Raw genomic sequence first — 57,671 nt, 5'->3', positions numbered from 1 at the left:
ACAACACCATCACGTTCCTGACGTTCGAGACGCCCAACCTCACCCCGGCCTACTGGGACGCGGCCATCAAGCGCGTCACCGACCAGTACCCGGGCATGAAGGTCAAGCGCCTGGTGTCCCCGACCGCCGACCGGACCAGCTACGCCAAGCAGCTCAAGGCCTCCGGCCAGTTCCCCGACGTGATGATCGCGGTCACCCCGACCGGCTTCGCCCAGGCCGGCGACCTGTACGCCTGGCAGCCGACCGAGCTGACGAACTTCGAGGTGCCCGACGGCGGCGCCATCGGCGGCAAGGTCTATCAGCTCCCTGCGAACACCCAGACCATCCCGATGGTCTACTACCGCAAGTCGATGTTCGCCAAGGCCGGCATCACCGGCACGCCGACCACCTACCAGCAGCTGCTCGACGACTCGGCCAAGCTCAAGACCGCGGGCCTGCTGCCCTTCCAGGTCGGCGGCGGCTCCGACGCCTTCGCCGCGGTGCTGCCGGTGTCGGCCACCGTCGCCACCCAGGTGTACCGCCAGGACCCGAACTGGCTGGTCGAGCGGCACACCGACAAGGTGAAGTTCTCCGACCCGGACTTCGTCGACGCCCTGCAGCGGGTCGGCGACCTGGCCGCCAAGGGCTACATCGACCGCTCCGGCCTGTCGCGCAACTACGCCGACAGCCAGAAGGCGTTCCTGGACGGCAGCGGCGCCATGTACCCGATGGGCGTCTGGTTCGCCTCGGCCGCCGACGCCAGCCCGATCAAGGACGACATCGGCGTGTTCGCCTGGCCCACCGACGACGGCAAGCTCGTCATGCCCGCCTACACCGGCGGCGGCCTGGAGGTCAGCGCGCACGCCAAGAACCTGGACCTGGCCAAGAAGTTCGCGCTGGCCTTCCAGCTGGACAAGACGAACCTGGACAACAACGTGCTCAGCGATGCGCTCTTCCCGGCCATCAAGGGCTACACCCCGCCGGCCACGACCGGCCCGGTGTTCAAGGAGTCCTACCAGCTGTACCAGCAGGCGCAGACGCAGGGCACGGTCGTGAAGGCCTTCAGCTGGGAGGCCGGCGACGACGCGCTGCTGCCGGGGATGGTCGACGTGGTCTACGGCGCGGTCGAGGACGTGATGCTCGGCAAGAAGTCGGCCAAGGATGCCGCGTCCTATCTGGACTCCGAATGGGCCAAGCAGGCATCCAGCTGAGAGGGCGACGGCTATGCGGATCCTCGTGTTCAACGAGAACCACCACGAACTCACCCGCCCCGAGATCGCCGAACGTTATCCGCTCGGCATCCACGGCACCGTCGCCGCGGCCCTGGCCGAGCGCCTCGGCCCGGCCGCGGACATCACCACCGCGACCCAGGACCAGCCCGGCTACGGCCTGACCGTGGCGGCCGTGGAGGACACCGACGTCCTCGTCTGGTGGAGCCATCTGCTGCACGCCGAGATGGACGACGCCACCATCGCCCGGATCCGCCGCCGCGTCCTGGACGGCATGGGGCTGGTGGTCCTGCACTCCGGCGCCGGCTCCAAGCTGTTCACCTCCCTGCTGGGCACCAGCGCGGACCGCCGCTGGCGGCACGGCGACGACCGGCACCTGGTGTGGACCGTCAAGCCCGGCCACCCGGTCGCCGCCGGCATCCCGCAGCCGCTGGTGATCCCGCACGACGAGATGTACGGCGAGCCCTTCGACGTCCCGGACCCGGACGAGCTCGTGTTCGTGTCCTCGTTCACCGGCGGCGAGGTGTTCCGCAGCGGCCTGTGTTACACGCGCGGCGCCGGCCGGATCTTCTACTTCGGCGCCGGGGACCAGGAGTGCCCGGTGTACCACCAGAAGGAGGTGCAGGACGTGATCGCCAACGCCGTGCGCTGGGCCGCTCCGACCGGCCCGATCATCAAGCGGTTCGTGGACGAGCAGTCGCCGGTCGGGTGGTGGGACCGATGAGCGGATTCGCCACGGTCACCACGCCGGGACCGCTGCGCGCGGTCATCGTCGGCGCCGGGTTCATGGGCCGCAACTGGGCCCGCGAGATCGCCCGGCAGCCCGACACCGAGTTGGTCGGCTGGGTGGACCTGGACGAGGCCGCGCTGCGGGAGGCGGTGAAAATGGCCGGACCCGACGCGCCGGAGGGCGTCGTGATCGGCACCGACCTGGCCGCGCTCCTGGCCGAACTCACTCCGGACATCGTGTTCAACAGCTCCCCGCCGGCCGCGCACCGCACCGTGACCACATCAGCTCTCGAACTAGGCTGCGCGGTCTTGTCGGAGAAGCCGATGGCCATGACCCTGGCCGAGGCCCGCGACCTGGTCGCGGTCGCCGAACGGACCGGCCGGCTGCTCGCCGTCACCCAGGACCGGCGCCAGCTGGCGGGCACCCGCGCCCTGAAGGACGCGGCCCGCCGCCTGGCCCCGCTCACCCGCCTGGAGATCGACTTCCGCCTCCCGCACCGCGCCGGGCCCTACGTCCACCTCTGGGACGAGCCGCTGCTGCGCGAGATGGCGATCCACCTGTTCGACGCGGCGCGCGCGGTCACCGGCGCCGACGCGCGGTCGGTGTTCTGCACCGCCTACCGCACCCCGTGGTCCTGGTACCCCGGCAACGACTCGGCCGAGGCCCTGTTCCAGATGGACGACGGCCTGCACTTCGCCTTCACCGGCTGCTGGACCGCGCGCTCGGACTTCACGTCCTGGACCGGCCGCTGGTACCTGGAGGGCGCCGGCGGCTCGGCCACCTGGGACGGCGTCGCCGCGCCGGTGCTGACCCCGGCGCGCGAGGAGGGGCAGCCCGAGCCGGCTTCCGAAACGCTGACGGTCGAACCGCAGTCCCCTGAGTTCCCCGGCCTGGCCGAGGTGCTCGCCGGATTCGTCCGCGCCCTGCGCACCGGCGAGGCGCCGGACGGCGAGTGCCACGACAACCTTCGCAGCCTGGCCATGGTTGAGGCCGCCGTCGCCTCGTCGCAGTACGCCCAACCGGTCGTCGTCGAGAACTGACACCCGTCGTCGAGAAGGGAGAACAGCTCATGACCGCCATCAGCCGACGCGCGGTGATCGCCGCGACCGGGGCCGCGGGCGCGGCATCGGTCGCCGGTGTCGCCTTCGCGGCTCCGGCCTCCGCCGACCAGCTACCCGACCAGCTACCCGACCAGCTACCCGACCAGGCACGCGATGAGGGCTGCGAGTCCGGTGTGCGCTGGCCGGACGTGCAGTGCCAACTGGCCGCCGTGAACCCGCACGTGACCGCGCCGATCCAGAAGGTCGTCACCAACAAGTACACACCAGGCATGTTGCTGGGCAACGGCGACATCGGCGTGGTGGTCGGGGACTCCTCGGCCACGCAGCAGACCTTCCACTTCGGCAAGAGCGACTTCTGGGGCAACAACCGCAAGACCACGAGCCCGCTGGTCTGGCAGAACTCGATCCTGCCGGTCGGCGCCCTCACGGTCGCCGTGCCCGGGGCCACCGCGGCGGCCACCGGCTACTCGATGGTCACCGACATCGGCGCCGCGCAGGTCACGACCGTTCTGCCGCTCGAGAACGGCACGCTTACCCTGACCTCCTGGACCGCCGATCACGACAACGTCCTGGTCACGGAGATCTCCTCGGCCAAGGGCGACGCCGACCTCACCCTGAACGCCGGCGTGGTGCTGCCGAACGATCCCGCGTATCCGTCGGTGTCCGGCGCGACCGGCGGTGCTTTGTGGCTGACGCGGCAGAACAATGCCGTCGGCTACGGCGACGTCAGCTACAAGGCATCCGTCGCCTCGGCGACCGTCCTCGTGGACGGCTCCCTCACCGACGGCACTTTCGTACTTTCGGGCGGCGGCAGGGCGGTCCTGCTCACCGTGTTCCGCTCGCACGGCCAGGACCTCTCCGACCCGACTCCGGCACCGACCCCGGACGATCTTCGCGACCAGGCGATCGCGGCCGCCGCATCGATGCGCGATCGCTGGTTGCATGAGGCGCGCGCCGTGCACCGGGCCTACTGGACCGACTTCTGGACCCGGTCCAGCGTCGTGCTCGGCGACTCGCAGCTGGAATCCTTCTACTTCAATGCCCAATACGTCCTGGGCAGCGGGACCCGCTCGGGCGTGCACAACCCGCCGTCGCTGTGGGCCGCCTGGACCACCAACGACACTCCGAACTGGGGCGGCCGCTACTTCCTGAACTACAACGAGGAAGCCCTGTACTACGGCGCCTTCTCCTCGAACCACGCCGACCTGTCCGAGCCGTACCGGCGGATGATCCTCAACGAGGTCGCCTGGCAGCGCAACACCACGCACGGCGCGGGATATCAGGGCACGGCGTTCCAGCGCAGCCTGCCGCCGTTCCACCTGTACCAGACGCCCCCGGCGCCGGTCCCGGTCGCGGCGGCCAAGAACTACACCAAGCTCCCCGCCGACCAGAAGTCGAACGGCACGTTCGGCGCGCTCCCGCTGATCTGGCACTGGGAGTACACCCGGGACCTGGACTACCTCCGCGACGAGCTGTACCCGCTGTTGAAGGAGCTGGACGCCTTCTGGCGCGACTTCGCTGTCTGGGACGGCACCCGCTGGATCTTCCAGCACACCTCCGCGCACGAGGGCGGCGACGACACCAACCCGAACCTGGACCTCGGGTTCGCCCGCAAGGTCATCAACACCCTGCTGGACACCTCGGCCGTGCTCGGCGTGGACGCCGACCTGCGCCCGGTCTGGCAGGACTTCCTGGCCAAGCTGAGCGCGTACCCGACCGGCACGTACAACGGCGTCACGGTCTTCTACACCGGCGAGATCATCAACAACCCGGGGCTGCCCGACACCTTCGAGCCCGGCAACCAGCCGATCAACATGGAAGGCGTCATCTTCCCCGGCGAACAGTGCGCCGTCGGCGGCGACGCGATGCTGCTCCAGTACGCCATCAACTCCCTGACCCAGATGAACTCCTGGGGCGTGACACCGGGCGGCAACTCCAACAACGGCTTCTGCAAGGAGTTCGTCATCGCCGCCCGCGTCGGCTGGCCGGCCGAGGACCTGCTGCAGAAGCTCAAGGCCTCCATCGCCTACCTGTGGCGGCCCACCAACAACACCGTCTTCCAGGGCGGCGGCGGAGTCGAGACCACCGGCACCACCGAGGCGCTGAACTCGATGCTCCTGCAGAGCGAGGGCGGCGTGATCCGGGTGTTCCCGTGCTGGCCGGCGGCGCGCGACGCGTCCTTCACGTTGCAGGCCAAGGGCGCGTTCCTGGTCAGCGCCGCGCAGCGCGCTGGGGCGGTCGCCCAGGTGCGGCTGCACAGCCGGGTCGGCGGCGACGCCACGCTCCAGCTGCCCTGGAACTCCGGATCGGCGCGGGTGACCGACGAGTCTCGCGGCGGCCGGGTCCCCGCAACGGTCTCCGGCGGCCGGGTCACGTTCCGCACCATCGCAAACCGCACCTATCGCATCGAGGAGGGAAGATGAGCAGCAACGGAAACCCGCTCGTCGGCCGGCGCACTCTGCTAGGCGGCACGGCGGCCGGGGTCGGCGTGGTTCTCGTGGGGGCCGGCGCCGAAAACGCGAGTGCTTCGGACGCTTCGGGCGTTTCGGGCTCGGCCGGCACGGCAGGCACCACCGGTATCACCGGCACCGGGATCGCGGCCGCCGCCACCGGTATCAGCTGGTCCGCCGTCCAGGCCCAGCTCGCCGCCGTGAACCCGCACGTCACCAAGCCGATCTCCGGTGTCGTCACGAGCAAGTACACGCCGGGCATGCTGCTGGGCAACGGCGATCTCGGCGTGGTGGTCGGTGACTCCTCGGCCACCCAGCAGACCTTCTTCTTCGGCAAGAGCGACTTCTGGGGCAGCGACCGCAAGACCACGAGCCCGGTGACGTGGCAGCCCTCGATCCTGCCGATCGGGACGCTGACGGTCGCCGCGTCCGGCGCGACCGCGGCGTCCAGCGGGTACTCGATGACCACGGACCTGGCCGGGGCGACCGTCACCACGGTGCTCGCGCTCTCGAACGCGACCGTCACGATGAAGTCCTGGACCGCCGACAACGACAGCGTCCTGATCACCCAGCTGTCGTCCAAGAGCGGCAGCTCCTCGGTGACGCTGACCGCGACGGCCGTCCTCCCGGTGGACACCGCCTTCCCCTCCGGCGCGGGCTCGCTCAACGGCACCCAGCTGTGGCTGACGCGCCAGAACAACTCCTCCGGCAACGGCAACGTCAGCCTGCAGGCCACCGCCGCCTCCGCGACGCAGCTCGTCGGCGCGAAGTTCACCAAGGTCAGCAGCTCGAAGACCTCGTCGCAGACCTCTGCCACCGGCACCTTCACCCTGGCCGGCGGGGCGACGGCGACGCTGGTGACGGCCGTCCGCTCGCATGCTCAGGACGTCTCCGACTCTACGACCGCGCCGACCCCGACCCAGCTGCGCGACCAGGCGGTCAGCGCGTCCACCGCCGTCAACGCCGCCTGGATCAGCAGCGCCGCGAGCACGCACGCCGCGTTCTGGCAGGACTACTGGACGCGCTCCAACGTCGTGGTCGGCGACTCGCAGTTGGAGGCCTACTACTTCAACGCGCAGTACGTGCTCGGCAGCGCGACCCGGTCCGGTGCGCCCAACGCGCCGTCGCTGTGGGCCCAGTGGCTCACCAACGACACCCCGAGCTGGGGCGGCCGGTACTTCCTGAACTACAACGAGGAAGCCCTGTACTACGGCGCCTTCTCGTCGAACCACGCCGACGCCTCCGAGCCCTACCGCCGCATGATCTACAACGAGGTCCCCTGGCAGCGGAACGCGACGCACAGCGCCGGGTATCAGGGCACGGCGTTCCAGCGCAGCCTGGCACCGTTCCACATGTACGAGGCCGCTCCCGCGACCGTCCCGGTCGCGTCCAGCAAGAACTACACCAAGCTCCCCGCCGACCAGAAGTCGAACGCCACCTTCGCGGTGTTGCCGCTGATCTGGCACTGGGAGTACACCCGGGATGCCGCCTACCTCCAGAACCAGCTGTATCCGCTGCTGAAGGAGCTGGACGCCTTCTGGCGGGACTTCGCGGTGTGGGACGGCAAGCGCTGGGTGTTCGAGCACTCGTCGGCCCACGAGGGCGGCGACGACACCAACCCGAACCTGGACCTCGGGTTCGCGCGCAAGGTCATCAACACCCTGCTGGAGACCTCGGCGATCCTCGGCGTGGACGCGAGCCTGCGCAGCACCTGGCAGGACTTCCTGACCAAGCTCAGCGCCTACCCGACCGGGACCTACAACGGCGTCACGGTCTTCTACACCGCCGAGGTCATCAACAACCCGAGCCTGCCGGACAAGTTCGAGCCGGGGAACCAGCCGATCAACATGGAAGGTGTCATCTTCCCGGGCGAGCAGTGCTCGATCGGCGGGGACGCCACCCTGGTGCAGTACGCGATCAACTCGCTGACGCAGATGAACTCCTGGGGCGTGACGTCGGGAGGCAACTCCAACAACGGCTTCCCCAAGGAGTTCACCATCGCGGCCCGCGTCGGCTGGCCCGCCGAGGACCTCGTCCAGAAATTCAAGGCCTCGATCGCGCACTTGTGGCGCTCCAGCAACGACACCGACTTCCAGGGCGGCGGCGGCATCGAGACCTCCGGGTCGATCGAGACGCTGAACTCGATGCTGATGCAGAGCGAGGCCGGGGCGATCCGGGTCTTCCCGTGCTGGCCGTCGGCGCGGAACGCGTCGTTCACGCTGCTGGCCAAGGGCGCGTTCCTGGTGAGCAGCGCCGTCAGCGGCGGCACGGTGGCCTCCGTGAGCCTCACGAGCCAGGCCGGCGGGAACGCCACGCTGGTCCTGCCGTGGAGCACGGGCTCGGCGACCGTCACCGCGAACGGGTCCTCCGTCCCCGTCACCGTCTCCGGTGGTCGGGCCACCTTCGCCACCACGGCGGGCACCACGTACAAGGTCACCCCATGACATCGCTGCAAGACGCCCTGCCGGGTACCCGGCGACCCGTACGGAAATCCGCACGAACCCGGCGCTCGAACCTGGGGTACTTCCTCGGGTTCGGCGCGCCGGGGCTCCTGTTCTACGCGTGCTTCGTCTTCGCGCCGCTGGTGCTGAGCGTCGGCTACAGCTTCACGAACGCGGACGCGTTCCTGCCCAACACGAAGTTCACCGGGCTGCACAACTATGTGAGGCTGCTCGGCGACCCGGACTTCCGCACGCAGCTGCGGGTCACCACGATCCTCACACTGATCATTGTGATCGTGCCGAACGTCGCGGGTCTGGCGATCGCGGTCCTGCTGAACCGGAACGGCCGGCTCTACCGCGCGCTGCGGACCGTGTTCTTCGTGCCGGTGGTGCTCAGTTCGGTGGTCGTGTCAGTGGTCTGGCAGGCCATGCTCACCGACGGCGGACTGCTGGACACCGTGCTGGGCTCGATGGGGGTGAAGAACCCTCCGGGCTGGCTGTCCGATCCGTCGATCGCGCTGTACTCGGTGGGATGGATCGCGAGCTGGCAGCTGCTCGGGTTCTGCACCGTCGTCTACCTCGCCGGTCTGCAAGGCGTGCCCGACGAGCTGCTGGAGGCCGCGGCGATCGACGGCGCCGGCCGGTGGACCAAGTTTCGCCGGGTCACCTGGCCGATGCTGGCCCCAGCCCTGACCATCAACACGGTCATGCTGCTGATCACCGGCTTCAAGACCTACGACTACGTGCAGGTGATCACGCACGGCGGCCCGGGGACCGGGACCACGGCGACGGTCGCGTACGGCGTGATCCAGACCGGGTTCACCGAGAACAAGACCGGGATGGCCTCGGCGATGGCGGTGCTGATGCTGATCATCGTCGCGGTGGTGTCCAGCGTGGTGCTGCGGCTGCTGCAACGGCGGGAGGTGGAGCTGTGACGGCGGTGATCGAGAAGACCGAGCGCGCTGTGCGGGAGCGGTCCGGCCGACGCGACGACTCGCGCGCGCCGTGGGTCCGTCCCCTGGTCGCGCTGGCTGTCACCGCGGTCTTCGCGGTGCCGCTGTACCTGGTCGTGGTGAACGTCTTCAAGCCCGGCGACCACATCACCGGCTCGCCGGCGTCGGTGCCGTGGCCGCCGACCCTGGACAACCTGAAGGCCGCGCTGGACCGCCCCGACAATCTCTACTGGGACGGCCTGCTCAACAGCGTCGAGATCACGACGGTGTCGATCGTGGTGCTGGCGGTCCTGTCGGCGATGCTCGGCCACTACCTGGCCCGCACACGCAGCCGCCTCGCCCGCGCGACGCTGCTGGTGCTGCTGGCCGGGCTGATGATCCCGCCGCAGGTGATCCTGGTGCCGGTGGTGCGGATCCTGCGGCTGACGCACCTGATGACCACGTTGACCGGCATGGTCGCGTTCAACGTCGGCTACTACATCCCCTTCGGCGTCTTCGTGTTCGCCGGGTTCATCCGCTCGATCCCGATCGAGCTGGAGGAGGCGGCCGCGCTGGACGGGGCCGGACGGTGGCGGACGTTCTGGATCGTGGTCTTCCCGCTGCTGCGGCCGGCCACCGCCAGTGTGCTGATCTTCCTCGGGGTGTGGATCTGGAACGACTTCCTGGATCCGCTGATCATCCTCGGGCCGGTCGGCGGGACGACCGTCACCGTCGGCGTCTACCGGGCGCTCGGCGAGCATCAGTCGAACTACGGACAGCTGTTCGGGCTGATGTTCTTGGCGGCGCTGCCGGTCGTCGTCTTCTACTTCCTGTTGCAGAAACACTTCGTCAAGGGCCTGACCGGTGGCGCGGTCAAGGGCTGAAAGGGAATCATGACGCTCATTCGGTCGATTCCCGGGGCCCGGGCCTGGCTGGTGACCGCCGGCGGCTCGTGCGCGGTGCTGCGGCTGGACGCCCGCGACCGGCTGCTGTCGGCGCATTGGGGACGAGAACTCGGGCTGGAGCAGGCCGCGGCGCTGATCGGCGTCGCGGCGCCGGTGCCGGCGGGTGTGTCGGGCGCGTCAGGTGTGTCGGGCGTCTCGGACGTGTCGGCGCCCGGGTTCGGCGCGGTCGGCCACGGCGGCGCCTGGCCCTTCGAGGAGGACGTCGAGGGACCGCTGGAACTCGCGGCCGGCGCGGCCTTCCATTTCGGGCACGCGCAACTGGCCGTGCGGTTCGCGGACGGGACGCGCGACCTGGAGTTGGACTTCGCCGGCGCCTCGATCGAGAACCCCGACGACACCACGGCCGAGCTCGTCCTGAGCTTCGCCGACCGCCACTATCCACTGGCTGTGGAAAGCCGTCACCGGGTTCGCAGGGGTAGTCCGGTGATCGAGCGGCGGCTGGTGCTGCGGCACACCGGACCGGCGGGCGGCGAACAGATCAGCATCCTGCGAGCGGACTCCGCGTCCTGGACCCTGCCGCCGCTGCCCGACTACCGCCTGAGCCAGGTCCGCGGCCGATGGGCCGCCGAGACCCGGCTGAACCGCTCCTCGCCGCCGTTCGGCGAGACGCTCCTCACCAGCCGCCGCGGCATCACCGGCCACCACGCCAACCCGTGGGTGATGATCGACGACGGCACCGCGGGCGCGACCCACGGCCAGGTCTTCGGCTGCGCGCTCGCGTGGAGCGGCAGCTGGCAGATCACCGTCGAACGCACCTCGGCCGACCGGACCGTGGTGGCCGCGGGATTCGGGCCGGACGGCGCCGTGTGGCCGCTGGCCCCCGGCGAGGTCCTGACCACGCCGGTCAGCGCGGGCATCTGGACCGACGGCGGTTTCGACGCGGCGTCGCAGGCCTGGCACGGGTACGTGCTCGACCGCGTCCTGCCGCATGCCGGAGAGCTGCGACCGGTCGTCTACAACTCGTGGGAGGCGACGGGATTCGACGTCTCCCTGGAGGGACAGCTCGCGCTGGCCCGCCAGGCGGCGGACCTCGGCGTCGAACTGTTCGTCATGGACGACGGCTGGTTCGGCTCCCGGACCTCGGACCGCGCGGGCCTGGGGGACTGGTGGCCCAACCCGGACCGCTTCCCCGACGGGCTCGCCCCGCTGGTCAAGGGGGTCCGGGAACTGGGCATGGACTTCGGGCTGTGGGTCGAGCCGGAGATGGTGAATCCGGACTCTGATCTGTATCGCGAGCATCCCGACTGGATCCTGCACCAGCCGTTCCGGCAGCGCAGCGAACACCGGAACCAGCTGGTGCTGAACCTGGCGCGGCCCGATGTCGCCGCGTGGGTGCACGGTTGGCTGGACCGGCTCGTCGCGGAGAACGACATCGGCTTCCTGAAGTGGGACATGAACCGGCCCTTCACGGAGGTCGGGTGGCCGGAGGCCGGCCCCGGCGGGGGGGACCTCGTCTGGCGGGGGTACGTGGAAAACCTGTACGCCTTGCTGGACCGGCTGCGCGCCGACCATCCGGCACTGCGGATCGAGTCGTGCAGCGGCGGCGGGGGCCGGCTCGACGCCGGGATGCTGGCCCGGGTCGACCAGGTGTGGACCTCGGACAACACCGACGCGCTGGACCGGCTCGCGATCCAGGAGGGGTTCGCGCACGTGTATCCGGCGCGCGTGATGTCGGCCTGGGTCACGGATTCGCCGAACCCGCACACCGGCCGCCGCATCCCGCTGGAGTTCCGGTTCCACGTGGCGATGGCCGGCGTGCTGGGTATCGGCGGTGATCTCGCGGAGTGGAGCGAGGCGGAGCTGGCGACGGCGCGCGAGATGGTCAGCGTTTACAAGCGGATCCGTCCCGTCGTGCAGCACGGAGTGCGGTATGCGCACGGCGATGCGTCGGGGGATCTGAGCGGCGTGGAGTACGTGACCGCGGACCGCTCCGAAGCGGTGGTGTTCGTCTACCGGCGCGAGCGGCGGTTCGCACAAATGGAACGGCCGATCGTGCTGCGCGGCGTCGACGCCGCCGGCCGATACCGCGACGTGGGGAGCGGGATCGTGCACCACGGCGCAGTGTTGCTGAGCCGAGGACTGCCGGTGGCCCTCGGCGGCGGAGACCCGATGAGCACGATGGTGCACCTCGTGCGGGAAGGATGACGGAATGCGCGCGGTACAGGTAGTCGGATTCGGGCAGCCGGTCTCGGTCGTGGACGTGCCGGAACCGGCCGTCGAAGATCCGCAGGACGTGGTCGTCCGCATCGCGGGCGCCGGCATCTGCCGCACCGACCTGCACATCGTCGAGGGCGCCCTGGAGACGGCCTTCGCCCAGCAGCCCCCGCTGACCCTGGGTCACGAGAACGCGGGCTGGGTCGAGGCCGTCGGCTCGGGGGTGTCGCAGCTGGCGGTCGGCGACCCGGTGATCGTGCACCCGGCTGTCACCTGCGGGTTCTGCGATGCCTGCCGGCGCGGCGCGGACATGCATTGCGCGACGTGGCGCTTCCCCGGCGTCGACGGCTGGCCCGGCGGCTACGCGGAGCTGATGCGCACCTCGGCGCGGGCTCTGGTGAAGCTGGAGCCCGACGCCTCGCCGGCCCGGCTGGCGCCGTTCGCCGACGCCGGGCTCACGGCGATGCACGCGGTGCGGCGGCTTGCTCCCTTTACCGGTGTCGGTACGACAGTGGTCTGCCTCGGGTCGGGCGGCGTGGGGCAGATCGCGGTGCAGTTGCTGAAGATCCTGACGCCGGCCCGAGTGGTCGTGGTGGAGCCGGACGAGTCGCGCGCCCGAACAGCCCGCGACCTCGGCGCGGACGACGTCATCGCGCTGCCCGCCGAGGCGGCGGCCGACGCCGTCCTGGACCTGACCGGCGGCCGCGGCGCGCAGGCGGTACTCGACCTGGTCGGCGAGGGCGCGGTCCCGGAGCAGGCACTGCGCATGCTCGCCAAGGGCGCCGTGTACTCGATCGTCGGTTACGGCGGCGGGGTCCGCATCGAGCACCTCGACATGATCAACAGGGAACTGACCATCCTCGGCAACCAGATCGGGACGCACGCCGAACTCGGCGAACTGATGGCGCTGACCGCCGCGGGCCGCGTCACGCTCGGCACTGAGACCTTCCCGTTGGAGGCGGCCGCCGAGGCGATGGCGGCCGTCGCCGCCGGTCGGGTCGCTGGGCGGGCTGTGCTGGTGCCGGGGAGGTGAGACTCGGCCCGAGCCTCAGCCGAACAACGTCGATCCCAGCGGATGCCGCTGATCGAAGCCCGGCAGCATCAGGAACGTCGCGCTCGCCGTGGTCGTGGTGAACGGCAGCAGCGCGTCGGAGTCGTCCATGTGCGTGAGCGTGGCGGTGAAGGTGTGCAGGTCGTTCTGGAAGCTGATGAACAGCAGCCCGGGCCGCGGATCGTCGATGCTGTACGAGCGCCGCTGCATCAGGCCGACCCCGACCACGTTCGCGTGCGCGCGGCGCGCATGGGCGTCGGCGGGGATCAGGTAGCGGCCGTCCGGGGTCTTGGCGCCGAGGTCCGGGTTCGTGGCGATGGTGCCGCCGGACAGCGGGACACCGCTGTCCCGGCTCCGGCCGAAGACCGCCTCCTGCTGCGGGACGGACAGCGCGGCGAAGCGCGGCAGATCGAGCTCCATCCGCCGGACGACCGCGATGGTGCCCCCGGCCACCGGTGCCGGCCCGGCCAGCCAGAGGTCGCCCTGCTGCTCGGCGGTCGTGGCCGGGCCCACGATCCCGTCGAGGAAGCCGAGCAGGTTCCGGGGCGCGGTACGTCCCGGCCCGACAGGCGTGTTCGGCCCACGCCGCGCGGACTGGCGCCAGCGTTCCGTGACGCGTGCCCCGGCCTGGTCCAGCAGCGCGGCGGCGGCGACCGGCAGGACCAGCGCGTCGCTCGCGCACAGCTGGATCAACAGGTCTCCGCCGCGTGCCTGCGGGGCGATCTGTTCGCGCGAGAACTGCGGGAGGTCGGTCGTGCCCGGCAGCGCGGCTCCGGCTGCCTGCGCGCCCGGCGCCTTGCGCACCACGCGGGGGCCGATGCCGATCGTGATGGTCAGATCGCCCGGCGCCAGGCCCAGCAGCCGCGGTTCGGTCCCCGCGGTGAGCGCGAGGATGGTCCGGCCGAGCTCGGCGAGCAGCGGCCCGGGCGCCGTCCTGTCATCGAGGTCTGCGACGACGGCCAGCAGGTTGGGTTGCGCGGGCTGGGGAGTGGTGATGCCGGCTTGGTAGCGTCCCGTCGGCGGCACCGGTGTGTCGGCGGCGGTGGTGGCTGCCGCGGCGGCAGCGGCGGCAGCGGCGGCCGTATCGCGCGGTGACGTCGCCGGGGAGGCCTGCGTGGCATGCGCGTCACACCCCGCGACCCCGCCGACGGCCACCACCGCTCCGGCGGTTCCGAGAAACGCGCGTCGTGACGGTTGGGGGTCGGCTGGGCGCACAACGTAGAGAGTGCCACACCGTCCGGCGGTTGAGTGAATCCGAGTCCTGAATCGCCTTATCGTGCCAAACTGGGCCGTGCCCCCTTTGAGTTCTCGCGTGTGCGCCGTGCTCGGCGTCCTGGTGTTGTCGCTGGCCGGATGCGGCAGCGGCGGTGCCGGCCACTCGTCCAGCCAGGGCAAGCGTCCGGCCGGGACCCACGTGACGATCCACGTGCCGGCCGACGCCCCGACGATCTCCGACGCGGTGGCCCTGGCCGAGCCGGGCGATCTCGTGCTGGTCGCGCCGGGCACCTACCACGAGATGGTGCGGATCAAGACGCCGCAGATCACGCTGCGCGGCGAGTCGCGGGACAAGGTCGTCATCGACGGGCAGCTGCAACAGGCCGACGGCGTCGTGGTCACCGCGCCCGGCGTCGCGGTGGAGAACCTGACGGTGGAGAACAACACCCAGAACGGCGTCCTGGTGACCGGCTCGGCGCAGGCCGCGGCCGGCAAGTCGGAGTCCAACGGCGACTACGACACGGGCAGCGAACCGGTGACGTTCCTCAACTCGTTCCTGGTGTCCTACGTGACGGCGACGCGCAACGGGCTCTACGGCATTTACGCATTCTCGGCGCAGAACGGAGTCATCGAGCACTCATACACCTCCGGAGGTGCCGACTCGGGCATCTATGTCGGGCAGTGCAAGCCGTGCCACATCGTGGTGCAGGACGACATCGCCGAGCTGAACGCCGTCGGCTACGAGGGCACGAACGCCAGCGGCGACATGTACGTCGTCGCCAACCGGCTGGTCGGCAACCGGGTCGGCCTGACCACGGACTCCGACCACCAGGAGAAGCTGCTTCCCCAGCAGGGCGCGGTGGTCGCCGGCAACCTGGTCGCCGCCAATCAGCAGTCTGCGACACCAGAGCAGGCCGACGGCGGCTGGGGCATCGGCATCGGCGTCGACGGCGGCAGCTCGAACCAGTTCCTGCACAACCGCGTCACCGGCAACACCAACGCCGGTGTGGTGATCACCGCGACGCAGGACATCCCGCCGAACGACAACCAGATCCTGGACGACCTGTTCGCGGGCAACGGCCTCGACGTCGGCTGGACGTTCCCGACCGCGACCGCCGGGCAGGGCAACTGCGTGCGCGGCCAGGGCCTGCACACGGCTCCCGCCGGCCTCGGCGCGGCCGCGACCGCCTGCCCGGCCGCGCCTCAGACGCCCTCGCCGTCGGGCACCTGGAGCGCGCCGAAGCCGCCGGGCGGGATCCCGTTCACCGACGTGGCCGCGCCGCCGGTGCAGCCGCAGTTCCCGAACGCCGCGGGGACGCCGGCCACCGTCGTGCCGGCGACTCCGGTGGTGCCGGACACCGCCGGGCTTCAGGTGCCGACGGCGGAGCTGCTGGCGGCCACCGCGCTGGTGCAGACGTCGTGATGGCCGATGGCGACGGCTGGCCGGTCAGTCGGGCAGCCGGGCGGTTGGTCTGTCGGGCAGCCGGTCAGCCCTGAGCGGCCGCGGGAGTCGGCGGCACCGCGCTGTACTTCTGGGTGTCGAAGTCGATGACAGCAGGCTGACTCTCCGAGGCCAGCGCGGCCTGCACGCGGTACATGGTCCCGTCCGCGCCGATCCAGTAGCGGACCGTCCCGGCCGTCGTCGCCGCCGTCCCTGTTGTTTCTGCCGTACCCCGCGCCGCCGGGCCGGTCATGATGTCGGTCTGGCGGCCGGCCACCTGATCGTGCCCGACCCACATGGCGCCGTTCTGCGGCAGCAGCTGCGCGTTGTCCGGCCGGTCGCTGCCCAGGTTGAGCGTGATGGCCAGGGCGCTGTCGAGCGAACTGCCGGTCTGTTGCAGCGGCCGGCTGAACCAGCCGGTGGTCGGCGGCGTCGCCGGCGCGGCCGCCGGTGTGCTCGGCATCGGATCGACGAGCACTGATGTAGCGGTCCACTCGATGAGTCCGTCGCTGGAGGTGTCCCGGCCCGTGCCGTGCACCACGCCGTAGCCGAGCTTGGCGCGGTAGTCGATCGACCCGGTGAGGACCAGATCGCCCGCGGTGCCGGGCACGGTGATGGTCACCGCTCGGCCGCCGGCCTCGTAGTTGCGGAACCGGGTGATGGCCAGCCGGTTCGCCTCGTCGGAGGTCAGGGCCCTGGTCCGGCTGCTGCTCCCGGATCCGCTCACGGCGGCCGCCGTGACACCGGCCGCCGCGAGCGCGACGACACAGGACCCTGCGATGTACCAGCGTGCTTTCGGCATGGCTCGTACCTTACGGGGAGCCGGCGGATCGGGGGTGTCCGGTTCGTCTGAAACACCTGTTCGTAAGGTCTTTTCAGGGCCCGAGCGATACAATGCTCTGATTCACTGCGGCGGTTCAGCCGCACCCTCGCCCCCGGCGCGCAGCACCTCGGCCACGGCGGGGGAAGCCACGGACCGGCCTGTCTGGTCTGGAGAAAAAGGAAATCGGGCATGAGCGAAGCCGGTAGAAAACGGGTGCGGCCACCCGGCAGAAAAGTCGGGCGGCTGGGCCGGGTGGGACTGGCGACTCTGTTGACGGCGGGTGGCGCGACCGGAGCGATTGCGAGCGGGGCTCCTGCGGCTTCCGCGGCTAGCGCCGACGGCACCCTGACCGTCCAAGTGCTGCGGGACTTCTTCGGCACGGGCATCATCAACGCCACCATGGACACCCCCCAGCAAGGCATGGACGTCGGCGTCACGGACGCGGCGGGCCACGAGGTCCAGGGGGTGACCGACGCGACCGGGAAGTTCGTCATGAAGTCGTCGACGGTCCTCACCGGGAGTCAGTACCGCGTCGATGTCACCATCCCGGCGCAGTACGCCTATTTACAGGCCGCGCCGGCATCGACGCAGGCCGACCACTTCGACAGTTTCACGACGTACGTGAACCTCGCCGGGGGCAAGGCGGCCTCGGTGATCACGGGCGTGTGGAACCCGGCGGACTACACGACGCCGGATCACAAGTACTACGCCCCGGTGCAGACCCCTGCTGTCAGCACCAGCGGCACCCCCGCCGACCCCAACGGTCGGGCACTGGTGGCGGTCGATCCCGCCGCCCGCGACACCTGCACGCCGCCGACGAACTGCCCGACGGTGCTCAACACGCAGTCGGAGGTCGGCACGACGTGGGGCCTGGCATACGACAGGTACCAGGACCGCATTTTCCAAAGCGCTTTTGCAAAGCGCTACACCGTCTACGGCCCTGACGGCGGCGGCGCGATCTACACCACGCCGACTGACGGCTCGTCCGCGCCGAAGCTGTTCGCCACGGTGCCGGGTGCCGCGATCACCGGGCACGGCGGCGAGGACATGCGCAAGGATCCGCTGTTCACGAACGCGCCGGGGGAGGAGAGCGTCGGCGGCATCGCGCTGTCCGAGGACGGCAAGACGCTGTACGCCGTGAACCTGCTGACGCGCACGTTGGTGAGCTTCGACGCGACCGGTGCGACGGCTTCACTGCCGTCGGCGACGGTGCCGATCCCGGATCCGGGATGCGCCGTGCCGACGGACTGGCGTCCGTTCGCGGTCGCCGCGCACGACGCCAAGCTGTACGTCGGCGGCGTCTGCGACGCGGAGAGCACCCAGCAGCGCAGCGACCTCAAGGCGGTCGTGTACGCGTACGACGGTTCCACCTTCACCAAGGTGCTGACCCAGGGGCTCGACTACCAGCGCGGTGAGGTCATCAACGGGGTCCACACCGCGTTGTCCGACCACTGGAACCCGTGGGACACCGACCTGGCGACGTGGGGCCAGCGCATGGGCTACGACAACGTGTACATCGATCCGCAGCCGGAGCTGGCCAGCCTGGCCTTCACCCGCGACGGTTCGATGATCGTCGGATTCCGCGACCGGTTCATGGACGTCATCGGCGCCGGCGGTCTCGACCCGCGGCCGGGGAACAACACTCCGGAGCAGGGCATGTCCGGCGGCGCCATCGACATGGCCTGCTCCGCGCCGAACGGCGCTTACGACTGGGAGGGCACCGGCGACTGTCCCAACCACGCCACCTACGCCAACGACGGGCACAAGCCCGCAGGCGTCGTCCAGTATTTCCCCGGCGACTTCTTCGACCCGGGCCACACGGGACAGGGAGCGCACGAGGACGCCTCCCAGGGCTCGGTGGCCTATGTCCCGCAGCAGCAGTGGGTGGTCAGTACCGAGCTCGACCCGGCCAAGCAGGTCAGCTCGGACGGTTTCGGCTACTACGACGTGACCACCGGCATCGGCCCCGGCCAGGACGACCCGGCGAACGGCTACCAGTTCGTCGGCCCGAACGACAACGCCTTCGGCAAAGCCGGCGGTCTCGGCGACATCGCCTACACGGCGGCGAACGCCCCGATCCAGATCGGCAACTACGTCTGGTTCGACGGCGACCACAACGGCGTCCAGGACGCCCACAGCACCAACGAGGTCCCCCTCGCCGGCGCCACGGTGAACCTGCTCGACGCCGCCGGCAAGCAGGTGGCGACCACCACGACCGACGCAGCCGGCGAGTACTACTTCGGCGGCGTCGGCGCGAAGTACCAGCTCACCCCGGGCGCGAAGTACACGGTGCAGTTCGACGTCTGCACGGCCAAGACGGACAACGTCCCCGGCCAACCACCGGCGACCGCACTCCGCTTCACCCTCCCCCTGGCCGGCACCGACCGCGTCCACGACTCCAACGTGGTCCCCCCGACCACCGGCGAGCTCTGCGACGGCACCGCCCCCGTCACCGCCCCGGCCAAACCCGGCGGCGTGGACCACACGATCGACGCGGGCGTCTACATCCCGGCCCCGACCCCGCCGCCGACCTCCAGCCCGCCGACGACGACACCCCCGACGACCTCCTCGTCGAGCAAGCCGCCGTCGACCCCGCCGACCACCCCGACCACCCCGACCACCCCGACCACCCCGGCCCCGACAACCTCGTCGAGCTCCGGCGGCCTGGCGCACACCGGTCTGGCGAACTCGGTACCGGAGCTGGCGCTGATCAGCATGCTGCTGCTCACCGCCGGCGGCGCGATCGCCTGGGGCAGCCGCCACCGGCGGGCCGGAAAGCACTGAGGTACACGGCCTTCCCGGCTGCCAGTGCTGCGGCGGCGGGTAGGCCGGTGATCGGCTAGTTGGAATGGCAGGGCGCCGTCCGCACGAGGGTTGTGCGGGCGGCGCCTTGGGTGTGCGGTGCGTGGAAGAAGTCCGGTCGTCCGTGTGCGATAGCCGTTATCCGACGCTCTTTTAGCGACGAACGTCAGCGCAGTCGCGCGCTGTGCAGCGCGATCAGCAACCGCCACACCTGCCCCGCGACCTCGGTCGCCGTGCCGGGCACCAATCCGTGCAGCCAGTCGGCCAGCACGCCCGTGAACGTGCCCGCCACCGCTGCCGCGACCAGCTCCGCGTCGGGCGCGCCGGCCAGCTCTCGCTCCTTGCGACTTCGCTCCCTGAGATCGCGGTGCAGCACCAGCCCCAGCGGGCCGCCTCCGCCCGGGGTCAGCAGCGCCGTGTAGACCGCCCGGTGCTGCTCCAGTCCGGCGAAGAAGGTCTCCAGCGGCGCCGGCGGTACGGCCGGATCCGGGACGCCGCGCCAGGCGTGCAGCGCCTCGACCGCTTCGCGCACCACGTCGGCGCAGGCGTCGACGGCGAGGTCCTCGAGGCCTGGGTAGTGCAGGTAGAACGTGGCGCGTCCGACTCCCGCGCGCTGCGCCACCTCGGCGACGCTGACCTCGCTCAGCGGCTGCTCGGCACACGCCTCGAGCAGCGCCGTACGCAGGCGGCTCCGGGTGCGCGCGGCGCGGGGGTCTTGGACACCGCTCATCGCGCCAACAGTACCGCCGCCAGCGCCAGCGCCCCGGGCAGGGCCTGCGCCACCAGGATGCGGCGGTTCGCGGTCGCGGCGCCGTAGAGGCCGGCGATCACGACGCAGATGGAGAAGAACACCTTCGCGGCGAACGCGGTGGGGTCGTCGGCGACCAGGCCCCACACCAGCCCCGCCGCGAGGAATCCGTTGTAGAGCCCCTGGTTCGCCGCCAGGGGCGCGGTGGCGCGGGCCATTTCGGCGTCGAAGCCGGAGAGGTCGCGGCCCGGCTTCTTCTGCCACAGGAACATCTCCAGGATCAGGAAGTAGACGTGGAGGGCTGCCACCAGGCCGATGAGGACGTTCGCTGTCGTCTGCACGGGGTCCACCTTTCTAGACGAGTGTCCAGGATAGCTGGACACTCGTCCAGAAAGCTAGACGGCCGCCGGAGTGAGGTGCTCGGCCTCGGCGTGCGCGGCCTGGAACTGTGCGGCTTGGATCTGTGCGTTCAAGAAACGCGCGGCCCGCTCGAGCGCCTCGTCCGCCTCATCGAGCCGCCCGAAGTGGTGCTGGAAGACGTGCGGCAGCTCGCGCCCGATCTCCAGCGTGACCTCGACGTCGTCGGCACCCGCACGCCCCGCCAGCCCGACCGCGTCGTCGAGCAGGAGCTCGTTCGCACCGACCTGGATCAGCAGCGGCGGCAGCCCGGTCAGGTCCGCGAACAGCGGGCTGACCAAGGGCTGCGTACGGTCGCCCGCGCCGATGTAGAGGTCTGCGTAAGCCCGGAGGTCGTCCTCGATGAAGATCGGGTCGATGCCGTGCTTGGTGCGGATGCTGGCGCCGCCCAGCGTGAGATCGGTCCAGGGCGAGAAGACGACCGCGGCGGCCGGCTGCGGCAGTCCGGCATCGCGGGCGGCGAGCAGGGTGGCGAGCGTCAGACCGCCGCCGGCCGAGTCCCCGCCGATCACGATGTCCTGCGGGTCGGTGCCCGCCTCCACCAGCTCGCGGTAGGCGGCGAGCCCGTCCTCGACGGCCGCGGGGAACGGGTGCTCGGGCGCCAGCCGGTAGTCGACCGACGTCGTCCGCAGCCCGGCCCGCCGCGCCAGCTCGCCGACGAGTCCGGCGTGGGTGTCCGGCGAGCCGATGACGTAGCCGCCGCCGTGCAGGTAGAGCAGGTGGCCGCGCTCCGAGGCGCCGTCCGGCGTCAGTTCCAGGGCCGGCCGCCCGCCGAGCACGGTCTGCCGGGTGGCGACGCCCTCCGGCGCGGGCGCGCCGACGGCCGCCGCGAAGCCGCCGCGCTGCTCCTCGACGGTGGGCGGCGTCTCGCTGCGCGGGGCGGAGCGAAGGAGGGCATCGATGGCTGCACGCTGCTGACGGGACATGGCGGGCCTCCGTGGTCCAGAACTGTGGTCGGATGCGAGGATGGATTCCTTGGAATCCATCTGTCTCCAGCTAACCACATTCCAGGGAAGATGATTCCATGGAATCTATCGGAGGACCTGTGAGCCCCGTCACGCCGATCTTCACCGACCTCGTCCGCGTAGAGACCCGCCTCTACAACGCACTGAGCGCCCGCCTGCGCGACGAACGGGACGTCACCCTCGGCCAGTTCGAGTTCCTGGAGCTCATCGACCGCATCCCGGGCTGCCGCGTCCTCGACATCGTCGCCGACGTCGCGATCACCGTCGGCGCCGTCAGCAAGGCCGTGGACCGCCTGGTAGCCGCCGGCTGGGTCGTCCGCATCCCGCACCCCCAGGACCGCCGCTCCTCGGTACTACGCCTCACCCCCGAGGGCGAGAAGACACTGTCCGCGTGCCGACCGATCGTCGAGGACGAACTCGCCGCGCTGACGGCTTCGGTTCCGAAGGCTGACCTGGCGAAGGTGGGCGCGACGATGGCCGCGCTGCGGTCGACGCTTGAGGCGGGGTCCACGGGTCAGCAGAGCTGAGGGAAGTGCCCAAAGTGCGGCTCAACGTCTGCCAGCCGCCATCCCATTCCCGAGCGCACAGCTCCGATGCTGCTCCCGCGGTCGTCAGATAATCTCCCCCTACGAACGCCAACCGACCATCGATCAGGACGTGCCGCCGTGACGCCAACCGGTCCGGCTTCGGGGAGCCCAGGCAAAGAGTCAGGTAAGGAACCCGCCGACATCACGGCGGATCTACAGCGCCGCATCGCCGACGGCGAGTACCCCGCCGGTCGGCGGCTGCCCAGCGAACAGGCGCTCGCCGACGCGTACGCCACCACGCGGGCCCGCGTGCGTACCGCGCTGGCGGCGCTCGCGCGGCGCGGTGTGCTGGTGTCGCGGCCGAATTCCGGGTGGGTCGTGCAGGCCGGGCACCAGGTGCAGACGGTGGGGGAGCTGCGTTCGTTTTCGCGGTGGGCGACTGAGCAGGGGCGCGAGTTCGGCAGTCTGATCGTGGGTCGGGAGACTTCTGGTGCGACCGCGCGGGAGGCGCGGTTGCTCGGGATCGGGCTCGGCGAGGAGGTCCTGCGCTTCGTCCGGGTGCGGACGCTCGATGGCCGGCCGGCCATGGTCGAGCGGTCCACCTGGGCGCCGTGGGTGGTGCCGGTGGTCGGCGGGCTGCCCGATGATGTGCCCTCCATCTTCGACGCCTTCGACGCGGCCGGGATCCCGGTCCTGCTTGGCGCGCACCGGATCGAGGCGATCGCCGCCTCCAGCTCCGATGCGCAGCTGCTGGCCGTTCGGCGGTCGAGTCCGCTGCTGCAGGTCAGCAGGACGAGCGTGACTCGCGTCGGGCAGGTGGTCGAGGTCGCTGTGGACCGTTACGCGGCCGACGCGGTGGCCTTCGACGTCCGGGCCGGAGATGCCACGCGGACGTTGCCCTCGCCGCGCGACTGACCACGGCTGGTAGCCGGCGCGGCCCGCCTGGTAGCCGGCGCGGCCCAGTGCGCGCAGTCGGCGATCGGATCCGGGCGGCGCGGCGTCGGATCCATGATGCGACGGGCCCAGTTCACAGCCCATTCACCTGGGGCGCTTTTCATCGGCGGCTGTAAGCCCGTGCCAGCTCACCCCGCACCAGGAGTGTCCGATGACCACCGACCACGAGCCGTCCCGGTCCGAGCGCGTCCAGCCGGGAGTCCAAGGGATACAGGGAGCCCAGGGCGTCCAGGCAGCCCAGGGCGTCCAGGCAATGCAGGGCGTCCAGGTCCCGGAATCGATCCTGCGATCGGGCCTGTCCCGGCGCGGCATGCTCAAGGCGATGGGGCTGTTCGGCGGCGTGACCGTCGCCGGCGGCGGGGCCGCGGCCTGGGCCGCGACCGACGCCACAGGCACGACCAGCCCCGCCGCCGGCTCCGCGGGCACGTCCGGGGCGGCCTACGTCCTGCCCGAGGGCTTCGCCGGCAGCATGGCCGACCTCAAGCACGTCGTGATCCTGATGCAGGAGAACCGTGCGTTCGACCACTACTACGGCGCGATGCCCGGTGTGCGCGGCTTCAACGACAAGCAGGCCCTGCGCTTCCAGAACGGCACCGACGTCTTCTCCCAGCCCAGCGGCTCCGGCGTGGTCAAGCCGACCCACGTCACCACCGTCGCCCAGACGACGACCGGCCTGGACCACGGCTACGGTTCGGGCACCTCGGCGTGGAACGGCGGCCGCTACAACAACTGGGTGCCCGCCAAGGGCAGCGCGACCATGAACCACCTCACCGGCGACGAGATCCCGTGGCAGTGGTCGGTGGCCAGCAACTACACGCTCTGCGACAACTACCACTGCTCGATCATGGGCCCGACGACGCCGAACCGCCTCTACCTGTGGACCGGCACCTCGGACGGCGTCACCGCCAACGGCGGCGAGACCTCGGGCAACCGGGGCTGGCAGACCTACCCCGAGGCGCTCCAGAACGCCGGCGTCTCCTGGCGCGTCTACAGCGACAACAACAACGGCGACGGCTGGCGCGGCGACTACGAGGACAGCCCGATCCGCGGCTTCGCCACCTTCACCCCGAGCGCGGCGAACCTCGCCGACCCGGTGAAGACCGCGCCCGGCACCGGCCTGGTCTGGCGCGCCAACTCCTTCCCGTACGCGCCCGACGGCCTGCCGAACGACGACAGCGACACCAACCTCAACGGCGTCCTGAAGGACTTCATCGCCGCCTGCGCTCCCGGTGCCCAGTACCCGCTGCCGCAGGTCTCCTGGATCGTCGCGCCGTACGAGTGGTCCGAGCACCCCTCGGCGAATCCCGAGCACGGCGCCCGCTACACCGACCGCGTGATCCAGGCTCTGCAGAGCAACCCCGACATCTGGAACCACACGCTGCTGATCCTCAACTTCGACGAGAACGACGGCTACTTCGACCACGTGCTGCCGCCGTTCGCGGAGCCGGGCACCACGGACGAGTACTCCGGCAGCACCCCGCTCGGCTACGGCGCGCGCGTCCCGATGATGCTGGTCTCGCCGTGGACCCGGGGCGGCTGGGTCAACTCGGAGGTCTTCGACCACACCTCGGTCATCCGCTTCCTCGAAGTCTGGACGGCCTCGCTGGGCACCCCGGCGCAGAGCACGACCATCACGGGCTGGCGCCGCGCCATCAGCGGCGACCTGACGAGCGCGATCGACTTCGCGCACCCGGTCCTGGGCACGCCGTCGCTGCCGGACACCGCGGCGCTGGTCGCGATCGCCCGGGCCGGCGGCACGATCGCGACCCAGGTGCCCGCCGACGACCAGTGGAACGACTACCCGCCGCTGCGTCCGCGTCCGCTGTCCTTCCACGCGCACAGCACGTTCTCCGAGGACCGCGCCACCGGTCTGGTGACCGCGAACATGAGCCTGGCCGGCGGCCCGGCGGGCAAGGGCGTGAGCCTGCAGGTGTTCCCCGACAAGTACAAGGCGTTCACCAACACGCCGTTCACCGTGAGCGCCGCCGCACCGCGCTCCTACACCTGGGACGCCTCGGCGTATCAGGGCCGATACGCGTTCTCCATCTACGGTCCGGACGGCTTCGTCCGCTCCCACGCCGGCACGGTGCTGCCCGCCGGGCAGAACAACACCGGCGTGCCGCGGGTGGACGTCGCACTCGTCACCGGCGCCGCCCCGACGGTGGCGATCACGCTGCACAACGACGGCCTCCAGCAGGTCCACTACACCCTGACCGCCAACGACCACGTCGGCGGCACCCAGAGCTACTGGGTCGCGCCGGGCCAGTCCGCGAAGGTCTCCTGGCCCACCGCCGACGGCTACTACGACGTGGTCATGACGGCCGACACCGGCACCGGCTGGAACCACCGGTACGCCGGGCGTATCGCCCAGCCTGCCAGTTGACACAGCCCGCCATCTGACCCCGCTGACTGCGCCGACACCCTGCTGACTGCGCCGACTTCTCTTTCTTGGAGCGCTCCATGGCCGTCCGGCCGCATGCTTTGCTCTCGACCGTCCTAGCGGTCGCGGGACTGGCTCTCAGCCTGACCCCGACCGCGTCCGCCGACCCGACCCACGACTCGCGCGACGCCGTCCTGCCGATCGTGTCCTACGACTTCGACAACGCCTCGGGTGCGACCGTCGCCGACCGCTCGGGCCACGGCAACGACGGCACCTGGACCGGCACCCCGGCCTACGCCCCCGGCGTGTCGGGCACGGCGCTGCACATCAGCGCCGGCAAGAACTTCCTGACGCTGCCCAAGGTGGCCGGCCAGACCGACGGCGCGGGCAGCTTCTCCTTCGAGACCTGGTGGTACGACACCACCTCGACGGCCGACGCCCCGCTGGTCGCGAACCAGAACTTCGCCTCCTGCGCCAACACCGGCTTCGCCTTCTACCACCTCAGCGGCACCTACCAGCAGCGCTCGTGCTTCGGCGTCGGCGGCACGCGGACCTACAGCACCACCCGCACCACCTCGATCCAGAACGGCTGGCACTACCTGGCCGTGGTCGAGGACGCCACCGCGCACACCTACAACTACTACGTGGACGGCGCTCTGTTCTCGTCCACGCCGACGATCTCCGGGACCACCGCCGCGAACTTCAACTCCGGCAACCCGATCCGCATCGGCCAGGACGGCACCGGCTCCTACAGCGCCGCCGACGACGCGCTCGTCGACGACTTCACCTACTACAACCAGGCCATCGGCGCCGACCAGATCGCCGCCGACTACGCCGCGACCAACCCGGCGACCCACTTCCCGGTGACCGTCACCGGCGACGGCCACGGTTCCGGGACGGCTTCGGTCCTGGCGCCCGCCGCCGGCGTGACCGACACGCTGACCGCGACGCCGGCCGCCGGCTACACGTTCAACACCTGGGTCCCGGTGACGCCGTCCACCCTGACGGTCGGCAGCGACGGCACCTTCACCGCGCCGGGCAGTCCGGTCACGGTCCAGGCCACGTTCACGCCGAACACCTACACCGTCGCCTACAACGGCGACGGCGCGGACGGCGGCTCGACGGCATCGCAGAAGATGACCTACGACCAGGCCGCGCCGCTGACCGCCAACGGTTTCACGTTCACGGGCAAGCAGTTCATCGGCTGGAGCACCACGCCGAGCGGCTCGCCGACCTACGCCGACCAGGCGAGCGTCAAGAACCTCACCGCTTCCGCCGGCGGAACCGTGACCCTCTACGCCCGGTGGGCGCCTGCGGGGTCCTTCCAGGTGACCGAGACCGGCGACAGCCACGTCGCGGTGAGTTCGACCTCTGATGCGACGGCCGGCTGGGTCGCCCCCGGATCCGCCGTCGCGCTGACCGCGACCCCCGCGACCGGCTATTCCTCGGCCTGGCAGGTCGTCTCCCCGGCCGGGCTGACGATCGCCGCCGACGGGACCTTCACGATGCCCTCCGGGAACGTGGTCCTCAAGGCCGCCTCGTCGGCGAATCAGTACTCTGTCGCCTTCGACGGCAACGGTGCCACCGCCGGGACGACCGGGTCGCAGCAGCTCACCTACGACCAGCCCGCCGCGCTCACCGCGAACGGCTTCAGCCGCACCGGCTACGGCTTCCTGGGCTGGGCGACCTCGCCGACCGGCAAGGTCGCGTATGCCGGCGGCCAGAATGTCAGCAACCTGATCTCGACGTCCGGCGGGACGGTCACCCTCTACGCGGTCTGGGGCCGCCTGCGTGCCGTCGGCGACACCGTCGCCCCGGTGGTCTCCTACGACTTCAGCACCGACAAGAACGGCGCCGTCACCGACAGCTCCGGCCAGGGCAACGACGGCGTGTGGAAGGGCACTGCGACGTACGGCAAGGGCTATGCGGGTCTGGCCGCGCACGTCAGCAGCGGGAGCAACTTCGTGCAGCTGCCGAAGGTGGCCGGCCTGACCGACGGCTCGGGCAGCTTCTCGTTCTCCACGTGGTGGGGCGAGTACGGCGAGACCTCCGACACGACGCTGGTGAGCAACCAGGACGCCAGTGCCTGCTACGACGCCGGGATCTCGCTCTACCACATCTCCGGTACCTCGACGACGCGTACTTGCTGGGGCCAGCCGGTCAACGTCACGCGTCAGTACTCTGCGACGAGCCCGACCGCGCTGCAGGGCGACTGGCACTACCTCACCGTGGTGGTCGACCGCTCGGCGCAGACGATGAGCTACTACATCGACGGCGCGCTGTTCACCACCTCCTCGGCGGGCCAGATCACCTCGGCGACGAACTTCAACTCCGGGCTGCCGTTCACGATCGGCCAGGACGGCACCGGCGCCTACCCGGCGTCCGTGGACGCGCTCGTCGACGACTTCGACTTCTACAACCAGGCGCTGACTCCGGCCCAGATCGCCAACGACTACACCGCCACCAAGCCCGCCGCGACCGCGCTGCCCGACGAGTCGACGGTCGACGTCCAGCCGCCGGTGTCGACCGTGGCCGCGGGCTTCGTCACCGACACCTTCCACGCGCCGCAGGTCCGGGTGAACGCGCCGGTCTCGCAGCCGCTGGCCGCGCTGTGGAACGGCAACGCCGTCACCTCGTACACGAAGACCGGCGGCGACTCCTGGCTCAGCGTCGACGCGCACGGCGTGGTGAGCGGCACGGCGCCGGGCACCGCGCCTCAGCACCCCGGCACGATCACGGTGCAGGCCACCGACGGGACCGTGACGTCCTCGATCACCGTCGAGGTCCCGGTCCTCGCCGCCGGCGACGCCCCGCAGCTGGCCACCGCGACCTGGAACCTGTGGGACGCCGGCACGCATGTGGACGACGCGCAGCTGAAGGATCTGACGGTCATCGCCTCCAACGGCCTGGACGTCATCGGGGTCCAGGAGGACGGCGGGACTGTCGCGCACCAGCTGGCGCAGGCGCTCGGCTGGTACGACTACGAGGGAGCCGGCGGTCTCGGGATCGTGTCGGCGTATCCGATCTCCATGTCGGGTGTCGTTGCCGCGACCACCGCCAGTCCCGCGATCGGTGTGACGGTCAACGTCGGCGGCCGGAACGTCCGGGTGTGGGACGCGGCGCTCGATGAGAGTGCCTATGGCCCGGAACAGGCTTGCGCCACAGCCGGAACGACCGCTTCGGCGATCGTGGCCGCGGAGCAGGCGAGCACGCGCTACGCGCAGGCCAAGGCGATCGCCGGTGCGATCGCTCCCGATGTCGCCGCGGCCGGTGCCACTCCGGTGTTGTTCCTCGGCGATCTCGCTTCCCCGTCGTCCGCTGACTGGACCGCTGCTACTGCCGCCTCGCATTGCGGGATCGGCGCTGTCACCTGGCCGGTGCCGGACGCGCTGAGGGGAGCGGGCCTGACGGACTCGTTCCGCGCGGCCAACCCCGACCCGGCGGCCGTCCCCGGGAACACCTGGTCGCCGATCGTGTCGACCAACCCGGCCACCGGTGCCACCGAGCCGCACGACCGGATCGACTACGTCGACTACGCCGGTGCTGACGTGCATGTGCTCGGCTCCAACACCCTGGTGGCCGGTTGGCCGTCGGCGACGAACGTCAACGCGAACGCGTGGACCAGCGACCACACCGCGGTCGTGACCGCCTTGACCCTGGGCAGCCCACTGCCCGCGACGCCGGCGCCGGTGGTCAGCGTCGCCAAGAACTCGTTGGCCTACCAGGCCGGTCACGGCCCCAGCACCGATGACTTGGCCGGCGCGATCGGTGCCACGTCGGACACCTCCGGCGCGAGCATCGCCGTGGACTCGAGCCACGTCGACTTCGGCGCGGTCGGGTACTACACCGTGCTGGTGACCGCGTCCCAGGGCGGCTACGTCTCCGATTCGGTGGCGGTGACCGTCCAGGTGGTGCCGGTCGTGACCATCACAGTGGCTCAGAACTCTGTCTCGGTCGCCGGTCCCGGCCTGACCCAGGCGGCGGTGCTCGACGGTCTGGTCGGCGCGCTCAATGTGCACGGCACGATCAACGCCGATCTGTCGCACGTCAACGCGGGTGTGGTCGGCAGCTACCCGGTGACCGTGACCGGCACCGACGACTACGGCTTCACGGCGACGGCTTCGGCGACGGTGGTCATCACGTCGCCCGACGCGCCGCCGGTCGTGACCACGGCGGTCACCCCCGGTGCGGCGGACGGCCAGAACGGTTGGTACGTCTCGGGTCCGACGATCGCGGCCGCCGCGACCGGCGACACCGCCGGCGCCGCGCCGAGCATCGAGTACCAGAGCGGCGACGGGAGCTGGACGCCGTACACCGCGCCGGTGGCGGTGCCGGACGGCGACTGGACGTATCAGTTCCGTGCGACGGACGGCGCGGGCGTGACGTCGGCCCCGGTCTCGGTGCCGGTGCGGGTCGACCGCGCCGCGCCGGCCACGACCGCGTCCTTCGCCCCCGGCGCGACCATCATCGCGCCGGTGACGGTGACCCTCACGGCCGCCGACGCCATCTCGGGCGTGGCCGGGACGCAGTACCAGATCGGGAGCGGCGCCTGGACGGCGTACACGCAGCCCTTCACGGTGACGCCGACCTTCGCCGACCAGACCGTCTCCTACCGGTCGACCGACGTGGCCGGCAACGTCGAGGCGACCGGCCACCTGGTGATCCCGGCCATCACCCCGATCCCGCCGACGATCACCACCACCGCCACCTCCCCGCAGTACGGCACGGCCGCGGTGGTGAAGGTGACGGTCAGCTCCCCGGGCCTGCCCGCCACCGGCACGATCACCCTCACCGAGGGAACCACCCCGCGCGGCACCGCCACCCTGGCGACCGACGGCACGGCCACCTTCACCCTGCCGCCCGGCCTGGCGGCCGGGACCCACGTCCTGTCGGCGGGCTACTCGGGCAGCAACCTGCTCACCCCGGAGTACCAGACCCTGACCGTGACGGTCACCCTGCCGCAGGCATGGAGTCCGTCAGCGGTCTACAACACCGGAGCGAAGGTCTCCTACCAGGGCAACGAGTACACGGCCTCCTACTACACGAAGAACGAGACCCCCGGCAGCCCCACCGGTGCCTGGCAGGAGATCATCCTGACCGAGGCCGGCACGGCGGTCTGGACGCCCTCGCGCATCTTCACCACCGGCGACCTGGCGGTGTACCAGGGCAAGACCTTCAAGGCGGGCTGGTACACCCGCAACCAGCAGCCCGGCGACCCCACCGGCCCCTGGCAGGAGCAGGCTCCGCCCGGGCCGAACGGAATCGCACCCTGGACGCCGACCACGATCTACAACAGCGGTGACCAGGTGACGTATCAGGGCACGGTCTACCGTGCGCAGTGGTGCACGCGGGACCAGGTTCCGGGGGCTGCTGGCGGCCCTTGGAAGAAGGTCGGGTAGGTGGCTTAGAACAACCATGAGTTCGGCCGGGTTCCGTTACGGAGCCCGGCCGAACTCTTTGGTGGACGTTCGCCCTCAGGCCTGGCGGGCTTCGGCTATCTGGGCCGGGACGGCTCCGAGCCACCACGTGGGATTGGCCGTGCCGTCAGTGGTGCGGCCGTCGGCGTGGACGTAGTGCCGCACGTCGCGGCCGGGCTCGCGGAACTCGCCGTCCAGGGCGCGGGCGATCCACTCCGCACCGAAGCGGAAGACTTCGGCGGCGACGCCTCCCAGCGGGTGGAATTCGCCCTCGTAGACCCGCATCTCCTTGGGCGCGCGGATCCGCTCGTAAGAGGCGAGGGCCTGCTCCAGCTGGGTCAGTTCGTCGAACTCGCCGATCCCGTACAGGACCGGGCATGCGATCTCCCGGACGAGCTCGCCGAGAGGCATGCGGGAGACCAGTTCGCGGTCGAAGGCCTCCTCGTTGGAGTAGCCCGCCATGTACATGTAGTTGTTCTTGAAGGTGGGCTGGGCGCGCTCGAAGATCGTGGCGAAGTCGCCGGTCACCGCTTCGAAGGCGGCCAGCGCGGCGAGCCGGCGGTCGGTGGCGGCGGCGCGCGAGCCCCAATAGCCGCTCATCGAGATCCCGAACATGCCGATCCGGTCCGGGTCGACCTGCGGCAGCGCGGCCAGGTGGTCGATGTAGCGGCTGATCGCCCGCTCGTAGTTGGCCAGATCCACGGTGAGCCCGCCGGCCCGGGTCTCGCCCTGCCCCGGACCTTCGATGGACAGCGCGACGATCCCCCTCGAGGTGTAGTACCGCTCGGCGGCGTAGATGTAGTCCTCCTTGATCATGTCCATCCCCGGCCCGAGGATCACTGCCGGCGCGCCTTGGACCTCCCCGGCCGGCAGGTGGAGCAGGCCGAAGATCTGGCCGCCCTCGAAGTCCAGCACCACCCGCCGCACCCGGCCGTCGCGCAGCGCGCCCAGGCGGTCCACACAGTGGTTCGCGTGCTCGCGGAAGGCCAGCTTGCGCGGGTCGGCGGCATCGAAGATCGAATACTGGGCCCGCCCCCACATCACGGCAGCGCGCACGTACAGGTCGGCCGCGGTCTGAGCGAAACCACCCCGCTCATGGTGGGCGGCGCGCGCCTCGGTCTGCCCGGCCACGGTGGCCCACGCCTTGGGCAGCATGGCCCCGCTCCGCACCAGGTCGAAGACCTTGTCGAAGTCGGTGTGGTCGTGGCCGAGCTGCTCCAGCGTCCCCTTCGCCTGCGGGTGCAGCGCGTCGAAACCGCCCTGGGCGAGAGCGATGTCCAGGGCCCAGGTCTGTCCGGTCGAGCGAATGGTCATGACGGATGTCCTCTCGGGATCGGTACCCGGCGAAAGTGCCTAAGTACTTAATCATTAAGTACTTAGGCTAAGCTCGGTGTCAACTCGCCCTCGATCCGCACCCCTGAGGTCCACCCCATGCCCAAGCCGCAACCCGCCGCCGCCCGCGATCAAGCACTCGATCACCTTGCCCGCGCCGCCTACAGCCTCAGCGCCGCCGACTCCCGCCTGCGCGGCCGCGCCACTCGCACCCCCGGGGCCCTCTCGCTCACCCACGCGCGAGCCCTCCGGGCCCTCGCCGAGGCCGGCCCGCAGTCGATCAGCCAACTGGCCGCGGCCACCGAGACCACCGGAGCCGCGACCACCCAACTGGTCAACGGCCTCGTCGCAGCCGACTACGTCACGCGCGAACGCACCCCGGGCGACAAGAGATCAGTCCTCGTCACCCTCACCGCCGCAGGCCGGCACCGCCACAACGAACGCCAGGCGCTCCTCACCCAGGCACTGGACACCGCGCTCGCCGACCACGACGCGGCCGCGTTGAACAGCGCGACCGATGTGCTGCGGACGCTGGCCGCCATCTACGACGAACTCTGATGAGAAGCAGGCCGCACGCGCGACGGCTTTTCGCCGTCACGCATGCGGCCCTTTGGTCCCGGCCGGCGTCTCAGGAGATGCCGATGACGTTCAAGGTCGGTGTGGACGACGAAGGCGTCGACGGGGTCGAGACGGCGAACAACTCGGACCCGGACTGGTTCCAGGCCAGCCCGTAGACGCCGGAGCCGCTGACTTGGTACGTGCCGGTCGGGTTCGAGGTGCCGGGCTGGAACAGGTAGACCGACGGGCTCGCGTCGGCCACGCCGATGGCGATGGCGCCGTTCGCGGGAGCAACGGCTACGGAGTTCGGGTACGCGCCGGTCTGGTAGGTGGCGTTCTCGGTCATGCCGTTGAGCGTGAGCTCGCTGCCGTGGTAGGGCCAGCCGCACGCCGTGACGACGCCGGCGCCGTCAGCGGTGACGGCCAACTGCGAGAGGTTCTCGCACCCGTCCGACTGCGACCAGGGGTTGGACTTCGCCAGGGGCACCGGCGCACCGGTCGAGACGTCGAAGGACTCGACGACCGACGGGCTCATCCCGCTGTCGCCGGCGACGAGGACATTCGGCGCGCTGGGCGAAGCGGCGAGAACGGGGGCGTTGTAGAACGTCGACTCGGCGGTCGTGGCGACGGTAAGTGCCGCGGGATCGAGCACCCCGATCCCGGACTGGCCCGAAGCGCCGTAGCTGAACCAGATGTCGTGGCCGACAACGGCCAGATGCCGCGCATCATGGCCGGTCCCGGTGAAATAGAGGGCCACCTCCTGCAACGTGGAGGTGTTGACCGCCGCGATCTCGTCAGTCCCGCCGATCGCGGCGTAGAGGATCCCGTCCCCCTGCGACAGCGCCAGCGCGGTCGCCCCGTCGAGCGAGGAGAGCGTACTGACCGGCTGGCCGGCGAAGTCGGCGACCGCGACCGGATCGGCCCCGGCCCCGGAGACGAAGACCTGGTGATGGGCGGAGTCGGCGACGATGGAGGAGAACCCGGTCAACGGGAGCGCGACGGCGCTCGTCGGACCGCTGGCGGCCACGGCCGGGCCGGCCAACGCGGTGAAGAGGATGGCCGCAGTGGCGGCGCTGAGGGCTCCTGCGGACTTGAATCGCATACCCAAGACAGACTCGATACCTTCCGTGCGAGTGGCGCGTTCGCCGTGCCACCCACGGCCGGATCCGACCCGAGCGGCGGCGGCGTGACGCTTCGACCTGTCCTTGCGAATCCACGCTATTCGCAGTGGTCTGATATGGCGAAGGGTTTTTCGAAGGTGCGTTCGAGCCGCCACGGCCTTGGGCGTATCGGCCGGCGCGTACGTGGCTTCGACGGCGGGCGTCTCCATGTCACCGTGTCGCTGCTTGGCGATGAACGTGGTCAGGCGCTGGCGTACGAACGGAGACAGTGCCACTGCTCTTGTCCGGCGGCCGAGGCCCAGCCACTTTCCGGCGACTGCGCCGTCGGCGATCACCAGCGTGCCGCGCGGAGTGAGCGCTCTGCGCAGCCGCGACAAGCTGCTGTCGCCGCCGCTGTCCAGGATGAGGCCGGAGATTGCCGTCGGACTACCTCCTCCAGCGCGCCGATAACCCCGTGGATCGGTATCAATGGGGCGACGAGGCATTCGCGGAGCGCGCCGTCGGGATGTGCCGCTCCTGATCTCCATCGGGTACGCCGCGTGCCACTGGTGCCAGTTGATCCCCTAAGTACACAAGGCCTTCTTGCTGGAAATTCGCGGTAGGCGGCCGCGTCGTTGTAACGCGACGCGCCGTGGATCCCATTCTCGATTGTCCCGCCTGGCCCGGTCATGTCATGCTTAGCGCTCAGAATTCGTCCAGGCCCGGGGGATATCGCGTGGCGTCGAAGAAGCGCAAGCCAAAGAATGTCTGGAAGCCCGTCGAAGCATTCTGGACCGCGGAGCGACTGGTCAGAGACTCCGCGCTGATCATCCCGGAGATCGAGCGCCGTTACCGCGAAGCCCATCCTTACGGTGAAGGCCCGGACGACGCCGACGTGCGCTCGTGGCGCGTCAGCGTCTACGAGGCGGCGAACGTCCTTGTGGCCAATGGGCTCGGCGGCGTTTACATGTTCATCGAGTACCGTGTTCAGCCGGATATGGCGCCGATCGATGTCGTATTGGCCGGACGTCATCCGAACGGGATGCTCAGCTACGCCGCCATCGAACTGAAGCAGTGGAGTGCGGTCGGGCCTCCTGACGGGACGAATCCGATCGGGATCAAATCCTGCGTGCACTGCGACCTGCTCGGGGCCGGTCGGCTTTGCAGGACCTGCGCTGTGGCATGGGTGTGGGCACCCGGCTACAACAAACACAAAAAGCATCCCTCGGCGCAGGCATATGACAACCTTCTGAACTTGCGCCGATATCACAGCATGTTCGACGACCGGTACGTGAATCTCGTTGCCGCGGCATATCTCCATAATCTGCGGGACGAACACGCTGTGAAGACAGTGATCGGAGTCCGTCCCAATCCCGGTGTGAACGTGCCGGTCTTCACCGGACGCGATCCGAACGGATTGCGCAACTTCATCACGGAGCATTTCGCCGCCGAGCCAGGAGCTGAAGCTGCTGAGGCGCTTCTCAAGGGCCGGCGGTCGGCGGGGCGGATCAGCGACGACTTGGGCGAGATCGTCGCGGGCATGGCGTCCTTCGGTTTGGTGGAACAGCAGGCAAAGGCTGTCGATGCCGTCATGGCGGAGGTCATGACCGCTGAGCCGCGGAGCCGGAAGAGGGTTTTTGTCATCGAAGGCCGTCCAGGGACTGGAAAGAGCCTGGTGGCGCTTACCCTGCTGGGCCGAGCGAACGTGTCGGTGCCGCCGGTTGACGCGCGCTACGTGTCCGGAGGTGTCTCCTCACGCGAGACGTTCAAGCGCGCGTCGTCGCCTTACCGCGGCGCGTTCATCCCGCTGATCCAGGTGGCCGACTGGGAGGAGGACGAGGTCGACATGATCCTGTGCGATGAGGCGCATCGTCTGTCGGCACGTCCGAAGACAGGGTCGTTCGCCATGCGCAAGGGACCGGAATCCTCAGTGGAGATCGCAGTCCGGGCCGCACGTGTCCCGGTCTTCTTCATCGACGGGGATCAGCGCCTGTTCGGTGACGAGGTGTGGACGCCCGCCAGGCTCAAAGAGGAGATTCTCAATCTCGGCGCGGAGATCGTGCCGTTCACCCTGGACCGGGTCCTGCGATCGATGGGTAGCGCCACCTACGACACCTGGCTTCGGCATCTCCTTTACGGCAAGCCGATCGTCTGGCGACGCGACGCCGACAAGACGCCCGAGCCGTTCGAGCTCTATTACGCCGAGTCTCCGCACGAGATGGAGAAGTTCCTCGAGTCGAAGCTCAAAGAAGGACGAACAGCCCGGATGACCGCAGGCATCTGTTGGGACTGGCTCGATGACACCGGGACGGTACCCGAGGTCAAACTGCCCGGTGGCTGGGCCCGTCCCTGGAACCCGGGCGACAATCCGAAAACTGCGGGAGTACCGAAGCGTCACTTCTGGGCCACTGACCAAGGCGGCTTCGCGCAGATTGGTTGTGTCCACACCGCCCAAGGACTCGAGTACGAGTGGGGTGGCGTGATCATCGGACCCGACCTGACTCGGGACGGCGACCAGTGGCTTGTCCATCGCGAGCACGTGCTGAACAAGGCCAACCGGATCACCGATGACGCCGAACTCCATCGGGCTGTTCGCAACGCTTACGGTGTCCTCATGACGCGGTCTTTGCGCGGCACGGTTCTCTACTCAGTCGACCCGGAGACCAGAGAATTGTTCGCTGCTCTCGGCGTTGAACGGGTGCCACGAGTGTGACTCCTCGGGGTCGGGTTCGCCATGCTCCCTGCGGGCTTCTAGTCGACAACCCACGAACATGCTCAGCGAGGTCGTCACCGGGATCTTCGAGCTGGACCAACCATGCGTTCTGTCTGGTGTCTTGGTCAGGAGATCGGTGGAGTGCCGTGCAAGGATGAGGATATGAACCGGCTCGCCAGCGCCACCTCCCCCTACCTCCTCCAGCACGCCGACAACCCCGTGGATTGGTATCAGTGGGGCGACGAGGCGTTCGCGGAGGCGCGCCGTCGGGACGTCCCGCTGCTGATCTCCATCGGGTACGCCGCCTGCCACTGGTGCCAACCGATGCGCTAAGTACATTAGTCGCGAAATGCATCGTTCGGCCTGGTCAGACCCTAGTCCGCCACGAGTTCACGGCAAGTTGGCGGCGTCCAGCCGTTCGATGAGGTTCGGTTTGCGGTGATGAGTCGAGCGCAGATCCGCGAGCCTTTCAGTGAACTGTGCGGATCGACCGCGGCGGCGACTGATCTCGGCGAGATCGATGAGCAATCGGACAGCGGCGTCGTATGAGTTCGGCTTCTTCGCTGCGATGAGGTCCGCGACGTCGGCCCACGGGCGTTCGCCCCGGTCCGCGAGCATGGCGAGTCGACTTTCACGTTGGCGCTGCGCCTCCTGTTCGCGCAGTTCTCGCTGGCGCTCCAGTTCCCGCTGCTGCTCCGCTTCGCGAATCTCGGCCTGGGAAGCTGCCGCCGCCATGAGTGACGACATCTTGCGTCGAAGTGTGGAGGGCTTGGGAGCGCGTGGTTGAAGGCTCCGCAGGACTTCTTTGCGGGCACGAGTGTGGTCGTCGGACAACAAGCGTCGAAGGGCGTCGTCCTTCTGCTTCTTGGTGAGCCCGCTGATCCAGGAGTCCAGGGCGGCGTCCTGATCGGCGGCAGGCTTATCAACTATCGGGGCCGATGCCTCTGCTGCGGCCTTCAGCAGGTCTTGATCCACGCGAAGGAAGTCTGCCAACGCACGCTGGGGCGCTGTCAGCTGCGCGAGGCCCGCCGGAACAGGTGGCTCGATGCCGTAGTCGTCTTCCTGAGCGCCATCTGACAGGTCGTCCTTGTATTCGTCCAAGATGTAGGAGACGCCGGCCAGCCAGGCTAGATAGAGCGGACGCAGATCACCAGCGCACAGTTCGTTCCGTATGCTGGCGAATAGCCCGAGTGAGCCGGGGATTTCGTACCCCCAGTCGTCGCCGCTCTCGTCCTGGCTTTGGAACTCCAGCACGATGTTCTTCCCACTACGGCGAGCGCTGAAGGTTCCGTCGTTGCAGTACTCGGCTGCGGTATCCAGGTCGAGCCAGGACAGCGGCAGACGTAGCATCAGGATCCGCGTGCCCCAGTTCGCGAAGTACAGGTGCGCGTCGTAGTAGAGGTCCATCAGTCCCGAGGGGTCTCCTCGGAAGTCGCCCCATTGGTACTCGTTGACGAACCGGGTCCGGGTGATCTCCGCCCGCGTCGACAACGCCCGCACTTGCTCGTACTCGTCGTCGGTTAGAGGCCTGTCCAGAGTGAGAAACTCGTAGTACTGATACTCGCTCATCAGTTGTCCTCCAGTGAGCGAGTGGTCGATGCCGAAGCGTCGAGCAGATCGAGAAATCCGTCGACCGCCTGCCACAGATGATCCTCCGGGTACCGGCCATCGCGACTATGCGAACGCCTCCAGGCGATATCGTCCCAGCGGTCACGGACTACGCGAAGGTGCGCCGTCGACAACTTGAGTTCGCGGGAGATCTGTTCGGCTGCGACGTCGTCATCGGCATCCGCGAGTCGGAAGGGCTCAGCGCGCCGTTCGGCCAGAGCGTCGAGCGCGGGCGTCTGGACTCCGTCCTCACGCGACCAGATGAGCATGGGCCTGCGGATCTCATGGTTGGCCACCGGCCACTCCGCCGACCGCCACCGCCTCAGGACCGGCGCCTTGTCCAGCCTGAGCATGTGAGCCAGCGAGGTGCAGCCCAGCGGCTCGACACCCCAGGGAAGCTCCGCGACGGGTAGTCCCACCACGAGAACGACGTTCACGTCGTCGAGATCCTCACCGGGATGATCGAGCACGGGCCCGAAGGCGTATACGGCGAAAAGCCCGTCCTCGCCGGTAAGGAACGAGCTGGCCTTGTCGCAATCCTCGGCGATGGTGCGCAGCCGTCGAACGGCGGTGTTGTGGCGCATGGCGAACCTCCTGGAACAAGCATGCAACTAACTCAGCGACCAAAAGCGTTCGAGTGGAAGAACGTGCAGGCGGTCCTCGTAGGTGTACGACCGCTGGCCGAGATTGACGACCGCCCCGCCGACGAAGGCGCTGCCGAGCCTGTCCCGTAGCAGCCGCAGTCCAGCGAAGTCGTTTCCGGTTACGGTGCCGGACGCCTTGACTTCGATTGCGGCCACGGAGCCTGCGGCGGTCTCGATGACAAGGTCGACTTCCTGGTGGTCACGCGTGCGGAAATGGGAGAACGCGACCTCCTGCTCCGCCCACCCTGCTTGCTTCATCAGTTCGTTCACAGCGAATGTCTCAACGAGGTGGCCGAACTGGGTCAGGGCCGCGGGCAGCCGACCCGACAGCTTCTGCGAGGTGAGACCGATGAGATGAGCGGCGAGTCCCGTGTCGACGACATGGGCCTTCGCGCTACGGATCGCGCGGTTCGCGGCTGAGCGAGTGAACGGTTCTAGGCGGTGGATGAGGAAGACAGCCTCCAAGAGCCCCAGGTAGTCCTTGACTGTCGTGGCATCCAGCCCCACGGCATCGGCGATGTTCGCGACGTTGATCACTTGTCCGGTTTGGTCTGCGAGCCTGCGCAGAATCTGAGGAAGTACCTGGCGTTGGCGGACCTTGCGGATCTCCAGGACGTCCCGCTCGATGACCAGCGTCACGAAATCGCGGAACCAGCGGTCGCGAGAGCGTCCAGGGTCGCGGGCCAGTGCGAGCGGGAATCCGCCGGCGAGAATGACCTGCTCGTAGTCACTGCGCGTGGTTGTGGCGGGATCGCTGACGACGAGCGAGGCGGGATCGTTGATCAGGGCGTCGAGGGCGGTTTCCCTGACTCCTGTGATCTCGCCTTGGGACAGCGGCCACATGGTGACGACGTGGGCTCGGCCGGTCAGCGACTGACCCGTGGCGGGGAGGGATCCGTACCGGGTGGATCCGGTCAGTATGAACCGTCCCGCGCGCAGGTCTTTGTTCAGCTCGGCCTTAATGGCGTCGAGAAGCTGCGGGACGTGCTGGAACTCGTCGATGCAGACCGGGGCCGGTCGGTCGGCCGCGACGAACAACTCGGGATCCGCGGCGACAGCCCGCCTGGTCGGGAGATCGTCGAGATCCAGGATCTGCACCCCTTCGGCTTCGGCGCAGGCGGCCAGGAGCGTGCTCTTGCCGACGGTGCGTGCCCCGGTCAGAACCACCACCGGTTCGTCGGCAAGCAATTCCGCAAGGACGGGCTGAAGCTGACGGGCGATCAGTCGCTGCTCGGCCACGGTGCTCCTCGGATCGGTGATCTGCGGGTCCCAAGCTAGCACTTTCGCGGCCACCAAATCCCAGAACTGCCGAAACAAATTTCCCAGAATTGTCGGACGTCCGATCTTCCGAACTGTCGCGACCGTGCCAGTGGTCGGCTGCTGCTCGGCACGTCATGGCCCAGGAGTCGGCAGGTCGCCGTCGGTCGGAGGCGCGCCAGTCGTCCGCTCCGGTTCTGCCAGCGCGGCGTCCTCGACGAGGTGCTCGCCGGGCTCGGCCTGGCCCGCCGCGTCGTGGCCACCGCGCCGTCGGAGGCCGCCGCGTCGTGGCCACCGCGCCGTCGGAGGCCGCCGCGCGTCGCGCAGACGCTGTCGTGAGCGCGGACCTGCCCGCGCCGGAAGGCGGCGGTCCGTCGGTGATGGTCACCTCGGGTGCCGGCGGATGCGGCCAGGCCGGGCAGAAGATGGTCTTACGGGCATCGCCCATTCGGGCCAGGCTCTGGGCTGGCGCGCCCGCCATCCCGCGCTGGCCGAGAGGATCCGCCACCATCGTCACGCCGGCCTCGACCGTCGGACTGGACGCCTCACTGCCCTGTTCTCCCGCAGCCGATCATCGCGGCTGCGCCGGCCTCGTCAGGACGCCGGAGGCGAGGCGTTCGCAGTGTACGCTCTCGCCGGTATCGGCGTCCTGACTCGCGCGGTTCCTCAAGCTCCTGGCCGCCGCGATCAGCCCTCCGGAGGTTGCGAGATCTTTTCGACCTTGCCGAGCAGCCCCTGCGCGAGCTCGATGAAATTCTCCCGATAATAGCCGGTTCGGACGTTGAAGGACTCCTCTGAGCCGAAGCATTCGGGGACGGTCTTCAACATCTGATAAAGCAACCGGATTTCCGAGAGCGTCACAGGTGTCGGCTCCTCCGTGTCGAGGCGCCTCCCGGTCTCGACCACCGTTCGGCGGGGCGCCCCGAACATCACCTCCACGACGGGGTCGGGAGCCGGCAGGTCCTCGACCACGTCGGTGGCGTACCTGACGGCTCCACGTTGGGGCGTGGTCAGCGTCAGGATGAAGCGCCCGTCCTCGGCGACCAGCTTTACGGACCCTCTCACAGCGTTGTGTACCTCGGATTCCCGTTCTTCGTCGTCGCGGTGTTGAACTTGTCGGGATCGTATTTGAAGCCGTGGATCTTGTCGGCCGTCTCGACGATCAGCACGTTCTTCTGGGAGTCGAAAGCGACATTGGAACCGCGGACATGATCGTAGTGGGTCATCTTGCCCTGCCACGACTGGAAGTAGTCGGCGAGCCCCTGCGGGTCGTGGCCGATTCCCGGGATCTCGTGGTCCGCCGAGCCGCTCGTCCCGTCGTGCATCCGCTTGATCTGGTAGTCGACGCCCTCGGCGACCTCGTCGTTGTGCGAGATCCGCATCGCCTCGTAGTCGTCGTCGGTCAGGCCGCCGTACTCGGTGTCGCGCCCCTTGCACATGAGGCCGAGCGGGTCGATCCAGACCAGCGGGTTGGACACGTAGGAGCGGTCGTTGGGCGCCGGGGTCAGACCGAGGGGGTCCGCGGTGAGGTACGAGGCGGTGTCCGGGTCGTAGTAGCGGTGCACGTTGTAGTGCAGGCCGGTCTCCCCGTCGTGGTACTGGCCCGGGAAACGCAGCGGACAGTCGACGTCCGGTTCCGCGGAGACGGCGATGGTGCGGCCCCACAAGCTCGCCGTGGTGTGCCACGCGATCCGGCCGTCCGGGGTGACCAGTTCCGTGGGCGCGCCGGCCAGGTCGGTGATGATGGCGTGGAACACCTCGTCGACCCGCTGCTGGTCGGCGTCCTTCGCCCACGATCGCCGGGTCTGCGCGGCGGGCTGGAACGTCCCCGGGTCATAGTCCCAGGTCAAGGCCGTGACGGCGCCGTCCGGCCCGACGGCGTGCTGCTCCGCCAGCCGCATGCCGTCCCAGACGAAGCTGATCCACTCGGCGACCGAGCCGTCCGCCGCGATCCGCGCCTTGGCCGTCCGGCGTCCCATCGGGTCGTAGACGTAGCGCCACGTCGTGCCGTCCGGCAGTGTCACGCGGGCCAGGTGGTCCTCGGTGTCCCAGGAGTACGTCCAGACCTTGCGCTGCCCGGAAAGGGTCCGGCGCGTGGACTTGACGAGCCGTCCCGCGTCATCGTGCTCGTAACTGGTACGGCCCGCGCGGCGGATCAGGGTCCTGTCGGTCTCGCGGGCGCCCGAGGCGTCGTCGCCGCCGGGCAGGACGGACTGGGTCAGGTTGCCGAACGCGTCGTAGGCGTATGACTCGCTCCAGGACGCGCCGTCCACGGACGTGACCCGGCCGAGTTCGTCCGAGCCGAAGCGCCGGATGCCGCGCAGCGTGTCCGTGATCTCCGACGGCATGCCGTCCGACCGGTACGCGTAGTGCCTGCCGACGACCAGCCGTCCGGCCTGCTCCGGGCTCGCGCCGCCCGGCCCGGCGAGCGTGTGCGGCCGGTCGCCGGACCACACCTGCTGGGTGGCCAGCCGCCCGGCGGCGTCGAAGTCACGGAGCAGCCACGTGTCCGGGCCCAGTGCCCGCGCGATCTCCCGGCCGGCGGCGTCGCGGTCGAAGGCCAGCCGTCCGGCGCTCGTGGCGAGTTCCGCGGCCCGTCCGGCGGCGTCGAAGGACCAGGTGGAGACCACGCCGGTGGGCGTCGTCCGGCGCACCCGGCGGCCCGCGCGGTCGTACTCGTTGGTGAGCGTGCGGCCGTCCACGGTCTCGGACAGGATGCGGCCGTCGGCGCCGCGGGTGATCGTGACCGCGGAATCGCGCCCGGAGGCGGCGATCAGGTTGCCGGACAGGTCGTACTGGTAGGCGGACTCCTCGCCGGCGGTGCGCCGGCGGAGGAGACGTCCGGCCCAGTCCCGTTCGAAGAACATCTCGTGCCCGGACCCCGTGGTCTTGCGGACCAGCCGTCCGGCAGCGTCGTGGGTGAAGTCCAGGGTGCGTCCGATGAAGTCGGTCTCGGACACCAGGCGTCCTGCCGCGTCGTACGTGTACTGCCATCGGGCGTCGGCCGGGTTGGTCACCGAGACCAGGTTGAGCTCGGTGTCGTAGGCGAAGACGTAGCGGGCCCCGTTCGGGTCGGTCCGGGCGAGGACCTTGCCGAACGGCCCGGGCTCGAAGCCGGTGGTCTCGCCCAGCGGGTCTGAGTACGAGACCAGGCAGTTCTCCGGGTCGTAGCGCCACTCCTGCCGCGCCCCGTCCGGACCGACCTGCCACGCGGGCAGTCCGTCCACGGTCCAGCCAGTCGTGGTCCGGCCTTGGAGGGCGTCGGTGACCGCGACGATCCGGCCGAAGGCGTCACGCTCGGCTTCGATCGTCCCGCCGAGCGGGTCGGTGATCGCCAGCGGCAGCCCTGCCACGTCGCAGTCGAAGCGGACGGTGTGGCCGAGAGCGTCGATCACGGCCAGTCGCGCGCCGTTCCCGGCGTAGCGGTAGACCGTCTCCGCGCCGAGCGGATCGGTGACCGTCACCAGGTTCCCGCGGAGGTCGTACTCCCGGCTCCATATGGCGCCACCCGGCTCGGTGATGGCGGTGGCGAGCCCGAGATCGTTGTAGGCGATCGCGACGGAGGTCCCGTCGGGGTTGCGGACCTCCACGACGTTGCCGCGGTCGTCGCGTCGGTAGTCGGTGGTGTTCCCGAGCGGGTCCGTGCAGGACAGGATCCGGCCCAGGCGGTCGTGCCGCAGCGAGGTGGTGTTGCCGAACGGATCCGTGACGGTCGTCAGGTGGCCTTCGTCGTCGTACTGGTAGACGGACCTCGCGCCCCGGGAGTCGGTGAAGGTGGTGGTGTTGTTCGGCTCGTCGTAGACGAAAGCACCGGACATGAAGCCGTGGTCGCCAGTCGTCCGCACCACTCGGCCGAGAGTGTCGTACTCGTACGTGTAGCGGTAGCCGACGCGGTCGGCCCAGGAGGTGATGCGGTCGGCTTCGTCGTAGCCGTAGCGGTAGGGGAGGCCGGAGTCGTTGATGACGCCGGTGAGGCGGCCCTGGTCGTCGTAGGAGAAGCGGCGGATCAGGGTACTGCCGCCGTCGGCGTCAGTGCCGCCGGCCCCGTCGGCACGGTCCAGCAGCCGGATCGCGGTCACCCGTGTTCCGGAGGGGGTGGCCGCGGTCTCGATGGCGACGCGATATCCCCCCGAGTGCTCGACGGTCGTGGGTGTGCCGTTCTCGTCGCGCAGGAAGTCGATCCGGTTGCCGTTGCGGTCCGATATCGCGGTCAGGTCGCGGATCTCACCGACGTCGTCGCGGTAATGGACGACGGCGAAATGCCGCGTGTGGCCGCTGCGGGGTTCCGTGATCCGGATCTCGTCGGTCTGCCGGTCCCACACCAGCGGCCAACGGCTGCCGCGTGCGGGAAGTACTTCCTCTTCCGCTGCGGGTATCGCATAGTCCACAAGCTGGGCGTCGTCGCCGGCGAAATGGATACCGGCTCCGTTGATCGATAGCCTTTGATCCAGGGTCGAGGCCCAGCCGGGCCCGAACAGACGGCCGGTTTCGTATGCGGAGTTGTAAGCGCGGTTCAGGAACAAGGGGAGGACGCCGGGCAGGGCCAGATCCGTCTCTTCGGTGAGCATCCAGCCGGAGACGACGTCGACCGGGTCGGTCAGGCAGACTCCCTCCTTGTTCCCCCGGGCGCCGAGCTTCTCCATGAGCTTGCCGCCGTACTTGTCCATCAGCTTGCCGCCGACTTTCTCGACCGCCTTGCCACCGACGAACTGCAGCCCGACCATGCCGACGCCCATGAGGGCGTCGCCCCAGTGGCCCTGCATGGCGTCGCCGGCGATCTTCATGCCGGTGCCGATCATCGCGATGAGGTTGTCGGCCTCGGCCAGGCCGGCGGTGATGACGTCCACGCCGGGGATCCAGGAGGTCGCCAGGGCCAGCACGTCCAGGAACGGCGCGAGTTCGTTGGCGATGTCGGCGATCTTGCCGCCCCACTCGGACAGATCCTCGGCGACGTGGTCCCACCAGGACTTGTTGTGGATGCCGTCGCCTTGGGCTTTACCCAAGGCGCTCTGGCAGGTCTTGGCGGCGTTGATGCGGTCGTTGTAGGCGTCGTTGGCCTGCTTGGTCAACGCCGCCATCTTCGCCTTGGCGTTGTTCAGGTTGGTCTGCGCGGTGTCATGCGCGGTCTGCGCATCCGTCACAGCCTGCTGATTCGGGGTGGCGGCCTGGTTCTGCCGCGCTGTCTTCAGATCCGTTGCCGCGGTGTTGGCGGTGGTCGTCGCGCGCTGCAGATCGGCGTGCGCGTCCTGGGCCTGGCGCAGTGCCGTGTCGGCTTTGGTCTGCGCCGCCTGCAACGCCGGCCAGTACGCCGACAAGGCATCCGAGGCTTCGGAGTACGACGTGTACAGCTTCTGAAGCCGCCCCGGCAGCGGACCGTACTGGTCCTTGAACGCGTCAGCCGTCTTACCGATCCACTGCATCGCCGTAGCGTCGGACCCGAACGAGTTCAGATTGTGGTACGCGGCCTCGACGTCGTGCGAGAAGTCCCCGAACTGCTTCGCCAACGCCTGCACTGACTCGACGACACCCGGAGTCGGATCCCCATCCAACCCCAGAACGTCCCAGCCTGTCGGACGCGCCATAGTCCTTGACCTCCCCCGTTTGATCTGCCAACCCCGTGTTGTGGCAGAGCAGAGATCGATATTACAAAGCCGTTGAGCGCTAGGAAACCCGATGGGCAGCGCGCGGCGCCCACCAAGCCCAGGCTTGGCGACATGGCACCTGACGCGGGACGCGACCGGGGAAGCCGACCGTGCGGCGCAAACATGCCGCCTGCCAGCGGTGCCATCCGATGCGCTGAGTACATCAGTGGCCAGCTGCGGCCTTCGGCCGCCTTCTGCTGTGAGCCCTGATCCACGATTTCAGGGCCACGTTCTCGTCGATGGCGGCCTCGGCGATGGTGCGCAGCCGCCGGACGGCGGTGTTGTGGTCCATGGCTGACCTCCTGGACCGAGCAAGCAGGCTATTTGGTGTCTTGGTCAGGAGATCGAGACAATGCCATGCAAGGATGGAGCATATGAACCGGCTCGCGACCGCCACCTCTCCCTACCTCCTCCAGCACGCCGACAACCCCGTCGACTGGTACCCCTGGGGCGACGAGGCGTTCGCGGAGGCGCGGCGCCGGGACGTCCCGCTCCTGATCTCCATCGGGTACGCCGCGTGTCACTGGTGTCATGTCATGGCGCACGAGAGCTTCGAGGACGAGGCTGTCGCCGCGCTCATGAACGAGAAGTACGTCTGCGTGAAGGTCGATCGGGAGGAGCGGCCTGATGTGGATGCCGTCTATATGGCGGCTACGCAGGCCATGAGTGGGGGTGGCGGGTGGCCGATGACGGTCTTCGCCACGCCTGATGGGAAGCCCTTTCAGGCCGGTACTTACTACCCGCCGGTGTCTCGGCATGGGTTGCCGTCGTTTCGGCAGTTGCTGATCGCGGTGGATCGGGCTTGGGGGGACATTCGGGAGGATGTGCTGCGGGCGGGGGATGGGTTGGTTGCGGAGTTGGCGCACAATGCGCGGGTTGTGGCTGGTGCGGAGGGGGTGCCGGACGCTGGGGCTTTGGCCGTTGCTGTTGACGTGGTGCGGCGGGAGTTCGATGCGGAGCGGGGTGGGTTCGGGGGTGCGCCGAAGTTTCCGCCGTCCATGACGCTGGAGCAGTTGCTGCGGCATCATGCTCGGACCGGGGATGGCGGGGCGCTGGACATGGTGCGGCGGACGTGCGAGGCGATGGCGCGCGGCGGGATGTACGACCAGCTCGGTGGCGGGTTCGCGCGGTACTCCGTCGATGACGCGTGGGTTGTTCCGCACTTCGAGAAGATGTTGTACGACAATGCTTTGCTGCTTCGTGTCTACCTCCACCTGTGGCGCGCCACGGGGGATGCGCTCGCGCTGCGCGTCGGCAACGAGACAGCCGACTGGATGCTGCGGGAGCTGTGGCTGGACGGTGCCGGCGGGTTCGCCTCGTCGCTGGACGCCGACACCGATGGCGTCGAGGGCAAGTTCTACGCCTGGGCCGCCGATCAGCTCGAAGCTGTCCTCGGTTCTGAGGACGCCGCCTGGGCCGCCACCGTGTTCGCGGTGACGCCCGAGGGCACCTTTGAGCACGGCCAGTCCGTCCTCCAGCTCTTGCAGGACCCTGATGAGGCCGACGCCGAGCGCTTTCAGAGCGTCCGGACCCGCCTGTTCGAAGCCCGACGCGACCAGCGCACCGCTCCCGGCCGTGACGACAAGGCAGTGGCGGCGTGGAACGGCCTCGCGGTGGCGGCGCTGGCCGAGGCCGGTGCGCTGACCGGGCGTCCGGAGCTCGTGGCCGCCGCGCGTCAGACCGCTGAGATGCTGGAGCGCGTCCACTGGGACGACAAGACCTCGCGCTTGACGCGCACCTCGCGCGACGGCGTGGCCGGGGCGCAGAATCCGGGCGTCCTGGAGGACTATGCCGACGTCGCCGAGGGCCTGCTGGCGCTCTATGCGGTCACCGGCGAACCGCGCTGGTTCGGGTTCGCGGGCCGGCTGCTGGATGTCGTCCTGGACGAGTTCCGCGACGAGTCAGGCCTCTTCTATGACACCGCCGGTGACGCCGAGACCCTGATCTTCCGGCCGGCCGATCCCACCGACAACGCCACGCCCGGCGGCACTTCCGCTGCGGCCGGCGCGCTGCTCACCTACGCCGCACTCACCGGTTCGGGGCGTCATCGCGAGGCCGCGGAGCAGGCGCTGCACTTCACCGGCGCCCTGGCGGAGAAGGCGCCGAGGTTCGCGGGCTGGGGGCTGGCGGTCGCCGAGGCGCTGGCGGACGGGCCGCGCGAAGTGGCGATCGTCGGCGAGTGGCAGGCAGGCGGCGAACCGGATGCCGGCGGTGGATCGGAGACAGCCGGCGGGTCGGAGGCAGGCGGTGGCGCCGGAAGTTCGGAGGCGTTCCGCGAGCTCCATCTGACGGCCCTGCGCAGCAACGCCCCCGGCCTCGTCATCGCCGTGACCCCGCCGACCGCCCCCGATGACGGAACCCCCGGAACGCCCGGAACCCCCGGAACCCCCGAGACCCTCCCCGAACTGCTCAGCGACCGGCCCACCATCAACGGTGAGCCGGCCGCCTACGTCTGCCGGGGCTTCGTGTGTCAGGCCCCTACGACGCAGGTTACCGTCCTGACGTCTGAGTTGGGCTAGAAGGGCTGCCGGAGCCCGAGCTGCCGGCCGCGCCGCCGACGGTCTTCTTCTGCAGGTCCGTCCCGTTGCCGGCGCCCGGCACCGACTTGGCGTTCGGCGCCGGCTTGGCCAGCACCGAGGCGATCGCCTTGTCCCACACCGGGGACTGCACCACCTGGGTCGCCTGGTCCACGGTCAGGGCGGGCTTGGAGGCGGTGGTGGCGCCCTTCTCCGTGGCCTCGTTGAGGGCCTGGATGTCGACCATGGTGCCGTCGTTGCGGTACCAGGAGACCTCGAGGCGCTTGGCCGACGGGTCGCCGTTGCCGGCCGGCCACTCCGGGCCGTCGAAGACCATCAGGTGCGAGCCGTCGTTCAGCGTCGACACGGTGACGTACGGAACCTTGCCGCCGATGTGCTGGAGGCTCCACGGGGAGCGCGCGATGTTCAGCGAGATGCTGCCGGTGCCGGCGGAGTAGTCGAGCTGGAGCGTGGCGAAGGGGCCGGCCAGCTCGTCCGTCCCCGCCTTGTACAGGACCTTCTCGTTGGTGAAGTTGTACGGCTGCAGCGCCTGCTCCAGCCAGGTCACCATGTCCGGGCCGCTCACCGCGGCCGCGGTCGGCTTGCCCGGGCCGGGGGCGGCCTCGGTGCTGGCGTTCTGCGGCTGCGAGGACTGCACGGCCGCGGCCGGCTGACCGGCCGCCGCCGAGACGCCCGCCGAGCCGCCGTGGCCCGGGGCGCCGACCATCGCCACCACGCCGAAGACCGCGGTCACGCTGGCCGCGGCGCCGGCGATCTGCGAGATGCGGCGGGTGCGGCGCTTGCGGACACCTCGCTCGATGCCGCCGGTGGTGAGCTTGCCGATGTTCGGGTGCAGGTTCTCGGTCGCGCTGTGCATAGCGCTGCTGAGGTTTTCGGGCATGTCAGCTTCCTTCTTCATCGGATCCACAGGGTGGAGGTGTTCAGGTGAGGGCGAGTTCCGGAAGCAGATCCCCGAGTGCTCCGCGCAGCCGGGCCAGGGCCCGGTTGGTGCGGGTGCGTACCGCGCCCGAGCTGGCGCCCATGATGTGCGCCACCTCCTCGACACTGCGGTCCTCCCAGAACCGCAAGACCAGGACGGCGCGGTCCTTGGCCGGCAGGGCCGCCAGGCCCTCCAGCAAGGTCACGCGCAGGGACGTGTCCGCCTCGTGGAACGCAGCCTCGGGCAGCGTGGAGGAGGGCAGCTCCCGCGAGCTGCGCTTCCTGCGCGCCGAGATGAACGTCCGCGTCAGCACCGTCTGCGCATAGGCGTCGGGGTTCTCGATGCGCCGCTTGCGCCCCCAGACCGCGTACACCTTGCCCAGCGTCTCCTGGACGAGGTCCTCGGCCTGATGCCAGTCGCCGCTCATCAGATACGCGGTCCGGAACAGGTGCGGGGTCCGCGCTGAAGCGAACTCCAAGAACTCTTCATCGTGCTTCGCCATGGCCACCGCGCTTCCCTTGTCGAACATTCCACCCGTACCGACGCGGGGTCCGGTGCCCGTGTTACAGGTGCGGTGCCGGCCGGCGGCCGCGGTGAGTGGATCCAGGGGTGAGCGTACGTCGTAGGGCGAAAGCCGTAGCCACTTCGGTGCGCATTTCTACGTCGCCTGACGGATCAGGCTTCTGCCGCCGCGCGCCTACATTGGAGCCCGGCGCCGGACAGGCAGGCCGGAGCCGATGAACGCGTTCAGAACGATGCCGCAAGACCACTCATGCCGTGCGGTACCGGGGTGTGGCCCGGTTCGGTTCGGCACAGCGCGACGGCGCGACGGGTGGGGACGATGGGGACGGTGCGACGTCCGCCGCGTCGACAAATCGGCACCTCGATAAATCGGCACTTCGACGGTCACAGAGAGAACTTCGAGAACTTCACAAGAGGGACGGTCGCTGAGGAGAAGTCTTCGCGCGAGGGTCAACGGCGTCACGTTGTGTGGACGTGAACCGGTACCCGCGCTGGCTCGTGAAAGGACTGGGGATTGCGGTGAACCGCGCGCGGTGAGCGCGCACTGATCGACACAGGTCTCGCAGACCTCCCTGGGGGGACCAGGGGGACAGGGCCGGGCGTTCGCTGATGGCGAACGTCCGGCCCTCTTTCATGGGCCGATCGACCTGTCGTAGTTGTTGTAATCATGTAATCGTAGATACATGGCTACACATGAAGAGCTGATCGAGAAGACACGAGGATGGTTCACGGGACGGCTGCCGGAAGACCTGTTCGAGGGTGCGCCGGAGGTCACGGTCGACCGTGAGGAGATCACGGTGGTCGGGCGGATACCGGAGCCCGCATATGCCGAACGCGCCTCGGAGGCCGAGAAGGCCGCCACCATCGAGGGCAAGATGAAGGAGTTCCGGGAGCGCACGCGCGAGGCGCGGATGGCCGTGGCCCGGGACGCGGAGCACAAGTTCGGGCGCAAGGTCTCCTGGGGCGTGCGGTGCGGGGACCAGGGGCGTCTGTTCACGCACCTGTCCGTGCCGGTGATGACCCGGCTCAAGCAGCCCGAGCGCGCGTTGCTGGACACGCTGGTGGACGGCGGCGTCGCGCGCAGCAGGAGCGAGGCGCTGGCCTGGTGCGTGCGCCTGGTGGAGAAGCACGCCGGCGACTGGGTCGGCGACCTCCGGGACGCGATGCGCAAGGTGGAAGAGGTCCGGGAAGCCGGGCCGGACCGTGAAGGCGGCGCTGCCGAGGCGTAGCGCGGCACGGTTCGCTGGAAGGCGGCGTCGCATGGGGTGCGGCGCCGCCCTTCAGCGTCACAAAGGCCGCGCTAACCCGTTCGCTCGTCCGGCGCGCCGATCGCAGGGCCGTTGCTCAAGCTGGTGGTATGAGCAGCGACTACAGCGGCGGCCAGGATCCTGCGAACAGCGTGATGGTGAGCACGATGAACGACCTCCCGGGGTTCCGCATCGAACGCGTGCTGGGCGAGTGCTTCGGGCTGACGGTCCGTTCCCGCAACGTCGGCAGCTCGTTCGGGTCGGCCATGAAGTCGCTGAAGGGCGGCGAGCTGAAGGGACAGACGAAGATGCTCGTCGACAGCCGGATGGAGGCGATGAGACGGCTGACCGAGGAGGCCACGCGCCGGGGCGGGAACGCCGTGCTGGCGATGAGGTTCGAGACCTCGCCCGGCGATCTCGGTACTGAGATCTGCGCTTACGGCACCGCTTGTGTGGCGACGCCGCTGGACCAGACGCAGAACTAGCTGGACCAGAGGCAGAACCAGCTCGCGTCCTCGCGTCCTCGCGTCCTCGCGTCCTAACGCCCTAACGCCCGAGGAACTTGCCGAACTTCTTCGGCTTGGGATACCGCACCGACACCTCGCCGAACAGTGCCATCCCGCGCAGCACCACGACCGGCGAGTCCGGCGTGATCGGCACGTCGCCGGCGGCGGTGCGGTCCGAGCCGCTGCGCGAGCCGAACACCGCGGTGCCCTCGTCGCGCACCACGACGCCGTGCGGCACCTTGATCTCGACCGAGCCGAACACGGCGTTCGCGACGATGACCACCTCGCGCTGGGTCAGGACGGCCTCGCGCAGGTCGATGGTGACCGAGCCGAAGACGGCGGCGGCGATCGTCTGCGCGGGCACCAGCCAGCGTCCGCCGCGCTTCTGCTCGGCGAAGACCGCAGTGATTTTCGATCCGGGCGCGTAGTTCGCGGGCATCGCCGGGATCGGGGTGGCCGGGCCGGTGACGGTCCCCATGTGGCGCTGGGGCAGGTCCGAGAGCAGCGGCGAGAGCTCGCCGAGCGTCTTGGCCCGGTAGGCGAGGTCGATGCGCTCGTTGTGTTCCTCGACGTCCAGGCGTCCCTCGGCGTAGGCCTCCCGGAGGGCTTCCGCGACGCGGTCCCGGTCGGCGTCGGAGGCGCGCATGGTGCTGTGCGGATCGTTGGCCGGAAAAGCTGCGGGCACGCTCACCTTCTGCACTATACGCGCGGCGATCGTCGAAGGGATTTACTCTTCCGCGCTGGTCTCCACGTTCAGCGAGGCCTCCCGTACCGCCGCTTCGGGATCCCCGGAACGGACCGCGTCCAGCAGGGTGCTGTGCCCGGCCACGAGGAACCGGTCGAAGTCGGTGCGCAGGGCGCGCTCGGTCAGCACCGTGCGCAGCGCGCTGCCGATCTCCAGGTAGAGGTCGAGCAGCAGGGGGTTGCCTGCGGCGGCGACCATGGCGGTGTGGAAGTTGGCGTCGGCCTCGACCCACTCGTCGACCCAGGTGGTGTCGTCCGCGTCCGCCTTCTCGACCTTGCGCGCCGCGATGTCGCGGGCCGCCAGGGCCTCGGCGCACGCTTCGAGGTCGGCGGCGTTCGCGCGGCGTGCGGCCAGGCGCGCGGCCTCGACCTCGATGGCGCGGCGGACTTCCTGGACGTGGTCGTGCGTGGTCGCCTGGATCTCGCGGCGCAGCGCGCCGGAGAGCTCGCTGCGGGCCCGGACGTACGTGCCGTCGCCGCGGCGCACCTCCAGCAGGCCGGCGTGCGCCAGCGCCCGCACCGCCTCGCGGACCGTGCCGCGGCCCACGTTCAGGGCCTCGACCAGCTCCGGCTCGGTGGGGATGCGGGCGTCGACCGGCCAGGCGCCGCTGCCGATCTGTTCGCGGAGCTTGTCGATGACTTCGTCGACCAGTGAGCCGCGCTGGATGCCTGTGAGTCCGTTCGCCACAGATGGCAGTCTTTCAGTTCGCGGCCGGGCTCATCGAGTCGGAGTGCTCGGAGCCGCTGGAGTCCCCGGAGTCGCCCATCAGCGTGCCGCGCTTGGGGGAGCCCACGTAGGCGGCCACCACGCCCTGAGCCAGGACGACGACCACCATGACGGCCAACGGAACCGTCCAGCTGTGCAGGGCGTGTCCGAGGATGCCGAACATGATCGGGCCCAGCGCCGCGATCAGGTAGCCCGCCGACTGGGAGAACGCGGACAGCGCCGCGGTGCCCGCCGGGGTGCCGCCGCGGAGCCCGATCATCGTCAGGACCAGCGGGAACGCCGCCATGCCGATGCCGATCAGGACCGCGGCCAGGTAGGCCAGCGAGGCCGGGGCGACGATCAGGGTGACGAAGCCGAGCCCGAAGACCACCGCCAGGGCCAGGGCCAGCCCGCGCTGGCTGCGCAGCCGTGCGGCGGTCAGCGGGACGACGAACGACAGCGGCGCGTTGACCGCGAAGGTCACGCTCAGGACGGTGCCGGCGGCGGCGTGGGACATGCCGTGGTCGGAGAGCACGGTCGGGATCCAGCCCATGACCACGTACCCGGACATGCTCTGCAGGCCGAAGGCGACGGTCATGGCCCAGGCCAGCTTGGACTTGGCCAGGGACTTCAGCGGGATGTGCGCCTGCTGCGCGGTGCCCGACGCGGCGACCGTCCCGTCGTGGCGGCGGCGGTGCGAGTGGCTGGCCATCCACAGCGCGAGGCCCGCCAGCGCCGGGAAGGTCCAGAACGCCAGGCCGCCGGAGGGGCCGCCGAAGGTGTCGGACAGCGGGACGGCGATGCCCGCGGCCACGGTGGAGCCCAGGGCGATCATCGTGGAGTACAGGCCGGTGATGGCGCCGATGCGGTGCGGGAAGTAGGTGCGCACCACGACCGGCAGCAGGACGTTGCCCAGCGCGATGCCGATGCCGGCCAGGACCGAGCCGGCCAGCAGGCCGGAGACGTCGGGGATGCCGCGCACCGCGGAGCCGGCGACCAGGACGGCCAGGCTCGCGGCGAGCACGGAGCCGGCGCCGTGGCGGCGGGCCAGCCAGGAGCCGGCGGGGCCGGCGAAGGCGAAGATGACGACCCAGAGCGTGGGGAGCAGGGTGACCACGCCGGCGCCGAGGTGGAGGCGGTCGCGGAGCTGGTCCAGCAGCGGGCCGGTGGAGGACACGCCCAGGCGCAGGTTCGCCGCGACCAGGACGATGCCGGCCAGGATCAGGGCGCGGCCGGCGAGCTTCTGCTGGTCGCGGGCCTCGGGCTCGGCCGGGATGGCGGGTTCGCCGAGGCGCTCGAGCTTCTCGAGTTCCTCCAGCGTCGCGAGTCGCTCCAGTGTCTCGAGCCGGTCCAGTGTCTCGAGCTGGTCGAGCGTCTCGAGCTGCTCGACGGGCCCCTCGGGGTCGGTGCGGCGGTGCTTGCCCCGGGTCCCGGGCCGGTCGAGCGATATCGTCATGCGTCTGATGGTAAGACGTATGATGTTTCTGCTTCAAGTCCGCGCCCGGCGCTGTGGCGCACCGCACAAAAGCCGCGGGGAAGGGGCTCCTCACCTCGCGAGTACGCTGGCGACATGCCTGACTTCGAGTACGCCGACCTCCTCCCCACGGGGCCGGACCAGACCCCGTACCGCCTGCTCACCAGCGAGGGCGTCAGCACCGTGGAGGCCGGCGGGCGCACGTTCCTGCAGGTCGAGCCGGAGGCGCTGCGGCTGCTCACCGAGACCGCGATGCACGACATCGCGCACTACCTGCGTCCCGGGCACCTGCAGCAGCTGCGGAACATCCTGGACGACCCGGAGGCCTCGCCGAACGACCGGTTCGTGGCCCTGGACCTGCTGAAGAACGTCAACATCTCGGCCGGCGGCATCCTGCCGATGTGCCAGGACACCGGCACCGCGATCGTGATGGGCAAGCGCGGCCAGCAGGTGCTGACCTCCGGCGGCGACGAGGCGCACATCGCGCGCGGCGTGTACGACGCCTACACCAGGCTGAACCTGCGCTACTCGCAGATGGCGCCGCTGACGATGTGGGACGAGAAGAACACCGGCTCGAACCTGCCGGCGCAGGTGGAGCTGTACGCCACCGACGGGGACGCGTACAAGTTCCTGTTCATGGCCAAGGGCGGCGGCTCGGCGAACAAGTCGTACCTGTATCAGGAGACGAAGGCGATCCTGAACCCCAAGGCGATGCTGAAGTTCCTGGAGGAGAAGATCCGCTCCCTGGGCACCGCGGCCTGCCCGCCGTACCACCTGGCGATCGTCATCGGCGGCACCTCGGCGGAGTTCGCCCTCAAGACCGCCAAGTACGCCTCCGCGCGCTACCTGGACACTCTGCCGAAGCAGGGCTCGATCACCGCCCACGGCTTCCGCGACCTGGAGCTGGAGGCCGAGGTCCTGGAGCTGACCCGCCGCATCGGCATCGGCGCGCAGTTCGGCGGCAAGTACTTCTGCCACGACGTGCGCGTCATCCGTCTGCCCCGGCACGGCGCCTCGCTCCCGGTGGCGATGGCGGTCTCCTGCTCGGCAGACCGCCAGGCCCTCGGCAAGATCACCCGCGACGGCGTCTTCCTGGAGCAGCTGGAGTTCGAGCCCGGCCACTTCCTCCCGGAGACCACGGACGAGCACCTTGACGACGACGTGGTCCGCGTCGACCTGACCCGCCCGATGTCCGAGATCCGCTCGGAACTGTCGAAGTACCCGGTGAAGACCCGCCTGGCCCTGACCGGCACCCTGGTCGTCGCCCGCGACATCGCCCACGCCAAGATCAAGGAGCGCCTCGACGCGGGCGAACCGATGCCGCAGTACCTGAAGGACCACCCGGTCTACTACGCCGGCCCCGCCAAGACCCCCGAAGGCTACGCCTCTGGCTCGTTCGGCCCCACGACCGCAGGCCGCATGGACTCCTACGTCGCCCAGTTCCAGGCCGCCGGCGGCTCCATGGTGATGCTGGCGAAGGGCAACCGCTCGAAGCAGGTCACCGACGCCTGCGCGGAGCACGGCGGCTTCTACCTCGGCTCCATCGGCGGCCCCGCGGCCCGGCTGGCGCAGGACTGCATCAAGAAGGTCGAGGTGCTGGAGTACGCCGAGCTCGGGATGGAGGCCGTGTGGCGGATCGAGGTGGAGGACTTCCCGGCTTTCATCGTGGTTGACGACAAGGGGAACGACTTCTTCCAGGACACGACTGGTCCGGTGATGCGGATCGGGAGCAAGCCGCCGACGGCATAGACGCTGCGACGACAACCGAGCACGTGATGATGGAACCGCTCGTTCTGGTGTTGCGTCCAGGGCAGCGAAGGAAGCTCCTGGCCTGCGCCATCGGCTGTGTCCTCGCCGCGGTGGCGTGCGCCGTCTTCAGCTTTCTGCACGTCTTTCACGGTGGGCGGTCGCAATTCACGGTGCCGCTGCTGGGAGTGGTCGCGGTGGTGAACGCGGTCGTTCTCGGTGACAGCGCGCTCGGTCGCACGGTGGTCAACGAGGGGGGCGTCACCCTGTGGCGTCCCCTGCGCCGCCGAACCGTGCGCTGGGACGACATCGATTCCTTCGAGGACAGGGAGTCGGGAGAGGGCGACGTCAGCCGAGTCGTGCTGGTCACTGCTTCCGGCAGCCGGCGGGTGCTTCCGGCACCGATGAACGCGTCGTGGGGGCGGGACGACGAGCTGGGTGCGCGAGTTCGCGACTTGCGGGAGTCGGAGAGGTCCGGACGGTACCGGCCACAGCTCCGTGGCTTGAGTCAATGAACGGCTACGTCCGTGGCATCAACGCCCCGTATCGCGTGTTCCTTGCGGAGGTAGGCGGACCCGACTCGCGGGATCTGCACGAGGTCATCATGACCGCCACGTTCAACGGGGACCTGACGACGCTGCGATCCTGGCTCGACGAGCGGTACGGGCCGGGTGAGTTCACGGCCTTGTTCCGGTCCGAGGCGTACGCCGTCTAGCAAAGGGCTGGTACCCCCATCACTCCTCGTGCCCCGAAGCGCCCTCCGCCTTCGCCACATCATCAGCCGTCTGATTCGCGAGCGCCCGAGTCCCGAGCGGTCCGCTGATCAGCGCGCCGAGCTGCGTGGCCAGGTTCGCCGGGAGCTTGGCGGCGGTGTCGATGACGTCGAGCTCGTCGATGTTCGCGGAGCGGGTGTCCAGGAGTGCCTTGAGTGTCGGCGAGATGCCCTGGGTGGGGTCCACCGTCGCCACCGATGTGCTGTACAGCAGGTAGCCCTTCTGGGGGCTGCTGAGTTCGGCGAGGAGGATGTCGGCGGGGGAGTTGGAGGGGACGATCGTCACGTTGGTGGTCATCGCGTTCATCGCGAGGGCTGCGAGGAAGTCGGAGTGGGTGGTGCCGAGGGCTTCGGTGGGGGTCGCGAAGCGCTTGAGGGGTACGGCTGTGGCGGCGGTGAAGGCTCGGTCGCCGAAGGCGATGATCTGGGGTGCCGTGGTGTCCCAGGTGCTGTCCAAGCCCTTGAGGTAGGTGAGGTCCGACGCTGCGAGCTTGCCGGCGCTGAGCTGCATTACGCGCGCGCCGTCGGCCTTGGCCTCGGTCAGGGCTGCGGTGTCTGCGGGGTCGACGACGGCGATCGGGGCCGGGGCCAGGGTGGGCGTGGCCGCGTCCGGCTTCGGGGCCGTGCTGACGTGGGCCACCTTGTAGCCGAGCTTCGTGATGGCGGCGTCGGCGTTGGCGGGGAAGGCGCCGGGGGCTCCGACGAGGGTGACGGTGTCCAGGCCGTCGAACGGGTTCTGGGTGTTCGGGGTGCCCAGGACCCGCTTGATCTCGGTGGTCAGGCGCGGGTCGAGGGTGCCGTGGCCGGTGCTCAGCAGGGTCGGGCCGTACAGGCCGGCCCAGCCGAGTTCCTTCTGGGCGGTCTGCGGGTCGTCGGCGGCGATGATGGTCACCGACATCGCGTAGGGGCCGTGGGGGCCGGCGCCGGCGGGCTCGGGGGTGGTGCCGGTCTGGGTCAGCCAGC

General features: G+C 69.6%; 42 protein-coding genes and 2 pseudogenes (2 of these 44 only partly in view). 25 read left to right on the top strand and 19 right to left on the bottom strand.

Going from position 1 to position 57,671, the window contains the following annotated elements; genetic code table 11:
- The 9 genes from ABIA35_RS13670 to ABIA35_RS13630 form a co-directional block, all read left to right on the top strand.
- Nucleotides 1-1,190, top strand: the 3' portion of a protein-coding gene (locus tag ABIA35_RS13670; protein WP_370358104.1) for an ABC transporter substrate-binding protein. 136 nt of this gene lie to the left of the window's left edge; only the last 1,190 of its 1,326 coding nucleotides appear in the window; the start codon falls outside the window, past its left edge; its stop codon occupies nucleotides 1,188-1,190.
- Between the two features lie 13 nt (nucleotides 1,191-1,203).
- Complete coding sequence (locus tag ABIA35_RS13665) at nucleotides 1,204-1,932, top strand: ThuA domain-containing protein (RefSeq protein WP_370336824.1); 729 nt, start codon at nucleotides 1,204-1,206, stop codon at nucleotides 1,930-1,932.
- Nucleotides 1,929-2,978, top strand: a complete 1,050-nt coding sequence (locus ABIA35_RS13660; RefSeq protein WP_370358103.1) for a Gfo/Idh/MocA family protein — start codon at nucleotides 1,929-1,931, stop codon at nucleotides 2,976-2,978. Before ABIA35_RS13665 ends, ABIA35_RS13660 begins: the two co-directional genes overlap by 4 nt.
- Before the next feature lie 29 nt (nucleotides 2,979-3,007).
- On the top strand, nucleotides 3,008-5,422 hold the full coding sequence (locus ABIA35_RS13655) for a hypothetical protein (RefSeq protein ID WP_370358102.1): 2,415 nt from the start codon (nucleotides 3,008-3,010) through the stop codon (nucleotides 5,420-5,422).
- Complete coding sequence (locus tag ABIA35_RS13650; protein WP_370358101.1) at nucleotides 5,419-7,893, top strand: glycoside hydrolase family 95-like protein; 2,475 nt, start codon at nucleotides 5,419-5,421, stop codon at nucleotides 7,891-7,893. The genes ABIA35_RS13655 and ABIA35_RS13650 overlap by 4 nt, the downstream gene beginning before the upstream one ends.
- The gene (locus tag ABIA35_RS13645; RefSeq protein WP_370336832.1) at nucleotides 7,890-8,825 is read left to right on the top strand and encodes a carbohydrate ABC transporter permease; all 936 of its coding nucleotides are present in this window, start codon (nucleotides 7,890-7,892) and stop codon (nucleotides 8,823-8,825) included. Before ABIA35_RS13650 ends, ABIA35_RS13645 begins: the two co-directional genes overlap by 4 nt.
- 83 nt (nucleotides 8,826-8,908) lie before the next feature.
- Entirely contained in the window at nucleotides 8,909-9,706 is a 798-nt protein-coding gene (locus ABIA35_RS13640) for a carbohydrate ABC transporter permease (RefSeq protein WP_370337586.1), read from the top strand.
- A 9-nt stretch (nucleotides 9,707-9,715) separates the two neighbouring features.
- A complete protein-coding gene (locus ABIA35_RS13635) occupies nucleotides 9,716-11,932 on the top strand; it encodes an alpha-galactosidase (protein WP_370358100.1) in 2,217 nt (738 codons plus the stop codon).
- 4 nt (nucleotides 11,933-11,936) lie between these two features.
- Nucleotides 11,937-12,974, top strand: a complete 1,038-nt coding sequence (locus ABIA35_RS13630) for an NAD(P)-dependent alcohol dehydrogenase (protein WP_370358099.1) — start codon at nucleotides 11,937-11,939, stop codon at nucleotides 12,972-12,974.
- Nucleotides 12,975-12,989: 15 nt separating this feature from the next.
- Here the strand turns inward: ABIA35_RS13630 and ABIA35_RS13625 are convergent, their stop codons facing one another.
- Nucleotides 12,990-14,207 (bottom strand): Dyp-type peroxidase, encoded by a 1,218-nt coding sequence (locus ABIA35_RS13625; protein WP_370358098.1) that lies wholly within the window; start codon nucleotides 14,205-14,207, stop codon nucleotides 12,990-12,992.
- A gap of 76 nt (nucleotides 14,208-14,283) precedes the next feature.
- On the opposite strand from ABIA35_RS13625, the gene ABIA35_RS13620 reads away from it, so the two are divergent.
- On the top strand, nucleotides 14,284-15,630 hold the full coding sequence (locus ABIA35_RS13620) for a nitrous oxide reductase family maturation protein NosD (protein ID WP_370358097.1): 1,347 nt from the start codon (nucleotides 14,284-14,286) through the stop codon (nucleotides 15,628-15,630).
- 64 nt (nucleotides 15,631-15,694) lie between these two features.
- Here ABIA35_RS13620 and ABIA35_RS13615 read toward each other — a convergent pair whose 3' ends face one another.
- Entirely contained in the window at nucleotides 15,695-16,450 is a 756-nt protein-coding gene (locus tag ABIA35_RS13615) for a hypothetical protein (protein ID WP_370358096.1), read from the bottom strand.
- Between the two features lie 210 nt (nucleotides 16,451-16,660).
- On the opposite strand from ABIA35_RS13615, the gene ABIA35_RS13610 reads away from it, so the two are divergent.
- A complete protein-coding gene (locus tag ABIA35_RS13610; RefSeq protein ID WP_370358095.1) occupies nucleotides 16,661-19,255 on the top strand; it encodes an SdrD B-like domain-containing protein in 2,595 nt (864 codons plus the stop codon).
- A 184-nt stretch (nucleotides 19,256-19,439) separates the two neighbouring features.
- On the opposite strand, the gene ABIA35_RS13605 is transcribed toward ABIA35_RS13610, so the two are convergent.
- From ABIA35_RS13605 to ABIA35_RS13595, 3 genes are read right to left on the bottom strand one after another with little or no spacing between them, the layout of a single operon-like run.
- A complete protein-coding gene (locus ABIA35_RS13605; RefSeq protein ID WP_370336845.1) occupies nucleotides 19,440-20,003 on the bottom strand; it encodes a TetR/AcrR family transcriptional regulator in 564 nt (187 codons plus the stop codon).
- Complete coding sequence (locus ABIA35_RS13600) at nucleotides 20,000-20,362, bottom strand: DUF1304 domain-containing protein (RefSeq protein ID WP_370336847.1); 363 nt, start codon at nucleotides 20,360-20,362, stop codon at nucleotides 20,000-20,002. The genes ABIA35_RS13605 and ABIA35_RS13600 overlap by 4 nt, the downstream gene beginning before the upstream one ends.
- 54 nt (nucleotides 20,363-20,416) lie before the next feature.
- The gene (locus ABIA35_RS13595) at nucleotides 20,417-21,364 is read right to left on the bottom strand and encodes an alpha/beta hydrolase (protein WP_370358094.1); all 948 of its coding nucleotides are present in this window, start codon (nucleotides 21,362-21,364) and stop codon (nucleotides 20,417-20,419) included.
- A 98-nt stretch (nucleotides 21,365-21,462) separates the two neighbouring features.
- Between ABIA35_RS13595 and ABIA35_RS13590 the strand changes: the two genes are divergently transcribed.
- The 4 genes from ABIA35_RS13590 (at nucleotide 21,463) to ABIA35_RS13575 (ending at nucleotide 30,663) form a co-directional block, all read left to right on the top strand.
- On the top strand, nucleotides 21,463-21,930 hold the full coding sequence (locus ABIA35_RS13590) for a MarR family winged helix-turn-helix transcriptional regulator (RefSeq protein WP_370358093.1): 468 nt from the start codon (nucleotides 21,463-21,465) through the stop codon (nucleotides 21,928-21,930).
- Between the two features lie 138 nt (nucleotides 21,931-22,068).
- Entirely contained in the window at nucleotides 22,069-22,845 is a 777-nt protein-coding gene (locus ABIA35_RS13585; RefSeq protein WP_370336853.1) for a GntR family transcriptional regulator, read from the top strand.
- 190 nt (nucleotides 22,846-23,035) lie between these two features.
- Nucleotides 23,036-25,267, top strand: a complete 2,232-nt coding sequence (locus ABIA35_RS13580; RefSeq protein WP_370358092.1) for an alkaline phosphatase family protein — start codon at nucleotides 23,036-23,038, stop codon at nucleotides 25,265-25,267.
- A gap of 77 nt (nucleotides 25,268-25,344) precedes the next feature.
- A complete protein-coding gene (locus ABIA35_RS13575; protein ID WP_370358091.1) occupies nucleotides 25,345-30,663 on the top strand; it encodes a carbohydrate-binding protein in 5,319 nt (1,772 codons plus the stop codon).
- A 75-nt stretch (nucleotides 30,664-30,738) separates the two neighbouring features.
- On the opposite strand, the gene ABIA35_RS13570 is transcribed toward ABIA35_RS13575, so the two are convergent.
- The gene (locus tag ABIA35_RS13570) at nucleotides 30,739-31,995 is read right to left on the bottom strand and encodes an alpha/beta hydrolase (RefSeq protein WP_370358090.1); all 1,257 of its coding nucleotides are present in this window, start codon (nucleotides 31,993-31,995) and stop codon (nucleotides 30,739-30,741) included.
- A 117-nt stretch (nucleotides 31,996-32,112) separates the two neighbouring features.
- Here ABIA35_RS13570 and ABIA35_RS13565 point away from each other — a divergent pair, with 117 nt between their 5' ends.
- On the top strand, nucleotides 32,113-32,571 hold the full coding sequence (locus tag ABIA35_RS13565; RefSeq protein WP_370336861.1) for a MarR family transcriptional regulator: 459 nt from the start codon (nucleotides 32,113-32,115) through the stop codon (nucleotides 32,569-32,571).
- A gap of 70 nt (nucleotides 32,572-32,641) precedes the next feature.
- On the opposite strand, the gene ABIA35_RS13560 is transcribed toward ABIA35_RS13565, so the two are convergent.
- A complete protein-coding gene (locus ABIA35_RS13560) occupies nucleotides 32,642-33,679 on the bottom strand; it encodes a hypothetical protein (protein WP_370358089.1) in 1,038 nt (345 codons plus the stop codon).
- Nucleotides 33,680-34,107: 428 nt separating this feature from the next.
- Here ABIA35_RS13560 and ABIA35_RS13555 point away from each other — a divergent pair.
- From ABIA35_RS13555 to ABIA35_RS13545, 3 genes and pseudogenes are all read left to right on the top strand, one after another.
- Nucleotides 34,108-34,253: pseudogene (locus ABIA35_RS13555) on the top strand (DUF255 domain-containing protein); the annotation flags it as partial.
- A gap of 154 nt (nucleotides 34,254-34,407) precedes the next feature.
- Nucleotides 34,408-36,384 (top strand): DNA/RNA helicase domain-containing protein, encoded by a 1,977-nt coding sequence (locus ABIA35_RS13550; protein ID WP_370336864.1) that lies wholly within the window; start codon nucleotides 34,408-34,410, stop codon nucleotides 36,382-36,384.
- Nucleotides 36,385-36,546: 162 nt separating this feature from the next.
- Nucleotides 36,547-36,711, top strand: a pseudogene (locus ABIA35_RS13545) (DUF255 domain-containing protein); the annotation flags it as partial.
- Between the two features lie 63 nt (nucleotides 36,712-36,774).
- On the opposite strand, the gene ABIA35_RS13540 reads toward ABIA35_RS13545, so the two are convergent.
- The 6 genes from ABIA35_RS13540 to ABIA35_RS13515 form a co-directional block, all read right to left on the bottom strand.
- Nucleotides 36,775-37,953 (bottom strand): hypothetical protein, encoded by a 1,179-nt coding sequence (locus ABIA35_RS13540; RefSeq protein ID WP_370336866.1) that lies wholly within the window; start codon nucleotides 37,951-37,953, stop codon nucleotides 36,775-36,777.
- Nucleotides 37,953-38,576, bottom strand: a complete 624-nt coding sequence (locus ABIA35_RS13535) for a hypothetical protein (RefSeq protein ID WP_370358088.1) — start codon at nucleotides 38,574-38,576, stop codon at nucleotides 37,953-37,955. Before ABIA35_RS13535 ends, ABIA35_RS13540 begins: the two co-directional genes overlap by 1 nt.
- Before the next feature lie 27 nt (nucleotides 38,577-38,603).
- Complete coding sequence (locus ABIA35_RS13530; protein ID WP_370336869.1) at nucleotides 38,604-39,875, bottom strand: ATP-binding protein; 1,272 nt, start codon at nucleotides 39,873-39,875, stop codon at nucleotides 38,604-38,606.
- Nucleotides 39,876-40,580: 705 nt separating this feature from the next.
- Entirely contained in the window at nucleotides 40,581-40,865 is a 285-nt protein-coding gene (locus tag ABIA35_RS13525) for a hypothetical protein (RefSeq protein WP_370336871.1), read from the bottom strand.
- An 89-nt stretch (nucleotides 40,866-40,954) separates the two neighbouring features.
- Nucleotides 40,955-45,475: a DUF6531 domain-containing protein gene (locus ABIA35_RS13520; RefSeq protein ID WP_370358087.1), complete on the bottom strand. Its 4,521-nt coding sequence runs from the start codon at nucleotides 45,473-45,475 to the stop codon at nucleotides 40,955-40,957.
- A gap of 223 nt (nucleotides 45,476-45,698) precedes the next feature.
- On the bottom strand, nucleotides 45,699-45,827 hold the full coding sequence (locus ABIA35_RS13515; protein ID WP_370358086.1) for a hypothetical protein: 129 nt from the start codon (nucleotides 45,825-45,827) through the stop codon (nucleotides 45,699-45,701).
- An 82-nt stretch (nucleotides 45,828-45,909) separates the two neighbouring features.
- Between ABIA35_RS13515 and ABIA35_RS13510 the strand changes: the two genes are divergently transcribed.
- The gene (locus ABIA35_RS13510; protein WP_370358085.1) at nucleotides 45,910-48,054 is read left to right on the top strand and encodes a thioredoxin domain-containing protein; all 2,145 of its coding nucleotides are present in this window, start codon (nucleotides 45,910-45,912) and stop codon (nucleotides 48,052-48,054) included.
- Here the strand turns inward: ABIA35_RS13510 and ABIA35_RS13505 are convergent.
- Together ABIA35_RS13505 and ABIA35_RS13500 are read right to left on the bottom strand one after the other, a co-directional pair.
- Nucleotides 48,026-48,952 (bottom strand): hypothetical protein, encoded by a 927-nt coding sequence (locus ABIA35_RS13505; RefSeq protein WP_370358084.1) that lies wholly within the window; start codon nucleotides 48,950-48,952, stop codon nucleotides 48,026-48,028. The genes ABIA35_RS13510 and ABIA35_RS13505 overlap by 29 nt on opposite strands.
- Nucleotides 48,953-48,992: 40 nt before the next feature.
- Nucleotides 48,993-49,493 (bottom strand): SigE family RNA polymerase sigma factor, encoded by a 501-nt coding sequence (locus tag ABIA35_RS13500; RefSeq protein ID WP_370336881.1) that lies wholly within the window; start codon nucleotides 49,491-49,493, stop codon nucleotides 48,993-48,995.
- Nucleotides 49,494-50,196: 703 nt separating this feature from the next.
- On the opposite strand from ABIA35_RS13500, the gene ABIA35_RS13495 reads away from it, so the two are divergent.
- Both ABIA35_RS13495 and ABIA35_RS13490 read left to right on the top strand, forming a co-directional pair.
- Nucleotides 50,197-50,742, top strand: a complete 546-nt coding sequence (locus tag ABIA35_RS13495) for a hypothetical protein (protein ID WP_370358083.1) — start codon at nucleotides 50,197-50,199, stop codon at nucleotides 50,740-50,742.
- A 128-nt stretch (nucleotides 50,743-50,870) separates the two neighbouring features.
- A complete protein-coding gene (locus ABIA35_RS13490; RefSeq protein ID WP_370336885.1) occupies nucleotides 50,871-51,245 on the top strand; it encodes a YbjQ family protein in 375 nt (124 codons plus the stop codon).
- 61 nt (nucleotides 51,246-51,306) lie between these two features.
- On the opposite strand, the gene ABIA35_RS13485 is transcribed toward ABIA35_RS13490, so the two are convergent.
- Genes ABIA35_RS13485 through ABIA35_RS13475 form a run of 3 tightly spaced genes read right to left on the bottom strand, consistent with a single transcriptional unit; the run spans nucleotide 51,307 to nucleotide 54,172 of the window.
- On the bottom strand, nucleotides 51,307-51,957 hold the full coding sequence (locus ABIA35_RS13485) for a DUF1707 domain-containing protein (protein ID WP_370336887.1): 651 nt from the start codon (nucleotides 51,955-51,957) through the stop codon (nucleotides 51,307-51,309).
- Between the two features lie 36 nt (nucleotides 51,958-51,993).
- Nucleotides 51,994-52,698 carry a FadR/GntR family transcriptional regulator gene (locus ABIA35_RS13480; protein WP_370358082.1) on the bottom strand — a complete coding sequence of 235 codons (705 nt, stop codon included), beginning with the start codon at nucleotides 52,696-52,698 and terminating at the stop codon, nucleotides 51,994-51,996.
- Nucleotides 52,699-52,711: 13 nt separating this feature from the next.
- Nucleotides 52,712-54,172 (bottom strand): CynX/NimT family MFS transporter, encoded by a 1,461-nt coding sequence (locus ABIA35_RS13475; RefSeq protein ID WP_370358081.1) that lies wholly within the window; start codon nucleotides 54,170-54,172, stop codon nucleotides 52,712-52,714.
- Nucleotides 54,173-54,286: 114 nt separating this feature from the next.
- Between ABIA35_RS13475 and ABIA35_RS13470 the strand changes: the two genes are divergently transcribed.
- The 3 genes from ABIA35_RS13470 to ABIA35_RS13460 are packed head-to-tail and all read left to right on the top strand — an operon-like array spanning nucleotide 54,287 to nucleotide 56,651.
- Nucleotides 54,287-55,939 carry a fumarate hydratase gene (locus ABIA35_RS13470; RefSeq protein WP_370336892.1) on the top strand — a complete coding sequence of 551 codons (1,653 nt, stop codon included), beginning with the start codon at nucleotides 54,287-54,289 and terminating at the stop codon, nucleotides 55,937-55,939.
- A 26-nt stretch (nucleotides 55,940-55,965) separates the two neighbouring features.
- Nucleotides 55,966-56,451 carry a PH domain-containing protein gene (locus ABIA35_RS13465; RefSeq protein WP_370358169.1) on the top strand — a complete coding sequence of 162 codons (486 nt, stop codon included), beginning with the start codon at nucleotides 55,966-55,968 and terminating at the stop codon, nucleotides 56,449-56,451.
- Nucleotides 56,448-56,651, top strand: coding sequence for a hypothetical protein (locus ABIA35_RS13460; protein ID WP_370358080.1), 204 nt, complete (start codon nucleotides 56,448-56,450; stop codon nucleotides 56,649-56,651). The genes ABIA35_RS13465 and ABIA35_RS13460 overlap by 4 nt, the downstream gene beginning before the upstream one ends.
- Before the next feature lie 19 nt (nucleotides 56,652-56,670).
- Here the strand turns inward: ABIA35_RS13460 and ABIA35_RS13455 are convergent, their stop codons facing one another.
- A protein-coding gene (locus ABIA35_RS13455) for a hypothetical protein (protein ID WP_370358079.1) crosses the window boundary here: on the bottom strand, nucleotides 56,671-57,671 show its end. 1,123 nt of this gene lie beyond the right edge of the window; 1,001 of the gene's 2,124 nt are visible here — the last part of the coding sequence; its start codon lies beyond the right edge, outside the window; the stop codon is at nucleotides 56,671-56,673.

This window comes from Catenulispora sp. MAP12-49, from assembly GCF_041262705.1.
In the GTDB taxonomy this organism is placed as follows: Bacteria; Actinomycetota; Actinomycetes; order Streptomycetales; family Catenulisporaceae; genus Catenulispora.
This window is presented reverse-complemented; position numbering and strand designations above follow the sequence as displayed.

Excerpts from the sequence above, each read along its gene's own strand:
- ABIA35_RS13465 (WP_370358169.1), top strand. The coding sequence starts at position 55,966 with ATGATGGAACCGCTCGTTCTGGTGTTGCGTCCAGGGCAGCGAAGGAAG.
- ABIA35_RS13520 (WP_370358087.1), bottom strand. The coding sequence starts at position 45,475 with ATGGCGCGTCCGACAGGCTGGGACGTTCTGGGGTTGGATGGGGATCCG.
- ABIA35_RS13605 (WP_370336845.1), bottom strand. The coding sequence starts at position 20,003 with ATGAGCGGTGTCCAAGACCCCCGCGCCGCGCGCACCCGGAGCCGCCTG.
- ABIA35_RS13505 (WP_370358084.1), bottom strand. The coding sequence starts at position 48,952 with ATGCCCGAAAACCTCAGCAGCGCTATGCACAGCGCGACCGAGAACCTG.
- ABIA35_RS13535 (WP_370358088.1), bottom strand. The coding sequence starts at position 38,576 with ATGCGCCACAACACCGCCGTTCGACGGCTGCGCACCATCGCCGAGGAT.
- ABIA35_RS13575 (WP_370358091.1), top strand. The coding sequence starts at position 25,345 with ATGGCCGTCCGGCCGCATGCTTTGCTCTCGACCGTCCTAGCGGTCGCG.
- ABIA35_RS13630 (WP_370358099.1), top strand. The coding sequence starts at position 11,937 with ATGCGCGCGGTACAGGTAGTCGGATTCGGGCAGCCGGTCTCGGTCGTG.
- ABIA35_RS13510 (WP_370358085.1), top strand. The coding sequence starts at position 45,910 with ATGAACCGGCTCGCGACCGCCACCTCTCCCTACCTCCTCCAGCACGCC.
- ABIA35_RS13570 (WP_370358090.1), bottom strand. The coding sequence starts at position 31,995 with ATGACCATTCGCTCGACCGGACAGACCTGGGCCCTGGACATCGCTCTC.
- ABIA35_RS13540 (WP_370336866.1), bottom strand. The coding sequence starts at position 37,953 with ATGAGCGAGTATCAGTACTACGAGTTTCTCACTCTGGACAGGCCTCTA.
- ABIA35_RS13595 (WP_370358094.1), bottom strand. The coding sequence starts at position 21,364 with ATGTCCCGTCAGCAGCGTGCAGCCATCGATGCCCTCCTTCGCTCCGCC.
- ABIA35_RS13475 (WP_370358081.1), bottom strand. The coding sequence starts at position 54,172 with ATGACGATATCGCTCGACCGGCCCGGGACCCGGGGCAAGCACCGCCGC.
- ABIA35_RS13660 (WP_370358103.1), top strand. The coding sequence starts at position 1,929 with ATGAGCGGATTCGCCACGGTCACCACGCCGGGACCGCTGCGCGCGGTC.
- ABIA35_RS13470 (WP_370336892.1), top strand. The coding sequence starts at position 54,287 with ATGCCTGACTTCGAGTACGCCGACCTCCTCCCCACGGGGCCGGACCAG.
- ABIA35_RS13460 (WP_370358080.1), top strand. The coding sequence starts at position 56,448 with ATGAACGGCTACGTCCGTGGCATCAACGCCCCGTATCGCGTGTTCCTT.
- ABIA35_RS13565 (WP_370336861.1), top strand. The coding sequence starts at position 32,113 with ATGCCCAAGCCGCAACCCGCCGCCGCCCGCGATCAAGCACTCGATCAC.
- ABIA35_RS13615 (WP_370358096.1), bottom strand. The coding sequence starts at position 16,450 with ATGCCGAAAGCACGCTGGTACATCGCAGGGTCCTGTGTCGTCGCGCTC.
- ABIA35_RS13665 (WP_370336824.1), top strand. The coding sequence starts at position 1,204 with ATGCGGATCCTCGTGTTCAACGAGAACCACCACGAACTCACCCGCCCC.
- ABIA35_RS13610 (WP_370358095.1), top strand. The coding sequence starts at position 16,661 with ATGAGCGAAGCCGGTAGAAAACGGGTGCGGCCACCCGGCAGAAAAGTC.
- ABIA35_RS13635 (WP_370358100.1), top strand. The coding sequence starts at position 9,716 with ATGACGCTCATTCGGTCGATTCCCGGGGCCCGGGCCTGGCTGGTGACC.
- ABIA35_RS13645 (WP_370336832.1), top strand. The coding sequence starts at position 7,890 with ATGACATCGCTGCAAGACGCCCTGCCGGGTACCCGGCGACCCGTACGG.
- ABIA35_RS13515 (WP_370358086.1), bottom strand. The coding sequence starts at position 45,827 with ATGGACCACAACACCGCCGTCCGGCGGCTGCGCACCATCGCCGAGGCC.
- ABIA35_RS13650 (WP_370358101.1), top strand. The coding sequence starts at position 5,419 with ATGAGCAGCAACGGAAACCCGCTCGTCGGCCGGCGCACTCTGCTAGGC.
- ABIA35_RS13655 (WP_370358102.1), top strand. The coding sequence starts at position 3,008 with ATGACCGCCATCAGCCGACGCGCGGTGATCGCCGCGACCGGGGCCGCG.
- ABIA35_RS13590 (WP_370358093.1), top strand. The coding sequence starts at position 21,463 with ATGGAATCTATCGGAGGACCTGTGAGCCCCGTCACGCCGATCTTCACC.
- ABIA35_RS13495 (WP_370358083.1), top strand. The coding sequence starts at position 50,197 with ATGGCTACACATGAAGAGCTGATCGAGAAGACACGAGGATGGTTCACG.
- ABIA35_RS13500 (WP_370336881.1), bottom strand. The coding sequence starts at position 49,493 with ATGGCGAAGCACGATGAAGAGTTCTTGGAGTTCGCTTCAGCGCGGACC.
- ABIA35_RS13580 (WP_370358092.1), top strand. The coding sequence starts at position 23,036 with ATGACCACCGACCACGAGCCGTCCCGGTCCGAGCGCGTCCAGCCGGGA.
- ABIA35_RS13490 (WP_370336885.1), top strand. The coding sequence starts at position 50,871 with ATGAGCAGCGACTACAGCGGCGGCCAGGATCCTGCGAACAGCGTGATG.